The 55127-nt window shown below is 64.6% G+C and carries 58 protein-coding genes (1 of these 58 running past the window's edge); 29 read left to right on the forward strand and 29 right to left on the reverse strand.

The annotated features are described in order from the left end of the window. Positions 1-146: 146 nt before the first annotated feature. The 3 genes from NCS67_RS24235 to NCS67_RS24245 all read right to left on the reverse strand — a co-directional run bounded on the left by NCS67_RS24235 (position 147) and on the right by NCS67_RS24245 (position 3165). A complete protein-coding gene (locus NCS67_RS24235) occupies positions 147-422 on the reverse strand; it encodes a hypothetical protein (RefSeq protein WP_008347139.1) in 276 nt (91 codons plus the stop codon). A gap of 312 nt (positions 423-734) precedes the next feature. Beyond that, a complete protein-coding gene (locus NCS67_RS24240; RefSeq protein ID WP_250436961.1) occupies positions 735-2282 on the reverse strand; it encodes a methyl-accepting chemotaxis protein in 1548 nt (515 codons plus the stop codon). A gap of 178 nt (positions 2283-2460) precedes the next feature. Then, on the reverse strand, positions 2461-3165 hold the full coding sequence (locus NCS67_RS24245; RefSeq protein WP_008347144.1) for a glutathione S-transferase N-terminal domain-containing protein: 705 nt from the start codon (positions 3163-3165) through the stop codon (positions 2461-2463). A gap of 376 nt (positions 3166-3541) precedes the next feature. Between NCS67_RS24245 and NCS67_RS24250 the strand changes: the two genes are divergently transcribed. After that, positions 3542-4042 carry a hypothetical protein gene (locus NCS67_RS24250; protein ID WP_008347146.1) on the forward strand — a complete coding sequence of 167 codons (501 nt, stop codon included), beginning with the start codon at positions 3542-3544 and terminating at the stop codon, positions 4040-4042. 72 nt (positions 4043-4114) lie between these two features. Then, positions 4115-4882 carry an SDR family oxidoreductase gene (locus tag NCS67_RS24255; protein ID WP_008347148.1) on the forward strand — a complete coding sequence of 256 codons (768 nt, stop codon included), beginning with the start codon at positions 4115-4117 and terminating at the stop codon, positions 4880-4882. A gap of 8 nt (positions 4883-4890) precedes the next feature. On the opposite strand, the gene NCS67_RS24260 is transcribed toward NCS67_RS24255, so the two are convergent. Further along, positions 4891-5121 (reverse strand): hypothetical protein, encoded by a 231-nt coding sequence (locus NCS67_RS24260; RefSeq protein WP_008347150.1) that lies wholly within the window; start codon positions 5119-5121, stop codon positions 4891-4893. Positions 5122-5300: 179 nt separating this feature from the next. On the opposite strand from NCS67_RS24260, the gene NCS67_RS24265 reads away from it, so the two are divergent. The 7 genes from NCS67_RS24265 (at position 5301) to NCS67_RS24295 (ending at position 13423) form a co-directional block, all read left to right on the forward strand. Then, positions 5301-7277, forward strand: a complete 1977-nt coding sequence (locus tag NCS67_RS24265; RefSeq protein WP_008347152.1) for a sigma-54-dependent Fis family transcriptional regulator — start codon at positions 5301-5303, stop codon at positions 7275-7277. A gap of 191 nt (positions 7278-7468) precedes the next feature. Beyond that, positions 7469-8524 (forward strand): ATP-NAD kinase family protein, encoded by a 1056-nt coding sequence (locus tag NCS67_RS24270; RefSeq protein WP_250436963.1) that lies wholly within the window; start codon positions 7469-7471, stop codon positions 8522-8524. A 33-nt stretch (positions 8525-8557) separates the two neighbouring features. Further along, positions 8558-9553 carry a thiamine pyrophosphate-dependent dehydrogenase E1 component subunit alpha gene (locus NCS67_RS24275; RefSeq protein WP_008347155.1) on the forward strand — a complete coding sequence of 332 codons (996 nt, stop codon included), beginning with the start codon at positions 8558-8560 and terminating at the stop codon, positions 9551-9553. A gap of 18 nt (positions 9554-9571) precedes the next feature. Beyond that, entirely contained in the window at positions 9572-10588 is a 1017-nt protein-coding gene (locus NCS67_RS24280) for an alpha-ketoacid dehydrogenase subunit beta (protein ID WP_008347157.1), read from the forward strand. Next, positions 10588-11712, forward strand: a complete 1125-nt coding sequence (locus NCS67_RS24285) for an acetoin dehydrogenase dihydrolipoyllysine-residue acetyltransferase subunit (protein WP_008347159.1) — start codon at positions 10588-10590, stop codon at positions 11710-11712. Before NCS67_RS24280 ends, NCS67_RS24285 begins: the two co-directional genes overlap by 1 nt. Before the next feature lie 109 nt (positions 11713-11821). Beyond that, positions 11822-12574 carry a lipoyl protein ligase domain-containing protein gene (locus tag NCS67_RS24290; RefSeq protein WP_250436965.1) on the forward strand — a complete coding sequence of 251 codons (753 nt, stop codon included), beginning with the start codon at positions 11822-11824 and terminating at the stop codon, positions 12572-12574. Positions 12575-12592: 18 nt separating this feature from the next. After that, positions 12593-13423 (forward strand): hypothetical protein, encoded by an 831-nt coding sequence (locus NCS67_RS24295; RefSeq protein WP_250436967.1) that lies wholly within the window; start codon positions 12593-12595, stop codon positions 13421-13423. Positions 13424-13432: 9 nt separating this feature from the next. Here the strand turns inward: NCS67_RS24295 and NCS67_RS24300 are convergent, their stop codons facing one another. From NCS67_RS24300 to NCS67_RS24310, 3 genes are all read right to left on the reverse strand, one after another. Continuing rightward, the gene (locus tag NCS67_RS24300) at positions 13433-13963 is read right to left on the reverse strand and encodes a YMGG-like glycine zipper-containing protein (RefSeq protein WP_033535907.1); all 531 of its coding nucleotides are present in this window, start codon (positions 13961-13963) and stop codon (positions 13433-13435) included. Between the two features lie 50 nt (positions 13964-14013). Then, positions 14014-14364, reverse strand: a complete 351-nt coding sequence (locus tag NCS67_RS24305; protein ID WP_033535906.1) for a hypothetical protein — start codon at positions 14362-14364, stop codon at positions 14014-14016. 173 nt (positions 14365-14537) lie between these two features. Further along, positions 14538-15293 (reverse strand): DeoR/GlpR family DNA-binding transcription regulator, encoded by a 756-nt coding sequence (locus NCS67_RS24310; RefSeq protein ID WP_008347169.1) that lies wholly within the window; start codon positions 15291-15293, stop codon positions 14538-14540. 78 nt (positions 15294-15371) lie between these two features. Here NCS67_RS24310 and NCS67_RS24315 point away from each other — a divergent pair, with 78 nt between their 5' ends. After that, positions 15372-15959 (forward strand): NUDIX domain-containing protein, encoded by a 588-nt coding sequence (locus NCS67_RS24315; protein WP_175982083.1) that lies wholly within the window; start codon positions 15372-15374, stop codon positions 15957-15959. Here NCS67_RS24315 and modC read toward each other — a convergent pair. From modC to modA, 3 genes are read right to left on the reverse strand one after another with little or no spacing between them, the layout of a single operon-like run. Further along, positions 15948-17066, reverse strand: a complete 1119-nt coding sequence (modC, locus tag NCS67_RS24320) for a molybdenum ABC transporter ATP-binding protein (RefSeq protein ID WP_250437062.1) — start codon at positions 17064-17066, stop codon at positions 15948-15950. The genes NCS67_RS24315 and modC overlap by 12 nt on opposite strands. A 19-nt stretch (positions 17067-17085) precedes the next feature. Next, the gene (gene modB / locus NCS67_RS24325) at positions 17086-17766 is read right to left on the reverse strand and encodes a molybdate ABC transporter permease subunit (protein WP_175982081.1); all 681 of its coding nucleotides are present in this window, start codon (positions 17764-17766) and stop codon (positions 17086-17088) included. Positions 17767-17774: 8 nt separating this feature from the next. Then, a complete protein-coding gene (gene modA / locus NCS67_RS24330) occupies positions 17775-18539 on the reverse strand; it encodes a molybdate ABC transporter substrate-binding protein (protein ID WP_008347177.1) in 765 nt (254 codons plus the stop codon). 304 nt (positions 18540-18843) lie between these two features. On the opposite strand from modA, the gene NCS67_RS24335 reads away from it, so the two are divergent. The 4 genes from NCS67_RS24335 (at position 18844) to NCS67_RS24350 (ending at position 21957) form a co-directional block, all read left to right on the forward strand. Next, on the forward strand, positions 18844-19641 hold the full coding sequence (locus tag NCS67_RS24335; protein ID WP_250436968.1) for an enoyl-CoA hydratase/isomerase family protein: 798 nt from the start codon (positions 18844-18846) through the stop codon (positions 19639-19641). Between the two features lie 18 nt (positions 19642-19659). Next, entirely contained in the window at positions 19660-20337 is a 678-nt protein-coding gene (locus NCS67_RS24340; RefSeq protein ID WP_250436969.1) for a glutathione S-transferase family protein, read from the forward strand. Positions 20338-20460: 123 nt separating this feature from the next. Continuing rightward, on the forward strand, positions 20461-20643 hold the full coding sequence (locus NCS67_RS24345; protein WP_175982079.1) for a hypothetical protein: 183 nt from the start codon (positions 20461-20463) through the stop codon (positions 20641-20643). A 270-nt stretch (positions 20644-20913) separates the two neighbouring features. Continuing rightward, positions 20914-21957, forward strand: a complete 1044-nt coding sequence (locus NCS67_RS24350; RefSeq protein WP_250436970.1) for a PDDEXK nuclease domain-containing protein — start codon at positions 20914-20916, stop codon at positions 21955-21957. Between the two features lie 183 nt (positions 21958-22140). Here the strand turns inward: NCS67_RS24350 and NCS67_RS24355 are convergent, their stop codons facing one another. The 3 genes from NCS67_RS24355 to NCS67_RS24365 all read right to left on the reverse strand — a co-directional run bounded on the left by NCS67_RS24355 (position 22141) and on the right by NCS67_RS24365 (position 24713). Then, positions 22141-22458: a c-type cytochrome gene (locus NCS67_RS24355; RefSeq protein WP_008347185.1), complete on the reverse strand. Its 318-nt coding sequence runs from the start codon at positions 22456-22458 to the stop codon at positions 22141-22143. Beyond that, entirely contained in the window at positions 22455-23723 is a 1269-nt protein-coding gene (locus NCS67_RS24360) for a PQQ-dependent sugar dehydrogenase (protein ID WP_250436971.1), read from the reverse strand. Before NCS67_RS24360 ends, NCS67_RS24355 begins: the two co-directional genes overlap by 4 nt. Positions 23724-23954: 231 nt before the next feature. Beyond that, on the reverse strand, positions 23955-24713 hold the full coding sequence (locus NCS67_RS24365; protein ID WP_250436972.1) for a hypothetical protein: 759 nt from the start codon (positions 24711-24713) through the stop codon (positions 23955-23957). A 181-nt stretch (positions 24714-24894) separates the two neighbouring features. On the opposite strand from NCS67_RS24365, the gene NCS67_RS24370 reads away from it, so the two are divergent. The 4 genes from NCS67_RS24370 (at position 24895) to NCS67_RS24385 (ending at position 27928) form a co-directional block, all read left to right on the forward strand. Next, entirely contained in the window at positions 24895-25371 is a 477-nt protein-coding gene (locus tag NCS67_RS24370; RefSeq protein ID WP_175982076.1) for an outer membrane lipoprotein, read from the forward strand. A 54-nt stretch (positions 25372-25425) separates the two neighbouring features. After that, on the forward strand, positions 25426-26619 hold the full coding sequence (locus NCS67_RS24375) for a polysaccharide pyruvyl transferase family protein (RefSeq protein ID WP_250436973.1): 1194 nt from the start codon (positions 25426-25428) through the stop codon (positions 26617-26619). Positions 26620-26781: 162 nt separating this feature from the next. Then, on the forward strand, positions 26782-27168 hold the full coding sequence (locus NCS67_RS24380; RefSeq protein WP_175982074.1) for a potassium channel family protein: 387 nt from the start codon (positions 26782-26784) through the stop codon (positions 27166-27168). Positions 27169-27226: 58 nt separating this feature from the next. Next, positions 27227-27928 carry an SDR family NAD(P)-dependent oxidoreductase gene (locus NCS67_RS24385; RefSeq protein WP_250436975.1) on the forward strand — a complete coding sequence of 234 codons (702 nt, stop codon included), beginning with the start codon at positions 27227-27229 and terminating at the stop codon, positions 27926-27928. 4 nt (positions 27929-27932) lie between these two features. Here NCS67_RS24385 and NCS67_RS24390 read toward each other — a convergent pair whose 3' ends face one another. The 11 genes from NCS67_RS24390 to NCS67_RS24440 all read right to left on the reverse strand — a co-directional run bounded on the left by NCS67_RS24390 (position 27933) and on the right by NCS67_RS24440 (position 38519). After that, entirely contained in the window at positions 27933-28976 is a 1044-nt protein-coding gene (locus NCS67_RS24390; protein ID WP_008347198.1) for a sensor domain-containing diguanylate cyclase, read from the reverse strand. Positions 28977-29185: 209 nt separating this feature from the next. Beyond that, complete coding sequence (locus NCS67_RS24395) at positions 29186-30397, reverse strand: SAM-dependent methyltransferase (RefSeq protein ID WP_250436976.1); 1212 nt, start codon at positions 30395-30397, stop codon at positions 29186-29188. Next, entirely contained in the window at positions 30394-31164 is a 771-nt protein-coding gene (locus tag NCS67_RS24400) for a DUF1365 domain-containing protein (RefSeq protein WP_250436977.1), read from the reverse strand. Before NCS67_RS24400 ends, NCS67_RS24395 begins: the two co-directional genes overlap by 4 nt. Continuing rightward, a complete protein-coding gene (locus tag NCS67_RS24405) occupies positions 31149-32450 on the reverse strand; it encodes an NAD(P)/FAD-dependent oxidoreductase (RefSeq protein ID WP_250436978.1) in 1302 nt (433 codons plus the stop codon). Before NCS67_RS24405 ends, NCS67_RS24400 begins: the two co-directional genes overlap by 16 nt. Before the next feature lie 120 nt (positions 32451-32570). After that, on the reverse strand, positions 32571-33176 hold the full coding sequence (locus NCS67_RS24410; RefSeq protein WP_250436979.1) for a lipocalin family protein: 606 nt from the start codon (positions 33174-33176) through the stop codon (positions 32571-32573). Next, complete coding sequence (locus NCS67_RS24415) at positions 33173-34294, reverse strand: SAM-dependent methyltransferase (RefSeq protein WP_250436980.1); 1122 nt, start codon at positions 34292-34294, stop codon at positions 33173-33175. The genes NCS67_RS24410 and NCS67_RS24415 overlap by 4 nt, the downstream gene beginning before the upstream one ends. A 19-nt stretch (positions 34295-34313) precedes the next feature. After that, positions 34314-35093: a DUF1295 domain-containing protein gene (locus NCS67_RS24420; protein ID WP_034472218.1), complete on the reverse strand. Its 780-nt coding sequence runs from the start codon at positions 35091-35093 to the stop codon at positions 34314-34316. 110 nt (positions 35094-35203) lie between these two features. Continuing rightward, on the reverse strand, positions 35204-35929 hold the full coding sequence (locus tag NCS67_RS24425) for an anti-sigma factor (RefSeq protein WP_008347214.1): 726 nt from the start codon (positions 35927-35929) through the stop codon (positions 35204-35206). Then, entirely contained in the window at positions 35926-36498 is a 573-nt protein-coding gene (locus tag NCS67_RS24430) for a sigma-70 family RNA polymerase sigma factor (RefSeq protein ID WP_008347216.1), read from the reverse strand. The genes NCS67_RS24425 and NCS67_RS24430 overlap by 4 nt, the downstream gene beginning before the upstream one ends. Positions 36499-36528: 30 nt before the next feature. Next, entirely contained in the window at positions 36529-36969 is a 441-nt protein-coding gene (locus tag NCS67_RS24435) for an SET domain-containing protein (protein ID WP_008347218.1), read from the reverse strand. 296 nt (positions 36970-37265) lie between these two features. Next, positions 37266-38519: an MFS transporter gene (locus NCS67_RS24440; RefSeq protein ID WP_250436982.1), complete on the reverse strand. Its 1254-nt coding sequence runs from the start codon at positions 38517-38519 to the stop codon at positions 37266-37268. 131 nt (positions 38520-38650) lie between these two features. On the opposite strand from NCS67_RS24440, the gene NCS67_RS24445 reads away from it, so the two are divergent. Further along, positions 38651-39523, forward strand: a complete 873-nt coding sequence (locus NCS67_RS24445) for a LysR family transcriptional regulator (RefSeq protein ID WP_008347225.1) — start codon at positions 38651-38653, stop codon at positions 39521-39523. A gap of 1 nt (position 39524) precedes the next feature. Here NCS67_RS24445 and NCS67_RS24450 read toward each other — a convergent pair whose 3' ends face one another. Then, positions 39525-39803 (reverse strand): hypothetical protein, encoded by a 279-nt coding sequence (locus NCS67_RS24450; protein WP_008347227.1) that lies wholly within the window; start codon positions 39801-39803, stop codon positions 39525-39527. Positions 39804-39900: 97 nt separating this feature from the next. Here NCS67_RS24450 and NCS67_RS24455 point away from each other — a divergent pair, with 97 nt between their 5' ends. Beyond that, positions 39901-41289: an FAD-binding oxidoreductase gene (locus tag NCS67_RS24455; RefSeq protein ID WP_250436985.1), complete on the forward strand. Its 1389-nt coding sequence runs from the start codon at positions 39901-39903 to the stop codon at positions 41287-41289. Here the strand turns inward: NCS67_RS24455 and NCS67_RS24460 are convergent. Further along, positions 41286-42341 carry a DMT family transporter gene (locus tag NCS67_RS24460; protein WP_175982066.1) on the reverse strand — a complete coding sequence of 352 codons (1056 nt, stop codon included), beginning with the start codon at positions 42339-42341 and terminating at the stop codon, positions 41286-41288. The two genes, NCS67_RS24455 and NCS67_RS24460, sit on opposite strands and share 4 nt — an antisense overlap. 138 nt (positions 42342-42479) lie before the next feature. Here NCS67_RS24460 and NCS67_RS24465 point away from each other — a divergent pair, with 138 nt between their 5' ends. Then, positions 42480-42755, forward strand: a complete 276-nt coding sequence (locus NCS67_RS24465) for a hypothetical protein (RefSeq protein ID WP_250436986.1) — start codon at positions 42480-42482, stop codon at positions 42753-42755. A 67-nt stretch (positions 42756-42822) separates the two neighbouring features. Then, positions 42823-43161 carry a cupin domain-containing protein gene (locus NCS67_RS24470; RefSeq protein WP_008347234.1) on the forward strand — a complete coding sequence of 113 codons (339 nt, stop codon included), beginning with the start codon at positions 42823-42825 and terminating at the stop codon, positions 43159-43161. On the opposite strand, the gene NCS67_RS24475 is transcribed toward NCS67_RS24470, so the two are convergent. Beyond that, positions 43158-44060: a LysR family transcriptional regulator gene (locus tag NCS67_RS24475; protein WP_175982065.1), complete on the reverse strand. Its 903-nt coding sequence runs from the start codon at positions 44058-44060 to the stop codon at positions 43158-43160. The two genes, NCS67_RS24470 and NCS67_RS24475, sit on opposite strands and share 4 nt — an antisense overlap. 118 nt (positions 44061-44178) lie before the next feature. Here NCS67_RS24475 and NCS67_RS24480 point away from each other — a divergent pair, with 118 nt between their 5' ends. The 5 genes from NCS67_RS24480 (at position 44179) to NCS67_RS24500 (ending at position 48627) form a co-directional block, all read left to right on the forward strand. Beyond that, positions 44179-45120, forward strand: coding sequence for a hydroxymethylglutaryl-CoA lyase (locus NCS67_RS24480; RefSeq protein WP_250436987.1), 942 nt, complete (start codon positions 44179-44181; stop codon positions 45118-45120). Between the two features lie 7 nt (positions 45121-45127). Continuing rightward, complete coding sequence (locus NCS67_RS24485) at positions 45128-46276, forward strand: CaiB/BaiF CoA transferase family protein (RefSeq protein WP_008347241.1); 1149 nt, start codon at positions 45128-45130, stop codon at positions 46274-46276. 58 nt (positions 46277-46334) lie between these two features. Beyond that, on the forward strand, positions 46335-47774 hold the full coding sequence (locus NCS67_RS24490) for an MFS transporter (protein WP_250436988.1): 1440 nt from the start codon (positions 46335-46337) through the stop codon (positions 47772-47774). Positions 47775-47908: 134 nt separating this feature from the next. After that, positions 47909-48298 carry a hypothetical protein gene (locus NCS67_RS24495; RefSeq protein WP_250436989.1) on the forward strand — a complete coding sequence of 130 codons (390 nt, stop codon included), beginning with the start codon at positions 47909-47911 and terminating at the stop codon, positions 48296-48298. Positions 48299-48366: 68 nt separating this feature from the next. Next, a complete protein-coding gene (locus NCS67_RS24500) occupies positions 48367-48627 on the forward strand; it encodes a hypothetical protein (RefSeq protein WP_008347246.1) in 261 nt (86 codons plus the stop codon). 25 nt (positions 48628-48652) lie between these two features. Here NCS67_RS24500 and NCS67_RS24505 read toward each other — a convergent pair whose 3' ends face one another. Continuing rightward, on the reverse strand, positions 48653-48964 hold the full coding sequence (locus NCS67_RS24505; RefSeq protein WP_075583514.1) for a hypothetical protein: 312 nt from the start codon (positions 48962-48964) through the stop codon (positions 48653-48655). Between the two features lie 839 nt (positions 48965-49803). Here NCS67_RS24505 and NCS67_RS24510 point away from each other — a divergent pair. After that, positions 49804-50961 (forward strand): porin, encoded by a 1158-nt coding sequence (locus tag NCS67_RS24510; protein WP_008347250.1) that lies wholly within the window; start codon positions 49804-49806, stop codon positions 50959-50961. A gap of 64 nt (positions 50962-51025) precedes the next feature. On the opposite strand, the gene NCS67_RS24515 is transcribed toward NCS67_RS24510, so the two are convergent. Then, positions 51026-53416, reverse strand: coding sequence for an ATP-binding protein (locus NCS67_RS24515; protein ID WP_008347252.1), 2391 nt, complete (start codon positions 53414-53416; stop codon positions 51026-51028). Positions 53417-53697: 281 nt separating this feature from the next. On the opposite strand from NCS67_RS24515, the gene NCS67_RS24520 reads away from it, so the two are divergent. After that, positions 53698-55127 carry the 5' portion of a ShlB/FhaC/HecB family hemolysin secretion/activation protein gene (locus tag NCS67_RS24520; protein ID WP_250436990.1) on the forward strand. 346 nt of this gene lie beyond the right edge of the window, so 1430 of the gene's 1776 nt are visible here — the first part of the coding sequence; its start codon is at positions 53698-53700; the stop codon falls past the right edge of the window.

The raw sequence follows: 55127 nt of genomic DNA on the forward strand, positions 1-55127 counted from the left end.
AAGCAATACCAACCACCCCCCCCCTACAAGGGGGGGCCGTACCTGTAGCGATGACCGGGGGGGCCGGGTGGAGTGCGGTTCGGCCCAACACTGACGCGGGGCCCCCAATAATGGGCGCCACCCGCTTTTTTATTTGCGCGATGACATCAGCCGTGCGTCGTGCCTTTAGGCATCCTTGACGACGCGCACGCCTGCAACGCGACGATCGCCTTGTTTGCGAGCGTGAGCGTTTCCTCGCAGGCGAGGCGGTCGCGAAAGATCGAGCATCCGCCGCCGGCGTTCACTTTCGCCACCGCGTTACGCAGCTTGTCGAGCGCGGATTGCGGCGAGCCGGCGTCGCGAATCATCGATGCGATATCGAAAGCGCTGCCGGCGTCGGTTTCGACGTAGCCGGGGCATTGCGTTTGCGCGTGAGCCGCCATGCAAATCATGCCGGCAGCCGCAGCTAGCGAAAGGCGCCGGGCGCGGCGTCGAGAAGGGTAGAGGAGGGCATCCATTGGCGTCACCATCGTCAGATTCGCATTGACAAATCATGCGTTCGGCGAACTCGTGACGGCTGGAACGGACGAATGCTTGTCCACAGAATCGGTGGGCAAGATTGTGGATATCCTGAGCATCGCCGGGCCAACGTGTTGATGCGTAACGCATTTGACCCGGCGTACGAAATTCGCGCGTTGCTTCGTCTCCCATTCTGAACCGGTAAAAAAATTCGCGCCGGCCGCGTCAAAAAACGCCTAAACCCGGAATGCCTGGACGGTTTGCCCGAGTTCGCGCGCCTGCGCGTCGAGCGCGTGCGCGGCCGTCGCCGCTTCGTTCACGAGGGCGGCATTCTTCTGCATCAAACGATCCATCTGCGATACCGCGTCGTTCACTTCGTCGATGCCGCTGCTTTGCTCGCGCGAAGCCGTCGCGATCGCTTCGACGAGCATCGACACGGCGTCGACGGAAGCGAGCAGATCGGCGAGCGTCGTGCCCGCGCGCATGACCGTCGAGCCGCTCGATTCGACGTGCGCGTTCACTTCGCGGGTCAATTGCGAGATTTCCTTCGCCGCGGCCGACGAGCGTCGCGCGAGCGCGCGAACTTCCTCGGCGACGACAGCAAAGCCACGTCCGAGCGACCCGGCTCGCGCCGCTTCGACCGCCGCGTTCAGCGCGAGCAGATTCGTCTGAAACGCGATGGATTCGATCACGCTCGTAATCTGCCGGATCTGCGCCGAACGCGACGACAAATCCATCATGCGCGCGATTGCATCGGCGACGGCGCGTTCGCCATCCTTCGCGCGCCCAGACGCTTCCCTCGCCAACTCGCGCGCGCGATTCGCGTGATCGGCGTTCGCGCGAACGGTGGATGCGATCTGCTCCATGCTCGCCGACGTCTGCTGCAAGCTCGCCGCATGTTCCTCGGTGCGCGCGGACAGCGCGTGGTTGCCCTCGGTGATGTCCGCCGCCGCGACGCCGATGGTCTGCGTCGAGCGCTTGATGTCGCCGACCATCGACGCGAGCTGGCTGCGCATCAGGCTCATCGCGTACATCACGCTTTCCGTGTCGCCGCGCGCGACGGGCACATCGGTCAGCAGATCGCCTTGCGAGACGCGCCGCGCCACGCTTGCCGCGAGTTCCGGTTCGCCGCCGAGCTGGCGCATGAGCGAGCGCGCCAACGAAAAGCAGAGCCAGCCGACGAGCGCCACGCCCGCCCCGATGCACGCGCCCACGCTCCATTGCACGATGCGGCTCACGCGTTGCGCGTCGTCGTATTCCTGCTGTGCGGCGGTGAGCTGAAACGCGCGCAGATCGGTGCTTTCCTTCTTGACGCGCTTCGCTTGCGGCTCGATCTGCTGCGTGACGATCCACTGTGCTTCGGCCAAATTGTTGGCGGCGAGCAGATCCGTCGACGGACGAAAGCCTTTGTCGCGCAGTGTCGCCCAGTCGGCGGCGAGGCGCTTTGCGAGCGGCGCTTCGGTCGAATCGAGCGGATAGCGCAGATAGCGGCCGAGCAGGGCATCGATATTTGCGACGCGCTGCTGCGTCGATGCGACCACGGCTTGCGTCTTTTGCGCCGATGGATCGAGCACGGCGTCGCTGATCGCGAACTGGCTTTGCGTGATGAGTTCGTCGATCGTGGAGATGGTCTGCAGCGCTTGCACGCGCCCTTCGAAGACGTGGCGTAGCGCGGCATTGCCTTGCTGGACGCCGAATAATCCGACGCTGCCGACCGCGACGAGCACGGCGGCGACCGCGCCCGTGACGATCGCGAGGCGCGCCTTGACGGTGAACTTTGACATTTTCGGTAGAAGAGAAACGTGCGCGGAGAAGTCCGGAGGCGCGCAGCGGCCAATCATCGGACTTTTGTGGAGAGCGCAATCTACCGATTGTCGAAGACGTTTGTGTGACAAGCGCCGCGGTCACGCGCCGCAAACCTTTGCGTGCGCGTTCCCAACGAAAGCGACCGATGCCCCGCAATCAATCGCGCTTCGGAATCTCCAGTCCGCGCTTCACCGCAGGCCGCGCGAGAAACGCGTCGAGCACGCGCTCGACGTTCTTGAACTCGTGAAAATCCACCAGCTCGCGCGCTTCGTAAAAGCCGATCAGATTGCGCACCCACGGAAACGTGGAGATATCCGCGATGCTGTACTCGTCGCCCATGATCCAGTCGCGACCTTCGAGCCGCTTGTCGAGGACACCAAGAAGCCGCTTCGATTCGGCGACGTAGCGCGCACGCGGACGCTTATCCTCGTAATCCTTGCCCGCGAACTTGTGAAAGAAGCCGACCTGCCCGAACATCGGGCCGACGCCGCCCATCTGGAACATCAGCCATTGCAGCGTTTCGTAGCGCTTCGCCACATCGTCGGGCATCAACTGGCCGCTCTTCGCCGCGAGATAGACAAGAATCGCACCGGATTCGAAGAGCGGCATCGGCTCGCCGTTGGGTCCGTCCGGATCGATGATCGCGGGAATTTTGTTGTTCGGATTGAGCGACAGGAACTCGTCCGACATCTGATCGTTCTTGTCGAAGCGCACGAGATGCGGCTCGTAAGGCAGGCCGGTTTCCTCGAGCATGATCGAGACTTTCACGCCATTGGGCGTCGGCAGCGAATAGAGCTGAATGCGCTCGGGATGCTGAGCGGGCCATTTGCGGGTGATGGGGAAATCGGCAAGCGCGGTCATTTAGAGTCCTCGAAGGTCGAAGCGCCGAATATAACGATTTCGCGGCTTTCCTGCGTCGAAGACACCATCGCGCGCGCTGTCATCCGCTCGCCGCATCGACAGGAAAAGATTGAGGGATCTCGTACAGACGACGTATGTCGAAACGCGGAATCTGTTCTTGCCTCGACTACAAAAGCGATTGTAGGAATCGCAGCATCGATACGAGGATTGCGCGCAGCGCGAAGGTCAAGAAGTCAACGAACAACGAAGAAACCAAGCCCTTGCGGGAATGTGCAGCGCGAACGCGACGTGCGGGCCGGTCCACTGGCTCGGTTATTGCATCGGCACGGGTGCCCGGGAATCCGTGCCGGCCTTACGAACCGTTGGTTACGCTGCCATGAAAACCGCTCCTCTCGCAACGCTTACCGCAATCGCTGCCGTGGTCGGGGGACTGCTGCCCAGCCTGTGCACCGCCACGTCTCTCGAAAGCCAGCTCGACTGCAAGTCCAGCGCGCACAACTTCATCGCACCGCTCGTCGCCGATAAATCCATCGACGCGCGCCCCATGCGCGTCGAGGCGAATTCGGTCAACGCGTTCAAGCCGACCCAGGGAAGCGAGCTCACCGCTTACGGCTTTCGCGTGTATGCCGTGCTGGGCTACGAGCACGGCGACGACATGTTCAAGCGCGGCAGCGGCCAGCCGATCAACGATTCCGCGTATGGCGTCGTGGTGCTCGCCGCGTCGGAAACGGTCGAGGCGAAGGTGCGCGAATCGGGCAGCACGGCGGTCGTCAAACAGGTCGTGCCGATGATGATGACCGCCGTCTTCTGCGACGGCAGCGGCGCGAGCAAGACGACGGCCGGCGCCGTTACGACGGAAGCGTCGCGGAATCGCTGAATCATCGTCGATAATGTTCTCCCCAAAAGCGCGCGCAAAGTGTCGCGCGCCCGACAACAGGAGAACGCCGACATGTCTGACGCAGCCAAGCAGTCTCAACGAATCGCCATCGTCACCGGAGCGGGAAGCGGGATCGGCCGTGCGGCGGCGCTGGCCTTGCTCGGCGACGGCTGGTCGGTCGTGCTTGCCGGAAGACGTCCCGCGCCGCTCGACGCGGTGATCGGCGAATCGAATGCAGCGGAGCGCGCGCTCGCCGTGCCGACCGACGTCTCCGATCCGCAATCGGTCGAGAAGCTCTTCAAGGCGGCGGTCGAGCGCTTCGGCCGCGTCGATCTGCTGTTCAACAACGCTGGCGTGACGAATCCGCCGGGACCGTTCGAGGACTGGACGCCCGAGCAATGGAAGAACGTCGTCGATATCAATCTGAACGGCATGTTCTATTGCCTGCAGCAAGCATTCCGCACGATGAAGGCGCAAACGCCCACGGGCGGCCGCATCATCAATAACGGTTCGATTTCCGCGAGCGCGCCGCGCCCCAATTCGGCGGCCTACACGGCGACGAAGCACGCGGTGCAAGGTCTCACGAAGACCGCATCGCTCGATGGCCGCAAGTACGACATCGCGGTCGGTCAGATCGATGTCGGCAATGCTTTCACCGAGCTGTCGGAGCGCATGTCGAAGGGCGTGCCGCAAGCGAACGGCGAGATCGCCATCGAACCGATGATGGACGTGAAGATCGTCGGCCAGTCGGTGCTCTACATGGCGAACCTGCCGCTCGAAGCCAACGTGCTGTTCCACACCGTGATGGCCACCAAGATGCCGTTCGTCGGCCGCGGCTGATTCTTCTTCTACGCGATCCGATACCAGACGCGAATGCCCGAGTACCAATGGCTCACGCTGGTATCGTCGCCGGCGCCGAACGTCGAGAGGCTTTCGACGTTCAGCACGTCGACGTCGTTCTCGGCAATCCACCTGTTCGCGCGCTCGACGAGCGCCGCGCCGTTCTCGTACACGTTGCCCTTGATGAGGTGATGCTGCACGATCTGTCGCTCGAAGTCTTCGTAAGCGATCTTCGCCATCCGCTGTCTCCTGATTTTCGTTCTGATGCGCCGATGTATCAGCGGTCGTATATGTTGCGGCGCAGCGCTATCGCCGCATGACGCGTTCTGCCGATTCGAGCATCATATGGCCTGAGACACGCTCGTGCGAATCGGTGAATTCCGCGTGCGGGCGGCACGAGAACGCCAAGGAGAGCACGATGGACATGCGGCAACGCGAGCACATCGAGGCAGTCGTCGCGGCGACCACGCGGGCGGACGCGCTCGGTACGGCGCGAGCGCACGACGGCATCATTCAGTCTTCATGGCGGCGTTGCGTGCATCAGTACGGACTCGATCCGTCGCGCATGCAGGAAGCGCGCATCCTGCCGCAGACGCGCCTGCGCGAGCATCAGCAGCGCATCGACGACTTCGCGCGCATCGCGCGTCACGGTCTCGAAGCCTTGTACGAGCAGGTCGCGGGCATGGGTTATGTCGTGCTGCTCACCGATGCGCTCGGCGTGACCGTCGATTACATCGGCGATGCGAACACCGATTCCTCGCTGCGCCGCGCGGGTCTCTATCTCGGCGCGGAGTGGAGCGAAGCGGGCGCGGGCACCTGCGCGGTCGGCACCGCGCTCACGACGGGGCAGGCGCTCACCGTCCATCAGATCGATCATTTCGACGCCACGCACATTCCGCTCACGTGCACCGCCGCGCCGCTCTACGATTCGCGCGGCGCGCTTTCCGCGATCCTCGACATTTCCGCGCTCGTGTCGCCGCAAGCGCGCGACAGCCAGAATCTCGCGCTGCAACTCGTGCGGATTTACGCGGGGCACATCGAGAACGCGAATTTTCTGCGCACGCATCGGCAGGACTGGATTCTGAAGCTGAACACCGCGCCGGAATTCGTCGATGTGAACCCCGAATATCTGATCGCGCTCGATGCGAGCGGACGCATCGTCGGACACAATCGCCGCGCGCATACGATGCTCGCCGCCGAAATCGGCCGTCCGGTCGCGCCGGGAGAAAGGGCGACGTCGCTGATCGGCGTGCCGTTCGATACGCTTTTCGACGCGCGCATCGAAGAGCTGGGCCGCTTCGTCTATTCGCGCCCGAGCGAATTGCGCGCGGTGCCGCTCGCAAAATCCGGCGCGCTGCTTTATCTGAGCGTGATGCCGCCCGCGCCGTGCGTCACGCCGTCGACCAACGCGACTGCGGCGCGCAGCGTGGAAGTGCCCGCGCCGCTCGCCGCGCTGTGCGGTGGCGATGCCGCGCTCAGGCGTCAACTGGAACGCGCCGCGAAGCTCGTCGATTCGCCGATCAACCTGCTCGTCAATGGCGAAACCGGCAGCGGCAAGGAGTTTTTCGCGAAGGCGCTGCATCGCGCGAGCGCGCGGCGCGCGGGGCCGTTCGTCGCGGTGAATTGCGCGGCGATTCCGGAGACGCTCATCGAAAGCGAATTGTTCGGGCATCTGCCGAACAGCTTTTCGGGCGCGGGCGCGAAAGGCAAGCGCGGGCTCATTCAGGAAGCGGACGGCGGCACGCTCTTTCTCGATGAAATCGGCGACATGCCGCGCGAGTTGCAATCGCGGCTGCTGCGCGTACTGGCCGAAGGCGAAGTGCTCGCGATCGGCGCGTCGCGGCCCGTATCGGTCGATGTGCGCGTGATTTCCGCCACCCATCATTCGCTCGACGCGCTCATGCACGACGGACGCTTCCGCGAGGATCTCTACTATCGCCTGAACGGCGCGCGCTTCACGCTGCCGCCGCTGCGCGAACGAAGCGATCTCGACTGGCTCGTCGACAAGCTGCTCGAAGGCGCGGTCACGCTGACGCCGGCGGCGCGTGAACGGCTGCATCGGCATGAGTGGCCGGGCAATCTGCGCGAGCTTTGCAACGTGCTGCGCTATGCGCGCGCGGTGTGCGCGAACGGTTCGATCGATGTCGATGATCTGCCGGAAGGATTCGATGGCGCGCCGACGCCAGTCGAAGCCGAGCCGGCGCGCGCCGTCGTCGAGGATTTCGATCCGCATCGGCTGCCGCCCGAAGGCATGCTGCTGATGCAGTATCTGCGCGCGGCGAGCTGGAATCTGAGCGCGGTCGCGCGGCAGATCGGCGTGAGCCGCATGACGCTTTACCGGCGCATGGCGCGCTACGGCATCAAGTCGCCGAATCAGCGCGACGCGGGTCACTAACGCGCGATACGCCTGTACTCCCGCCGATACACCTGCCGCTGTGACACCTGTCACGGCGGCGCCCCGTACACCCTCCAAAGCGCCCGATTTCCGCGGGTAATCCCTCGCTTTTTCGCGCGCGAAAGCCGTCTTCAGATTGGCATGGCGCTTGCCTTTATCCGCCGCACAAAACACACAACGGAGACACTGGCATGCGTGACAGCGCGGCGCCGCTCGTCGGCATCATCGCCAATCCTGTTTCGGCGCGGGACATCCGGCGCGTCATCGCGAATGCGAACAGCCTGCAGCTCGCGGATCGCGTGAATATTGTGTTGCGGCTGCTGTCGTCGCTCGCGTCGTGCGGCGCTTCGCGCGTGCTGATGATGCCGGACCGCGAAGGTCTCAAGGTCATGCTCCAACGGCATCTTTCGCGCAAGCAAGGTCCGGACGCCGCGCTCGCTCACGTCGAATTCCTCGACATGCCCGTGACCGCGCGCGTCGACGACACGTTTCGCGCCGCGCGCATGATGCACGACGCCGGCGCCGATGCGCTCATCGTGCTCGGCGGCGACGGCACGCATCGCGCGGTCGTGCGCGAGTGCGGCCAGGTGCCGATCGCAGGCTTGTCGACGGGCACGAACAACGCCTATCCGGAAATGCGGGAGCCGACCATCTCCGGACTTGCGACGGGGCTCTACGCAACGGGCCGCGTCCCCGCGCGCCAAGCGCTCGCGTCGAACAAGCTGCTCGACATCGAAATTCGCGATGCGAAAGGCAGCGTGCGCCGCGACATCGCGCTCGTCGATGCCGTGATTTCGCACGAGCATTTCATCGGCGCGCGGGCGCTGTGGAAGATCGACACGCTCGCCGCCGTCTACGTCTCTTACGCCGATCCGCAGGCGATCGGCATGTCGGCGATCGCCGGTCTGCTCGAACCGCTCGGGCGGCACGACAAGGGCGGACTCGCGATCGAGCTCGGCAGACCAGGCGACTGCGAATTCGAACTGCGCGCGCCGATCGCGCCCGGCCTCGTCGAACCCGTGCCGATCGCGAACTGGACGCGCCTCGCCGACGGCGTGCCGCATCGCGTGAAGCAGAAGAGCGGCATCGTCGCGCTCGACGGCGAACGCGAGCTCGCCTTCGGACCCGGCGACGAAGTGAGCGTCACGCTCAGGGAAAGCGCTTTTCGCAGCATCGATGTCGCCGCGTGCATGCGTTACGCGGCGGCGTCCGGGCTGATGCGTCAGTCCAGCAGCCACACCCGCTAGGCCAACCCACGGAAGACATCAAAGGAGACAGAGATGACAGCGACGCAACATGCGGGCGGCTTGCCGCTCTCCAAGGACGAACTGCTGAGCGCGTATCGCAAGATGCGCACGATCCGCGATTTCGAAGAGCGCCTGCACGTCGATTTCGGACGCGGGGACATTCCCGGCTTCGTGCACCTGTACGCGGGCGAGGAGGCGGCGGGCGTCGGCATCATGACGCATTTGAACGATGGCGACCGCATCGCGAGCACGCATCGTGGACATGGACACTGCATCGCGAAAGGCGTCGATCCGGTCGCGATGATGAAGGAGATCTACGGCAAGAAAGGCGGCTCGTGCAACGGCAAGGGCGGCTCGATGCATATCGCCGATCTGTCGAAAGGGATGATGGGCGCGAACGGCATTCTCGGCGCGGGCGCGCCGCTGATCTGCGGCGCGGCGCTCGCGGCGAAGTTTCGCGGCAAGGGCGAAGTCGGCATCACGTTCGCGGGCGATGGCGCGTCGAACCAGGGCACGTTTCTCGAAAGCCTGAATCTCGCGGCCGTGTGGAACCTGCCGGTGATCTTCGTGATCGAGAACAACGGCTATGCCGAATCGACCGCGCGTGACTACGGCACGGCCGTCGATAGCTACGTCGATCGCGCGGCGGGCTTCGGCATTCCGGGCGTGACCGTCGACGGCACCGATTTCTTTGCGGTGTACGAAGCGGCGGGCGAGGTCATCAAACGCGCGCGCGAAGGCGGCGGGCCGGCGCTGCTCGAATGCAAGATGATCCGCTTCTACGGTCACTTCGAAGGCGACGCGCAGACCTACCGCGCGCCCGGCGAAATCGACGATATCCGCTCGAACAAGGATTGCCTGAAGAAGTTCGCGGCCGCCGTCACGCAAGCCGACGTGATCTCCCCGGGAGAACTCGACGCGATCGACAAGGAGGTCGCCGCGCTGATCGACCGCGCGGTGCAGGAAGCGAAGGACGCGCCTTTGCCGACCGCCGCCGATCTGCTCACCGATGTCTACGTCAAATATTGATTCGAGGAGACAAACACCATGGCCCGCAAACTGAGCATGAAGATGGCGATCAACGAAGCCATCGATCAGGAAATGACGCGCGATCCGAGTGTGATCGTGCTGGGTGAGGACATCGTCGGCGGCGCAGGCGCGGACGGCGAGAAAGACGCGTGGGGCGGCGTGCTCGGCGTCACCAAAGGTCTGTACGCGAAGCACGGCGATCGCCTTCTGGATACGCCGCTCTCGGAATCGGCATACGTGGGCGCGGCGATCGGCGCGGCGGCGTGCGGCATGCGTCCGGTCGCGGAGCTGATGTTCATCGACTTCATGGGCGTGTGTTTCGACCAGATCTTCAATCAGGCGGCGAAGTTCCGCTACATGTTCGGCGGCAAGGCGGAAACGCCCGTCGTGATCCGCGCGATGGTCGGCGCGGGCTTTCGCGCGGCCGCGCAGCATAGCCAGATGCTGACCTCGCTGTTCACGCACATTCCGGGGCTGAAGGTCGTGTGCCCGTCGACGCCCTACGACACAAAGGGATTGCTGATTCAGGCGATCCGCGACAACGATCCGGTCATTTTCTGCGAGCACAAGAATCTCTACGGCTTCGAAGGCGAAGTGCCCGAGAACTCGTATGCGATTCCGTTCGGCGAAGCGAACGTCGTGCGCGACGGCAAGGACGTGTCGATCGTCACGTACGGCTTGATGGTGCATCGCGCGCTGGAGGCCGCCGCGACGCTCGCGAAGGAAGGCATCGAAGCGGAAGTCGTCGATCTGCGCACGCTGTCGCCGCTCGATCTCGATACGGTGCTGGAGACGGTCGAGAACACGGGCAGGCTCGTCGTCGTCGATGAGGCGAACCCGCGCTGCAATATCGCCACGGATATTTCCGCGCAGGTCGCGCAGCAGGCGTTCGGCGCGCTGAAAGCGGGCATCCAGATGGTCTGCGCACCGCATACGCCGGTGCCGTTCTCGCCGACGCTCGAAGATCTTTACATACCGAGCGCCGCGCAGATCGCCGACGCCGCACGAAAAACCATGAAGGGAGGAAAGCACTGATGGCCGCAATCACACCGATCGTGATGCCCAAATGGGGCTTGTCGATGAAGGAAGGCACGGTCAACGAATGGCTCGTGGAGGAGGGCACGGAGATTACCGTCGGCATGCCGATTCTCGATGTCGAAACCGACAAGATCGCCAACGCCGTCGAAGCGCCCGACGCGGGTTTGCTGCGTCGGCGGGTCGCGTCGGCGGGCGATACGCTGCCGGTCAAGGCGCTGCTCGGCGTGCTCGCGCCGTCCGACGTGAGCGACGCCGATATCGACGCGTACGTTTCGTCCTACGTCACGCCCGCCGAAGATGAGGAAGCGGGCGAGGAAGCGGCGGCGTATCACTTCGTCGATGTCGATGGCATCCGCGTGCGCTACGCCTCGCGCGGCGGCGACGATGCGAGCCGGCCCGCGGTGTTGTTCATCCACGGCTTCGGCGGCGATCTCGACAACTGGCTGTTCAACCTCGATGCGCTCGCCGAAAGGAACCGCGTATTCGCGCTGGATCTGCCGGGCCACGGACAATCGACGCCTAAAGTGCCTGGAACGTCTCTGGCAGCGCTGGCCGCGTTCGTCGGCAAGTTCATGGACGCCGTGGGTCTGGAAGCGGCGCATCTCGTCGGCCATTCGATGGGCGGCGGCATCGCGGCGCAGATGGCCGTCGACCAGCCGTCGCGCGTGCAGTCCGTGTCGCTCATTTCGCCTGCCGGCTTCGGCGATGAAGTGAACAATGCGTACACCGAAGGCTTCGTCACGGCCGAATCGCGTCGCGAGCTGAAACCGGTGGTCGAACTGCTGTTCGCGAATCCCGAACTCGTCAGCCGCCAGATGCTCGACGATCTCCTGAAGTACAAGCGGCTCGACGGCGTCAGCGACGCGCTGACATCGCTCAACGGCGGCTTGTTCGCGGGCGGAAAGCAGAGCGCGCTGCCGGGCGGCAAGCTGGCTGCGTCGGGCAAGCCGGTGCTCGTGATCTGGGGCGAAAAGGACCAGATCATTCCCGCCGCGCACGCGAAGCATGCACCGGAAGGCGCGACCGTTCGCGTGTTCGACGACGCCGGGCACATGAGTCAGATGGAGAAGGCCAACGAAGTCAACGCGTTGTTGAAGGAGCACGTAGGCAAGGGCGGCTGATCGCCCGGCGCGCGCCGCGGCGGAGCAGGACACCGTCGCGGCGCGTCCGCGCGTTCTTGACTACCATGTCGGGATCGCGTCTGCGTCGGCGCGTCATTCCTTCGATGCCATGCCCTTCCAACTGATCGATCCCGCCGCGCTTTCCGGCGATCCGCACGATCCGCTGCAAGCCGAAGAAGCGCTCCTCGCGCGCGCGGCCGCGGGCGATGCCGTCGCGCATGTCTGGGACGCGCCTGCATCGCTCGTCGTGCCGCGCAGCTATCAGCGTTACGCGGCGCTCGCCGACGCGCGCGAGGCTTTTGCTGCGCGCGGCTGTCCCGTGTGGCTGCGTCTGTCCGGCGGCGGTCTCGTTCCGCAGGGTCCGGGCGTGCTCAATCTGAGCCTCGCGTATCCGGTGCGCGCGCCGATGGGCGCGCTGTCCGAAACCGTCTACGTGCATCTGTGCCGGATTCTCGCCGATGCGCTCAACTCGCTCGGCGTGCTGACGCACTGGCAGGCGGTCGAAGGCTCTTTCTGCGACGGCCGCTTCAATCTCGCCTGGGGCCCCGGCGACGACGCCCGCAAGGTCGCGGGCACCGCGCAGTACTGGCGGCGCGTGCCGCACGGCGACAAGGACCAGCCGCTCTATGCGGTGCTTGCGCACGCCGTCCTGCTCGTCGATGCCGATCCGATCGAAATCAACGAGCGCGCCAACGCCTTCGAAGCGATGATCGAAAGCGGACGCCGCTACGAAGAACTGCGGATCGTGACCGTTGCGCAGGCGCTCGCCTACGAATGCTTTTCGATGCCCGCCGACCTGCGCGAGCGCGTGCGCGCGACATTGATCGACCGCGTGAAGGATGCGTCGCCGCCGGAACAATAAAAACGCATCGAGGTGGCCATGCCGCTCAGAAGTGCTTCGAACGGGTTCTTCTTCGCGCTTTGGGTGGCCGTGTGCGCGGCCGCGCCCGAATTTCTGTGGCAAGGGCTGCTTTCGCTCTTCGGCCATTTTTCGCTGACCGATGCCGCCGCCGCGCTCCTGATCGGCGCGATTCTCGCGTTCTTCGTCGAGCCGGTGCTGGAGCGCTTGCGCGGTCTGTCCGACGCGCACGAGCCCGCCGAGAAATCTCCCGCTTTCGCCGCGTGCGAGGCGTTGAGCTTTGCGATCGTCGCCGTCTGCGTGCACGAGGCGATCACCGTGTATGTCGCAGCGAGTCACTCCAACGAGCAGGCAAGCGAGAACCTCGTGAAAGCCGTGGCGCAGGCGCTGCAATGGGCGATCACGCCGTTTTTCATCACGATTGCGTGGATGGCCGCGCGCGCGCCGTCGTGGATCGCGTGGCCGATTGCGGCGCTGTCGATCATCGTCGGTTTGCTGGTCGGCGTGATATTCGGCTGGAGCGCGCATGTGCTCGTGACCAGCGCGATTCCCACGATAGCCGTGCTGATCGCGGGATGTCTCATCGTGCGGGAACAGTGGGATGCGTTCACGTTCAGGCGCTGCGCCCGCGCGACCGGCGTGATCGCGCTCGCCTGGCTCGTGCTGACGGGCGCGCTGCAACTCGCGCTATGGCTCGCGCACGTACAGGCGTTTCGCGTGTATGAGCGATCGGAGTTCTGGAGCGACTTGCGGTTTTATATCGGCTGGGTGACGGGCTTGCTCGTGGCGCCGTCGTTCGTGCCCGATGCGCCGCTCGCCGCCGGCGGCGATGACCGGCGCGTGCGGCATTGACTCAGTCTGTCAGTAAGTTCCGGGCGGCGGCTGCCAGCCCGGCGGCGGAGGAGGCGGCGGAGGCGTGGTGGAATACGCGCCGCCGGACGGCTGAACCATGCGCGTCGAGCCGCGTACCGGCACTTTGTCGCCGGCGGCGTACATGCATTGCAGATACGCGTAGTCGTAGCGCTGCTGCACGTTGTAGCCCGATGCCTGCGATGCCCCGACGCCGAACGCGCTGCCGGTCAGAAGGCCCGCGCCCGCGCCGATGGCCGCTCCCGATCCGCCGCCGAAGGCCGCGCCCGCCGCCGCGCCGAGCGCGGTGCCGACGACCGCGCTGCCGACCGCGCTGTTGGTCGCCGCCTGATTGGCGTCCACGCCGCCGACCTGCTGAAGGGCAAACTGGCGGCAGGAGTTGTCATCGGCGCGGAACTGGTCGAACGTTTTGGTGCTGCCGGGTAGCGCCATCACACTGGGGCCGGTAGGCATCACGGTGCAGGCCGAAAGGCCCGTCACGCCGATTGCCGCCAGTAAAAGGCCAAGCCTCGAGTAGTTCATGGATTCTTGCGAATTCGCTTGGTTATCGGTTTTCAAAGTGCCGAACAGCATCAGTTCGATGGCGGCGGCGTCGCCGGAACCGGACGCCATGCGTTGGCGCATTGCTTCACGTACGGGTAGTAGGCCTTCGCGGAGTCGCAGTAGTACCACATGCCTGGCTGCTGCGCGGGCGCGCCCGGATCGGCGGCGGGCTGACCCTGCTCGACGTATTGAACCGGCGCGGCAGGCTGAACGACGACGGGCGGCGGCGGATAGTAGTAATACGGCGCCGGCGCGACGGGATACGGGTAATACACGGGTCCGCCGACCCACACGCCGACGCGCGCCCAGGCGTACGCGTTGGCGGTCACGCCCGCGCTCGCGATCAGCGATAGCGCGATAAAAGCCTTCAGGCGATTCACGTCCTTCTCCAGAAAAAATGTTTGCGATGTCGATGGCACTAACGGAAATCCGACCTCCGCAGTTGACCTGACATAGCGCATCCTCGAACGCTATTCCCTTTGCCGGAGAATTTCAATTACGCGGAACGGCGCGTATTTTTCGGCGCGTTACCCGGTAACAAAGTGTCGTGAATTCATGCGCGCAGCACGGTGATTCCGGCGCGTTCGATCGGTTCGACGAGCTTCGCGTCGGCGGTTTCCTCGACGATGACCGTCTGAGCCAGATCGATCCCGCCGATCCTGTAGGCCGAAGCCGCGTTGAGCTTCGCCGCCGACGCCAGCACGACGGTTTCCGCCGCGCGCGCCGCGAGCGCGCGCTTGACGTGCGCTTCCTCGAAATCGCCGGTGGTGAGGCCGGCCGTCGGATGTACGCCGGTGACGCCCATGAAATAGAGATCGGCGTGAATGTGCGACATGGCTTCGACGGCAGCGGCCCCGACCGTGACGATCGAATGCTTGTAGAGCTTGCCGCCGATCAGCACGACGTCGACCGAAGCGTGCTCCGCCAGCGCCACGGCGACGCTCGGACTATGCGTGACGATCGTCGCGGACAGATTCGCCGGCAACTGACGCACGAGCAGCGCGGACGTCGTGCCGCCGTCGATGATCGCGATCTGCCCCGGCGCGATCATGTCCGCCGCTTTCTTCGCGATGCGCCGCTTCGCCTCCGATTCCATGTCCTCGCGCCGCGCGAACGGCGCGATCGCGGGCGAAGCAGGCAGCGCGCCGCCGTGCACGCGTTGCAGCAGCCCTTCGGCCGCGAGTTCGCGCAGATCGCGCCGCACCGTGTCCTCGGAAATGCCGAAGCGTGCGCTTAGTTCGGCGGCGAGCACCTGGCCGTCGCGTTTGAGGGCATCGAGAATCGCTTTCTTGCGCTGACTGGTCAACATTGTTTGCACGAAATTTCTTGATATTGCACGAAACTGCACGCTACCATGAGTTCAACAACTTGTCGAACGGGTGAACCGATGGAAACGAGCGAGCGCGTCCGCATCCTCAAAACCGAAGTGCTGTCGGACGACTGGTACGTCCTCAGAAAAGTGACTTTCGATTTTCAGCGCCGCGATGGCGTCTGGCAGCGTCAGAGCCGCGAAACCTACGATCGCGGCAACGGCGCGACGATTCTGCTGCGCGATCGCAAGACCGGCAACGTGCTGCTGACGCGCCAGTTCCGCATGCCCGCGTTCGTCAACGGACACGACGGCATGCTGATCGAGTCGCCCGGCGGCCTGCTCGACGACGCCACGCCCGAAGAGCGCATTCGCGCGGAAGTCGAGGAGGAAACGGGTTATCGCGTGCATCGCGTCGAGAAGATCTTCGAGGCGTTCATGAGCCCGGGATCGGTGACGGAGAAGCTCTATTTCTACGTCGGCGATTACGACAGCTCGATGCGCGTTTCGGACGGCGGCGGCGTAGAGGAAGAGGGCGAGGAAATCGAGACGATCGAAGTCCCGCTGCAAACCGCCATGCAGATGATCGAGCGCGGCGAAATCATGGACGGCAAGACGATCATGCTGCTGCAATACGCCGCGCTCGCGGCGCGTTCAGGCGAGTAGCGACACCGTCTTCACCTGCGCCCACAGGCGCATGCCTTCGACGATGCCTAGCCGGTCCAGCGAATAACGCGTGACGCGCGCGAGCAGCGGCGAGCCGTCGACGTCGAGCCGCACCACGGCTTGCGACGGATGGGCGTCCTTCGCGATGCCGATCACCGTCGCGGGCAGCACGTTCAGCACGCTGCTGCGCTCGTGCTCGTGCGTGCCGGTGACGAGACTCACGTCGCGCGCCTTGATGGCGACGCGCATCGTCTTGCCGCAGGACAAAGGCGTATGCACGACGGCGAGCTTCGCGCGCGAGCCCGGCAGCGCGAGCGTGAGCAGGCCGTACTTGCTGTCGTATCCGTCGACGATTCCCTCGAACACGACCGATGCGTCGTCGGCCATTGCGAGCGGCAGATCGAGCCGCGCGAGCGTATCGGCGATCGGCCCGCTCGCAAGCGCACGGCCGCCTTCGAGCAGCACGAGATGATCCGCGAGACGCGCGACTTCTTCGGGCGCGTGGCTCACGTAGATCACGGGAATGTCGAGTTCATCGTGCAGGCGTTCGAGATACGGCAGGATTTCCTGCTTGCGTTTTTGATCGAGCGACGCGAGCGGTTCATCGAGCAAAAGCAGACGCGGACTCGTCAAGAGCGCCCGCGCGATGCCCACGCGTTGCCGTTCGCCGCCTGACAATCCGGCCGGCATGCGCTCCAGCAGATGCGCGATGCCGAGCAAGTCCGCCGCCTGCGACAGATCCACGCGCCGCTCTGCCGGTTTCACGCGCTCCAGCCCGAAGCGCAGATTCTTCTTCACGCTCAAGTGCGGAAAGAGGCTCGCTTCCTGAAAGACGTAGCCGAGCGGGCGCTTGTGCGTCGGCAGAAAAATGCGGCGCTCGGTGTCGAGCCAGACTTCGCCGTTGACGACGAGCCGCCCGGCGCGCGGCCGCGCGAGTCCCGCGAGACAGCGCAGCAGCGTGGTTTTTCCGGAGCCGGAATGGCCAAAGATCGCGGTGACGCCACGACCGGGCAGCGCGAGATCGATATCGAAGGCGAAACCCTCGTGCTCGACGAGAAAGCGCGCTTCGATGGCTTCGTCGGAACGGGTATGCGCGCGGTCGAGCATCACGCGTTGATAAGTGAGTTCAGACATGAGCCGTGACGGAACGTCGGCCGGAGTAGAGCAGCAGAAGAACGACGAACGAGAATATCACCATGCCGCCCGCGAGCCAGTGCGCCTGCGCGTATTCGAGCGCCTCGACGTGATCGAAGATCTGCACGGACACGACGCGCGTGCGCCCCGGAATATTGCCGCCGATCATCAGCACGACGCCGAATTCGCCGACGGTATGTGCGAAGCCGAGAATCGTCGCCGTGACGATGCCCGGCCGCGCGAGCGGCAGCGCCACCGTGAGAAACGTGTCCCACGGACCGGCGCGCAATGTCGCGGCGGCTTCGAGCGGACGGCGCCCGATCGCTTCGAACGCATTCTGCAGCGGCTGCACGACGAACGGCATCGAATAGATCACCGAGCCGACGACGAGCCCCGTGAACGTGAACGGCAGCAAGCCGATACCGAGCGCCTGCGTGATCTTGCCGACATAACCGTTCGGCCCCATCAGCACGAGCAGATAGAAGCCGATGACCGTCGGCGGCAGCACGAGCGGCAGCGCCACCACCGCGCCGACGACGCCCTTCAGTTTCGAACGCGTATGCGTGAGCCACCACGCGATCGGCGTGCCGACGACGAGCAGGAGCACCGTTGTCAGCGACGCGAGTTCGAGCGTCAGCGTAATAGCCTGGAGATCGGCGCTATCGAGCGGCATCGGCGAAATTAGAGTTGATAACCGTAGGACTTGATGACTTCGGCGGCCTTCGGACCCTTCAGGTACTCGATGAACTGCTTCGCGACCGGATTGTCCTTGCCCTTGTTCAGGATAACCGCGTCCTGCTTGATTGGCTCGTGCAGGTTCGCCGGCACGATCCACGCCGAGCCGCTCGTGACCTTGCCGTTCTTGTAGATCTGCGACAGCGCGACGAAGCCGAGCTCCGCGTTGCCGGTCGCGACGAACTGCTGCGTCTGTGAAATGTTCTGGCCTTCGACGACCTTGGGCTTGATTTCTGCTGCGAGGCCGAGCTTGTCGAGCGTCTGATAGCCGGCGAGACCGTACGGCGCGGCCTTCGGGTTCGCGATCGCGATGTGCTTGAACGCGTTCTTCTTCAGCACGTCGCCTTTATCGTCGACGTAGCCGTCTTTCGCGGACCACAGCGCGAGCGCGCCCGTCGCGTAGGTGAAGCGGCTGCCGGGCACGGTCGCGCCTTCGCTGTCGAGCTTGGCGGGCGTGGCGTCGTCGGCGGCGAGGAACACTTCGAACGGCGCGCCGTTCTTGATCTGCGCGTAGAACTGACCCGTCGCGCCGAACGATGCGACGACCTTGTTGCCGGTGTCTTTCTCGAAGTCGGCGGCGATCGCCTGCACGGGCGCCGTGAAGTTGGCCGCGACCGCGACCTGCACTTCGCCGGCCAGCGCGGATGCCGAAGCAATGCCCGCAGCGAGCGGAACGAACGCGCAAAGCAAAGCGCGCAGAATACGAGTCATCACGTAAAGCTCCTTGAACCGAGTTGAAATTCTGCTTATGGAACGACTTCAGGCGGCGCGTTGGAGGCCGCGAGCGTGTGGCCGTAGGGTCCGGCGAGCACCGTAATATATACGAGTATATTGCGTCGGTGCATGGGTTTCGGCGCGACTCGTCGGATGATTGTTTGATGGACTCATTGTGAGTGACACTCAAATATATGAGTTGACCGTTTTCGCGTTTTTCGATGACACTGATCGCCGAAAGGTAAATTGCCAGCCACGATAAACTGAGCCGCGCTCAATTCGAGCGCGCAGGAGACGAAGCATGACCGACGCAGCAAATCTGCAACGCCTGAAGCTCGGCATCGAAGGCCACGTCGCGCGCGTGACGCTCGATCGCCCCGACGTGCGCAACGCCTTCGACGACGCGACCATCGTCGAGCTGACCGCCGCCTTCCGCGCGCTCGACGACGACGCCAACGTGCGCGTTATCGTGCTTGCCGCGAACGGTCCGGCATTCTGCGCGGGCGCCGATCTCAACTGGATGAAGCGCATGGCGGGCTATTCGGAAGCGGAAAATCGCGCCGATGCGCTCGGTCTCGCCACCATGCTCAACACGATTTACGCCTGCTCGAAGCCGGTCATCGCGCGCGTGCAGGGCGACGCCTACGCGGGCGGCATGGGACTCGTCGCCGTGTGCGATATCGCGGTCGCGGCGGACACGGCGCACTTCTGTCTCTCCGAAGCGAAGCTCGGCCTGATGCCCGCGACGATCGCGCCGTACGTGGTCCGCGCGATGGGCGCGCGCGCGGCGCATCGCTATTTCGTGACGGCCGAGCGCTTCGATGCCGCCGAAGCGCTGCGTCTCGGTTTCGTACACGAAGCCGTCGCCGCCGATCAGCTCGATGCGTGCGTCGAAGCGATCGCCGCGAGCATCGCCGCGAACAGTCCGAACGCCGTGCGCGAATGCAAGAAGCTCGTCGCGGATTTCGCGGGCAAGGAGATCGACGAATCGTCGATCGGCGAGACGGCGGAGCGCATCGCGCGCATCCGCGCATCGGACGAAGGGCGCGAAGGCGTGCGCAGCTTCCTCGAGAAGCGCAAGCCGTCCTGGCTCGTTTGAAGCACCGGAGGAATCGACGTGATTACGCTGCATCACTGCGTGAGCGCGCGCTCGTTCCGGCCGCTGTGGGCGCTGGAAGAAATCGGCTTGCCGTATGAACTGAAGATGCTGCCGTTTCCGCCGCGCGTGTTCGCGCGCGGTTTCAAGGACGTGAATCCGCTCGGCACGATTCCGGCGCTCACCGACGATGCGGACGACGCGCTTTTCATGACCGAATCGTCGGCGATCTGCCAGTATCTGGCGGCGCGCTATTCGCCGGGCGCGCTCGATGTCGCGCCGCACGAGGCCGATTTCGGCCGTTATCTCAACTTCGTGCATTTCGGCGAAGCGACGCTCACGTTTCCGCAGACGCTCGTGCTTCGCTACGCGCATCTGGAGCCGCCGGAGCGTCTGCAGCCGCAGATCGTCGAGGATTACGCGCGGTGGTTCCACGCGCGTCTGCGCACGCTCGCGCCGCTGCTCGACGCGCAGCCGTATCTGTGCGCGGGGCGTTTCACGGCGGCGGACATTTCCGTCGGCTACGCGCTGATGCTCGCGGAATTGCTGGGGCAGAGCGCGCACTTCGCGCCATCGATCGCGGAATACTGGCGGCGTCTGCGCGAACGCGAAGGCTTCGTCCGCGCGCTCGAGGCGCAGGAAGCCGCGGCGCTCGCGCAAGGCGTATCGACGACGGCGTCGCCACTGCTGCGTCCGTAGTTACCCTCCTTCACGTCCCCCCGTCCGTAGGGCTGTGCGAAGCGCCACGCAGCCGTACTCTTCACATCACGCGCTGACGTTCACGCGCGCCGATTCAGAGAGTCTTACTTGACGAGGTTGGCGATGATCGTTCTTTCCTGGTTCCTGTCGGTTGTCCTTGCGCTGCTCGCGACGGCCACCATTGCGATGGCGCTGCCGACATCCCCCGCGGACGAACTGAACGCCACCGCGCCGCAATCGATTTTCAGCATCGAGATGAATCGCTTCGACGCGGTGCTCGCGTCGTGCATGCCGAATGCCGACTGAAGACGACGACGACGACGGCGGCGCGCGCGGGGCGCGTCGTTGGGCGGCGGAAGTAAGTGTTGTCGAATCAATGCGTTGCAGCAAAATCTGAAACGATATCCACAGGCTTGTGCCCAGTTTCTGTGGACAACATAAAGCATCGAGGCCGAAGAGCCTGGGAAGATAACCCCAAGCCAGGCGCCACGGGCGCGTCAGGAGACCAACCGACGCAGCAGCAGAATCCGCCGATAATGACGGTTCCACGACAACCGGCGTCGAACCAGGAACCGCATGACCGCCAATCTTCCCAACATCTGGGACGACGATTACCGGCGCTGGCTCGCCGAACTGAAACTGCGTGTCGAGCGCGCGCGCCAGCGGGCGGCGGCCAGCGCGAACCGGGAGCTCGTCACGCTGTACTGGCAGATCGGCCGCGATATTCTCGATCGTCAGCGGCGACAGGGCTGGGGCGCGGGCGTCATCGATCAGCTCGCGCGCGATCTGAAATCGGCGTTTCCCGACATGCGCGGCTTTTCACCGCGCAATCTGAAATACATGCGCGCGCTCGCGCAGGCGTGGCCGGACGAGGCATTCGTGCAGCAGCCTGCTGCACAATTGCCGTGGTTCCATCTCTGCACGCTGCTCGACAAGCTCAAGAATCAGGACGATCGAAGCTGGTACGCGGCGAAGGCGCTGGAGCACGGCTGGTCGCGCCAGATTCTCGTGATGCAGATCGAAACCGCCGCGCACACGCGCAGCGGCAGCGCGATCACCAATTTCGACGAGCGCCTGCCGCCGCCGCAATCCGATCTGGCGCGCGACGCGCTCAAGGATCCATACATCTTCGATTTCCTCGGACTCGCCGAAAACGCGCAGGAACGCGATATCGAACAGGCGCTCACCCAGCACATCACACGCTTTCTGCTGGAGCTGGGCGCAGGCTTCGCGTTCGTCGGACGGCAGTATCGGCTGGATGTGGGCGGCGACGAGTTCTTCATCGATCTGCTGTTCTATCACCTGAAGCTGCGCTGCTACGTGGTGGTCGAACTGAAGACGACGCCGTTCAAGCCCGAATACGCCGGCCAGCTCAATTTCTACCTCTCCGCTGTCGATGCGCAACTGAAGGCGCCCGACGATCAGCCGACGATCGGGCTTTTGCTGTGCAAGGAGAAGAACCGGCTGGTCGCCGAATATGCACTGCGCGGCGTCGCGAAGCCGATGGGCGTCGCCGAATATCAGCTGCTGCGTGAAGTTCCGGCATCGCTGGAGACGACCCTGCCTTCGATCGACCAGATCGAGGCCGAATTGCGCGGCGACATGCCAGACGAGCGGTGAAGCGGCCAGAAAATTAGGCCAAAAAAAAGCCCGCTTCAGTTGAGCGGGCTTGAATCCACATCGGTTGAGACATGGAGGAGACAGGTGTTAGTATAAACCCTTAAGCCGCCACGTCAACACCTAAAACAAAAAAAATCGCAATCGGTAATCGACCGCAGCAAATTTGCAACACATCGGCGGCGGTCACTGCTTGCCGAGGCTGTGATAGTAGGCGGCCAGATTGGCGACGTCCGCGTCGGACAAGGTTTTCGCCATCATCGACATCATTTCGTTCTTGCGCTCGCCCGTGCGGAAATCGTTGAGCGCCTTCACGAGATATTCCTCCGTCTGCCCGGCGAGATTGGGCGCTTCCGGCAGTTTCGACATTCCGTCGATGCCATGACACGCCGCGCACGCCGTCGCCTTCGCGCGCCCGGCTTTGATGTCGCCGGCGGCGAACGACGCGGAAGCGCCCGCCGCCAGAACGCCCGCGAGCACCGCCGCCGTCAGCGCGACCCTCATTTGGCCCCCGAATACGAAATGCGATAGATCGCGCCCGCGTAGTCATCGGAGACGAGCATCGAGCCGTCTTGCAGCATCTGCACGTCGGCGGGACGGCCCATGTACTCACCGCTGCTCGTCAGCCAGCCTTCCGCGAAGACTTCCGCCTCGCCTGCGGTGCCGTCGTCCTTGATCGGCGTGAACATGATGCGCGCGCCGATCGGCTTCGTGCGGTTCCACGAGCCGTGCTCCGCAACGAAGATGCCGCCCTGATACTTCTGCGGGAACATCTTCCCGTTGTAGAACGACATGCCGAGATCGGCGGCATGCGCGGCGAACTCGACCTGCGGAAACACGAGACCCGCCGGCGGATTCTGGTCCTTGTATTCCACCGTTCGCACCTTGCCGCCGCCGTACCACGGAAAGCCGAAGTTCTCGCCGCCCTTGGTCGCGCGATTCAGCTCGCCCGGCGGGGTGTCGTCGCCCATGCCGTCGACCTGGTTATCGGTGAACCAGAGCGTCTTGTCCTTCGGATTGAAATCGAGACCGACCGAATTGCGCACGCCGTGCGCGTAGACTTCGCGGTTCTTGCCGTCCTGATCCAGACGGATGATGCCCGCGAGCCCATTCCTGTCGAGTTCGGCGAGCTTGTCTTTCGGCGGCACGTTCCACGGCTGGCCGAGCGCGATGTACAGCTTCTTGTCCGGCCCGACGCGGCAGTAGCGCGCGCCGTGATTGAAGCTTTCGAACTGCGTCGGGATCAGCTTGCCCTGCGGGACGACGACCGCCGCGGCGACATCCGGTCCGCCTTCGCCGAAGAACTGCGCCGCCGGGAAGCCGAGCACGCGGTTCTGCTCGACCACGTAGAGCACGCCGTCCGGCGAGAAGCAGACGCCATTGGGCACCTTGAACGTCACCGACGACGCGAACTGCACGACATCGCTCGCTACGCGTTGCTTGGTCCGGTCAGTCACCTGCCACACGCGATTTTTGCGGCTGCCGACGAACACGACGCCCGTCGAAGGCTCGATCGTCATCGCGCGGGCCTCGGGCACGACGGCGTATAGCTCGATTTTGAAGCCGGGCGGCAATTTGATCTGCTCGAGATTCTTGCGCAGCGCATCGGCCGTCTGGCCAGCTTGCGGAATGGCTTCCGGCGGTGCGGCATTGCCCGTCTGCCGGAAATTCGAAAGCGCGTTGATGTTGTCCTGCGCGGCGTTCGCGTGCGGCACGCAGGCGATCATCGCGCCGACGGCCAACGGCAAAAGCTTGAACGTTGCGTTCATCCGGTTTGTCTCCTGTTGTTGTTAATAACCGGAGCGGACGTTTCGGTGGCGCCGTCCGGTTCCATGCAAAGCAAAAGGTGCTCTCGGAATTGCACTGAACAAAACACGGCCACTTCCGCCGACGCGCGCATCGCACGACGCTTCGGCAATGAAAACAATCTTAGGATAGAAATCGCTTAAGTAAGCAGCGGATGACTAAGTTTCGCTGCGGCGCGCGGTTGCATGCGGCATCTATTTCCGGCCGTCGAAGAGAAAGACGTCGGTGCGGTCCGGGCTCGGCAACGCGACGAGTAGACGCGCGCCGTCGAGCACCGCGTGACCGGTCACGGTCGTATCGGGAAGCGGGCAGGGCGCGGGGCCGAAGGTCACGGAGACGTCATAGGCGTTCGCGCCTTGGTGCGGCGCCGTCGTGCCTTTGAAGATGCAGCCGGATGTCGTCGTGCCGGCGAGATAGCCGTCGCCCGCGACCGTGATGCGCGTCTGCGTCGTTCCGCCGAGCGACATGCCGCGTCCGCTGTACAGGCCGCCCGCGTTGGCGCGGCTCGGCGCGATGTCGAGCATCGGCGCGGCGTTGGCGGAAAACGCGAGCCCAGCGCCGCCGTCCTTGTTCGCGACAGTTCCGTCGACGGCGGGCGCGCGCGCGAAGTTCACGCTGAAAACGGCCGCCGACGCAGGCGCCTTGCCCACGCGATAGTCGAATGCGGCGTCGCTGATGAAGCGGCCATCGCCCGATTGCTTGCCGTTCTTCGCGACCGCGACGCCCGCGAGTCCCGCGCCGCCCGCGCTTGCGTAGAAGAGATAGGCGGTGCCGTCGAAAAGCATGAGAAGCGTGGCTTGCGCCGTGCTGCCCGTGAGCGAGCCTTTGTAGACGCCGCCCGAAGGTAGCGTCGTCGTAACGGCGCCGGGCGGCGGCGCGGAGTTGGAACCGCCGGTGGAACATGCAGCGAGAGCGATGGCGCAAACCACGAAGGGAATTGCGTTTCTTGTCATTCTGCACTCCGGTCGCGAGCGATGAGAGTCCTGTATAAGCGCTTCAATCATGCAGGTCAAGCGCGTCGCGCCGGCTCATTCAACGCTCATTCGGCCTCTTTACGATGCTTTGCATGGCAACGCGATACGCGAAACGCGAGCCGAAACCAACAAGACATCGTCCGATCTGAGGAGCAAGAACATGAACAAGTCGACTATCGCGGTCTGCGCTTTGGCCGTCGCCTGCACGGTGGGCATGAGCGGTTGCGCATCGATGGGAAGTTCCGCCGACATCTACGACAGCATGCAGACGCAACACGAGGAAACGGTGCGTATGGCGACCGTCGAAAGCGTGCGCGGCGTGACGATCGAGAACAACGACGGCCATCCGGCTCCGTTCGGCGCGATCGGTGGCGGCCTGCTCGGCGCGGTGGCGGGCAGCGCGGTCGGAGAAGGACACGGCTCGCTGCTTGCCGGCGTGATCGGCGGCATTGCGGGCGCGGTCGCGGGCGATCAAATTCAAGATCATCTCGAACGGCAGAAGGGACTCGAAATCACCGTGCGTCTCGACAACGGCGATTTGCGCGCGATCACCCAGGCCGCCGATGGCCAGATGTTCTACGCCGGCCAGCGCGTGCGTTTGCTGTCGAGCGGCGGCATCACGCGCGTGACGGCCTGATCGTGTGAACGAAGTGTGAACATGCAGAATGAGCGGATCGTGAGGTGCGTTCGGATGGGAAGCAATCGGCGGATCATCGTGTTCGGCGCGTTCGACCGGCATAACTTCGGCGACATGTTGTTCGCGCATGTCGTCGCGGCCTTGCTCGCTGAACGCCGTCCGAACGTCGAACCGATATTCGCCGGATGCGCGCGGCGCGAACTGCGCGCGCACGGCGGCCACGGCGTCGCCGCGCTTTCGCAACTGGCCGCGCGCTGGCGCGACGAGCCCGTCGTGGTGATCCACGCGGGCGGCGAGTTGCTGACGTGCGACGCGTGGGAAGCCGCCGTGATGCTGAAGCATCCCGACGAAGCGCAAGCCTGCATCGCCCGATACGAGTCGCGCGCGGCGGATCGAAACGCGTGGGCGCGCGCCGAACTCGGCATGGACGCGCTCGCGCCGTACGTCATCGGCCGCGAGATGTTTCCGCGAGCGGCGTCGATTTCCTTCGATGCGATCGGCGGCGCGACGCTCGACGCCCGCGATGCCGCGTTTCAGGCCGAAGTGCTGGCCAAGCTCCGTTCAGCCGATGACATCAGCGTCCGAGACACGCACACGCAAGCCTTCCTGAAGCGCGCGGGAATCGACGCGCGCCTCGTCCCCGATCCGGCATCGACGGTCGCCGAGCTTTTCGACGCGCGCATCCGGACGCGCGCCGGCGCATGCCGCGCGTTCCCGCGCGGTTATCTGGCCGTCCAGTTCAGCGCGGATTTCGGCGACGACGCGACGCTCGCGCAAATCGCGCATCAACTGGATCTGATCGGCGCATCGACGGGACTGGGCATCGCGCTGTTTCGCGCGGGCGCGGCGCCGTGGCACGACGACATCGCGGTCTACGAGCGCATGGCGGCGCGTATGCGCCATCCGTCGGTGACGATCTTCGATTCGCTCGACGTCTGGGACATCTGCGCGCTGATCGCGAAAAGCGACGGTTACGCGGGCAGCAGCCTGCATGGCCGGATCGTCGCGATGGCGTACGGCTTGCCGCGCGTGAATATCGCGCACGCGGACGCGGCCAAGCAGCGCGCGTACGCCTCGACGTGGGAGATCGCGGGCGCGCCGGGTGTGGTGAGCATCGCCGAATTGCACGCCGCCATGCACGAAGCGCGGGCGATGGATCGCGCGGCGCTTCGCGAGACGGCATCGGCGCTCGCGAAGGCGCATCGGGCGGGATTCGAGCGTGTCGCGCGATCGGCGCTCGGGCCATGAAGACGCGAAATCCGGATACGACCTGACGGCCGCCGAAAGCGGCGCGAAGGCTTCCGGAAAGGCGAGATCGGCGCTGGCTGAATAACGCGCCCGGGTGCTTCGGGCCGATGCGGGCGAAGGTAGGATGACGGCTTTCGTTCACGCGCCGCAGGTCCATTCCGAATGAATAGCATCACGAAACTCTTCAAGGTCGAAACGATCAATTCACGCGAGGTGACGGTCGAGTTCATCCGCGCGCTCTGGCATTTGCGCTCGCTGCTCGGCACGCTGCTGATGGCGTTCTTCGCGCTCTGCGCGGCGATGTTCTGGCTCGGCGCGCCCGTCGAAACCGCGACGCACGCGCGCGTTTCGTTCGGCGCAACCGTCTATTACTGCGGCGTGACGGCGCTGACCATCGGATACGGCGATGTCGTCGCGACGACGGGCATCGGGCGAGCCTTGTCGATGTTGCTGGGCTTGTATGGCGTGCTCGTCACCGGCACGACGACGGCGGTGGCCGTGTTCGCGGTCCAGCGCGCGGTGAAACGCGATGCGCGACACGCGCCCTGAAGATCGCCGCGTTCCGTCCTATGCTTCATCAGGCGCTATCGAAGGGAGCGACAACGTCATGAACAGCCTCGAAGGAAAGATCGTCGCCATCACGGGCGGCTTCGGCAGTCTCGGACTCGCGACGGCGCGCGTGCTCGCGCAACGCGGCGCGCGGGTCGCGCTGATCGGCCACGGCGCGGCGTCGGAAGCGTTGCCCGCGCCGCTCGGCGACGCGTGCATCGTGACCGGCATCGATCTGACGGATGCGAAATCGGCGCAACAAGCCATCGATACGGTCGTTCAGCGGACGGGCGGCCTCGATGCGCTCGTGAACGTCGCCGGCGCATTCGCCTGGGAAACGGTCGCGGACGGCAGCGCCGACACCTGGCAAGCGATGTTCGATGTCAACGTGAAGACCGCGCTCAACGCATCGAAGGCCGCGCTCGCGCAACTGGGCGCGAAGGAAGGCGGGCGCATCGTCAATGTGGGCGCGCTCGCGGCGATGAAAGCGGGCATGGGGATGGGCGCTTACGCGGCATCGAAGGCCGCGCTGTTGCGCCTGACCGAAGCGCTCGCCGAAGAGTTGAAGGACACGGGCGTGACGGTGAACGCGGTGTTGCCGTCGATCATCGATACCGCGCCGAATCGCCGCGACATGCCCGACGCCGATTTCTCCCGCTGGGTGCGGCCCGAAGCGCTCGGCGCGGTGATCGCGTTCCTGCTTTCGCCGGATGCGCAATGCATCACGGGCGCGGCGGTTCCGGTGACGGGACGCGTCTGACGTTTCAGCGCGACTGCGCCTTGAAGCCTTCGCCCTGCATGCCCGCGCGATCCACCGCCGCAATGCGGTTGCGGCCGTTGTCCTTCGCCTGATACAACTGCGCGTCGGTCAGATTGATGAACGCCGTCACGTCCATGCGCTCGCCCGGAACGACGGTGCCCACGCCGAAGCTCGCCGTCACTCGCTGATCGTGCGGCGAGCGCACGTGCGCAATCGCTTCCTCGGCGATCAGCGCGCGGCAACGCTCCGCGACGCGTATCGCGGATTCGGCGTCGGTATCGGCGAGAATCAGCGCGAATTCCTCGCCGCCGAACCGGCCGAGAAAGTGCTGCGGACCCGCCGCCTCGCCGAGCACGCGCGCAATGCGCTTCAGACACTCGTCGCCCTGAACGTGGCCGTAGTAATCGTTGTACGACTTGAAGAAGTCGATATCGATCATCACGAGCGACAGCGGCTTGCCCGAATCCTTCGCGGCATGCCATTCGCGCGCCATCACGTCGTCGAAGCGGCGGCGATTGCCGACGCCCGTCAGGCTGTCGCTGAACGACAGGCGTTCCAGTTCGCGCTGCATCTGCGCGAGCTTTTCTTCGGTGCGCTTGCGTTCGCTGATATCGAACATGAAGCCGATCAGCGCCTCGACCTCGCCTTTCTCGTTGCGCTCGACGTGCACGACATCGCGCAGCCACACGTAGCCGCCGTCGCGGGTGAGCGCGCGGTAATCCGCTTCGTGATCCGTGCCCGCCTTCGATTGAGAGACGCAGAAGTTGACGACTGCTTCGCGGTCGTCGGGATGCATGCGCTCGGCCCAGTCGTTGACCGTTTTCCACGACGACGGCGCCCAGCCGAGCAAGGCCTCGATCTGCGGGCCGATGTAGGCGAATTCCATCGTCGCCCAGTCGATCTTCCACGGAATCGCCTTGGTCGATTCGAGCAGCGTGCGATAGACGGCGTGATCGTCCTCGCCGAGCGCGCGCTCGGGCGGCGCGAGTGTGTCTTCGTGCCGCAGGAAAGCGGCCTGGAGCGAACTGTCGGATGGGGCGCGATTCATCGTGTGCGGTGGCGGCGATGCCTGGTGGACGTGTGCGTGTGTTATCGGCAACGTCCGCCGATTCTGAAGTCGCGCGTGAGGTTTCGGACTTTACTGGTGGGAAGTGCGCGCGCAGTCGCCTATGCTCGCCGGGTAGCTGCAACGCTACAAGGTGGTCTCGTACCTTTGCCCCGACAGGGTCGGGGCTTTTTTTCGCCCGATCGACGTCCTCACCCCTCCCCCCACACCACAAAGTGCATGACATCGGTGCGCGCCTCGTCGAAGCCCGCTTCGCAATAAGCCAGATACAGCCGCCACGTCCGCACGAAGGCTTCATCGAATCCTTGCGCGCGGACTGCATCGGCGTGCATCTCGAACGCGTCTCGCCAACACCTCAGCGTCCTTGCGTAATCCGCGCCGAACGAAAGCGTCGCGCGTGCATCGAGTCCCGCGCGCCGCGCCGCGCGTGCGAAGCGCTCCGGGCTCGGCAGCATGCCGCCCGGAAAGATCGTCTCGCGGATGAAGTCACTGGACGCGCGATACGCGGCAAAGCGCGCATCGTCGATGGTGATCGACTGCACGAGCGCCTTCGCGCCCGGCGCGAGACAGCGGCGCAGCACGCGGAAATACGCCGGCCAGAACCGTTCGCCCACGGCTTCGAACATTTCGATCGACACCACCGCGTCGTACTGTCCATACACATCGCGATAGTCGCGCAGTTCGATATCGACAAGCCCGCTCAAACCTTCGCGCGCCACGCGTTCCACGGCGAACGCATGTTGCGCGGTCGAAACGGTCACGCCGTGCACGCGTATGCCAAGACGCGCCGCGTGCCGCGCGAAGGCGCCCCAGCCGCAGCCGATCTCCAGCACGCGCATCCCCGCCGTGAGTCCGAGCGTATCGACGATGCGCCGATACTTCCGTGCCTGCGCCGCTTCGAGCGGAAGACCGGCGTCGCCATCGAACCATGCGCTCGAATACGTCCACGTCGGATCGAGCCAGAGCCCGTAGAACGCGTTGCCGATGTCGTAATGCGCGTGAATGTTGCGGCGGCTCCCCGCGCGCGTGTTCAGGCGCAGACGATGCCGCACGTTGTGCCAGCACCGCGCGACAAAGCCGCCCGCGACCGTGCGCGCGAGCGCCGTCTCGTTGCGGATCGCGAGCCGCAGCAGGGCGCACGGATCGGGCGTATCGAGCCATTTCGCCCGATACGCCCGCGCGAAGCCGATGTCGCCCGCGCGCAGAATCGCCCGGCACGCGCGCCAGTCGCGGATGAAAAGAAGCGCGGCTGGTTGCATCAGCGGATCGCCGAACACAGAGCGCCCGCCATCCGGCATGACGAGCACGAGATGTCCGACGCTGATGCGACGCAGAAGGCCGAGAAAGATCCGCGCGGACATCGGCATCGCCGATGTCGCGGAGAAAGATCGCAGCAGGTTCATGGTCGCGTCTCGTCCCTCGTCGGTGGATGCTTGCCGTAAAAAGGCACGCGCTTCATCCACAGCCGCAGCGCCTGCCAGTGAATGCGCGCAATGACGCCCGCGGCGAAGAGCGGCGCGCACAAGAGCGTGCGACACGCGAGCGCGCCGGTGAGCGGCCGCGCGACGAGACCGATCGCGGTGCGCAGCAGCAGCCCGTCGCGGTCGCGATAATCGATCGAGATGCTCAAGCGGTCGCCACGCTGCCGCACGCGAAACGCGTAGTCGCCGGCGACATCGCAAAAGGGCGAAACGTGCAGCGTCTTGCGGCAGACGAGCACGGTGTCTTCGACGATCGGCGCATGATCCTGCGCGCTCAGCAAATAGCCGCGATGCTCGCCGAAGGTGTTGCGCACATCGGCGTAAAGCGCGCGCAACGCGCCTGCGCGGTCATGACAGAACCAGAAGCTCACCGGATTGAACGCGTAGCCGAAGACGCGCGGAATCGTCAGAAGATGGATTTCGCCGTCGGCGGGAATGCGCGACTGCGCGAGGCACGCGCGCATCCATAGATCGAGATCGCAGTGTTCGCGCGGGCCGTAATCGCATCGAAACAGCGCGAGCGGCCGAATGCGGTCGATGCCGAACCACGCACAGCGCAACGCGTCGAGACGCGCGACGTCGCAACGCACGTAGCGCACCGGATACTCGAAGCGATGCCGCGCCGGGCGCAGCCGCTCGTGCATCACGCGGCCCGTCAGCCATTGCGCCGTCTTCATGGTCGCGCCCATGCCGGCTGGACGCCGAAATCGCGCGCGACGCGCAACGCCGATTTCAGGCCGTCTTCGTGAAAGCCGTAGCCGGTCCACGCGCCCGCGTGCCACGTCCGGCGCACGCCCTGAATGCGCGGCAGACGCGCCTGAGCATCGATGGCGGCGAGATCGAAGAGCGGATGTTCGTATTCGTAGCGGCCGAGTTGCGTGCGAGGCGCGGGTTCATCGACGGGATTGAGCGTGACGATGACCGGCGTCCTGTAAGGAAGCGGCTGAAGCTGATCGAGCAGATAGCTCACGCAGACGGGCGCGGCCGCGTCGCGCGCAAGCGCCGCACGCGCGCCGATGTAGTTCCAGGCCGACCACACGCGGCGGCGGCGCGGCAAGAGCGCGCAATCCGTATGCAGCACCGCGACGTTGCGCTGATACCGCACGGCGCCGAGCACTGCGCGCTCATCGGCGGATGCGTCGTCGATGAGGCGCAGGCTCGTCGGTGCGTGCGTCGCGAGCACGACGGCATCGAAGCGCTCGGGACCGGCATCGTCGGTCATCACGGTGACGCCGTTGTCGTCGCGGCGCACGCCTCGCACGGGCGCGCGCGTGCGTACGTCGTCGAGCGTGGCCGCGATGCGCCGCACATACTCGCGCGCGCCGCCCGCGACGGTCTTCCACGGCGGCCGGCCGTTCACCTGCAATAGCGCGTGATTGAGACAGAAGCGCAGGAACGTGGCGGCGGGAAAGCGCAGGATGTCGTGCGCGGCGCTCGACCAGATCGCCGCGGCCATCGGCAGAAGATAGTGGCGCTGAAACGGCGCGCCGTATCCGCCCTCGACGAGCAGTTCGCCGACCGAGCAGCGCGTCGCACTCACGCGTTCGAGCTGCCTATGAGCCGATGCATTGAAGCGCAGAATGTCGCCCAGCATGCCGATGAACGACGGCGAGAAGAGATTGCGCCGCTGCGCGAACACGGTGTTGAGGTTTGTGCCCGCCCATTCGAAGCGTCCGCCGTCGAGCGAAACGGAAAACGTCATGTCGCTGCGATGCGCCGCGACGCCGAGTTCATCGAACAGCGCGATGAGATTGGGATACGTTCGGTCGTTGAACACGAGAAAGCCCGTATCGACGGGATGCTGCACGCCGTCGAGCGCGACATCGACGGTATGCGTATGGCCGCCGAGATAATCGGCGGCTTCGAAAAGCGTCACGCGATGCGCGCGCGAGAGCAGATACGCGCTCGCGAGACCGGCGATCCCCGCGCCGATCACCGCGATGCGCTGCTGTCTTTCTTTTGTCGATGATTCCATGACGGGCGGTCTCCTCGCGCCAAAAGGTCTCCTCGCGCCGCGTGGACGTGGCTGTTCCAGACGAGTGCGAGATCAAATACGAGAAAGACGCGCGCGCGGATGCACGCGCGCCGCGCTGCTTCAGTCGCGCTGACCGGGACTTTGAAATCCCGGCTGACCGATCTGCTCCGGCGATTGCGGCACGCGGCTAAAACGCGCGGTGTCGTAGCCCATCGCGTCGAGGCGCGCGAGCATCGAGCGATAGATGTCGTCGCTCATCGCCGGCTCGCGCGAGAAGATCCAGCCGAGCTTTCTGTTCGGATAGCCGAGGATCGTGTAGCGATAATCCGGATCGACGTAGAGCGTGAGTTGCGTCACGCGTATCGGCCAGAAGAGTTGCACGCTCCATTCGCCGCCGTTGCTGCCGGGCTTCACGGTATCGACGAAACGATGCGTCGTTTCCTCTTGCTCGAAGCCGTTCTTGCGGCCGAAAAAGACGTCGTCGATTTTTCCGTCCGCGCGCAGCGACCATTCGACATGCGTGCCGACGAAATCGCGTTCCGCGAAGTACGGAATATTCGCGATGACATACCAGCGCCCCATGTAGCGCGGCACGTCCACGGCAACGGTTTCGAGCGGTCGGTTCGCTCGCGGATTCGGATTCGGCGGACTCGAACAGCTCGCCACCGCCACGACGACGCCGGCCGCCACCAGCGCCACGACGAGCGCCCGCTTCGTGTTTGTCATGGCATCACCTTTATCGGACGCTTCTCGAACAGATAGTGCGCGACGCCCCATTCGCGGCCGCGCGCGTAGCCGAACAACTCGGCCACCGCCATGTAGAACATGCGCCAGCGCTGAAACCAGATGGCGGCCGCATCGCCATAGACGTCGCGCAGCATCGGCATGACGCGATCGCGAGCGGCATCGAGATTCGCGAGCCATTGATTCGCCGTGCGCGCGTAGTGCGTGCCGTTCATCCACCACTGACGCGTGACGCGCAAATCGTCCTGAAAGTGCAGCAGCAAGGACGCGGATGGCATCGTGCCGCCGGTGAAGAAATAGCGCGACATCCAGTCGCCGCCGTCGCGCGATGTGAAGTGATACGCAAGCGTCGCGTGCGCGAAGTGGTGGACAAAAAGTCGTCCATCATCGGCGAGCCAGCGCGCGATCTTCGCGAGCAACAGGCCGTAATGCTTCATGTGCTCGAACATTTCGATCGACAGAATGCGATCGAACGGCGTCTCGTCGTGCGCGAAATCGAAATCGACGACATCGCCCGTCACGACGCGCAAGTTGCGAAGGCCGCGCTGCCGCGCCCGCGCTTCGATGAACGCGCGTTGCCCGCCCGAATTAGACAGCGCGACGATTTGTGCGCGCGGATAACGCTCCGCCATCCACAGGGCGAGCGAGCCCCAGCCGCAGCCGAGATCGAGGATGCGTTGACCATCGGCGAGTTGCGCGCGCTCGGCATAGCGTTCGAGCATCGCGAGTTCGGCTTGCGCGAGCGTTTCGTCGCCGCGCGGGTACAGACCGCACGAGTACTTCAGGCGCGGGCCGAGGTGCGCTTCGAAGAACGCATCGGGCAGCTCGTAATGCTGCGCGTTGGCGGCGTGCGTATCGATCGCGATCGGGCTCGCGCGCAGTTCGTTCAGAAAGCGCTCGAACGCCTGCGTGCGTTGCGCGTTGTCGTTCGCATATTCGTCGATGAGACGCTGACGGATCAGCAGGCGCATGCCGGCGCGCACGAGCGCATCAGGCACGAGGCCGCGCTCGCACGCGCGAATGATGCGGCTTTCGTCGAGCGCGGGCATGTCGGCGGGTGCGGCGGGCGCGGATGAGGTATCGCGGGCGGTGATGTTCATCGGCGTGTCCTTGCTTTGTTCATGCGCGTTTACGCGGCCACGGAATCAGCGCGCTCGTCGTTCGCATGTAGTCGCGATAGCCGTCGCGCGTATCGGCGAGATGCGCTTCGAGAATCGGAATGCCCGATACCTTCAGCAGCAGCCACGCCATCAGCACGGGCGGCGCGAGCGTCGCCCAGCCCCACGGCATGCCGATCGAGAGCACCGCGTACGCGAGCCAATGCACGCATTCGAAGAAGTAATTCGGATGGCGCGAATAGCGCCACCAGCCATCGCGGCACACTTTTCCGCGATGCGCGGGATCGGCGGCGAAGCGCTTGAGTTGACGATCGGCCGCCGCTTCGCCCGCGACCGCGACGATCCACACGGCGGCGAATCCCGCGATGCACAGCGGACTCGCCGCCTCGCGCGCATAGGCGGGCACGAAGAACGCGATGGCAAGCAGCATCGAAATGAACGCCTGCAACTGGAAGAAGCCGAGCATGTTGCGCGCGGCGTGTTCGCCCCAGCGTTCGCGAAACGCGCGATAGCGCGTGTCTTCCGGCTTGCCGCGATTGCGCCGCCACAGATGCCGCGCGAGCCGCGCGCTCCAGAGCCCGCCGCCCGCCGCGACGCATACGCGATTGACCGTCGCGCCGGTCCCGCACGCGGCGATGACGAGCGCGGCCGCGCCGAGCGAAGCGGCCCAGAGCGGATCGACCATGCCCGCGTTTTCCGTGCGCAACTGCCAGAGCCACGCGGCGAAAAAGACCAGCACGAATCCGCTGACGACGACGAGCACGGTGACGATGAAAGGCATGGCGGCTCCGCGAACAGGCGTTCACCGAGTCATACGGATGCCGAGTGCGATTGGATGCAGCGAACGAAAGATGGACGTTCGCTGTGCGAGAGTCGCGATGCGATCGATCGTCAGGTCGAACGCATCTGGCCGGTTGCGAGCACGGGTCCGGTCGGGGCGCCCGTCGGCGAGCCGCCGGGGGGTTCGTCGGATACGGCGAGCACGGCCTGCGCGCTGAGTTGCGCGACGATCTCGGGCGGCAGCGTCATCGTCGCGGGACGATCGGGCGGGAAGACGCCGAGGGCAATCGGCTTCGCGTTCGGCGGAATCAGCCACAGTTCCGTCGCGCGATTCGCGGGGATCGTGACGTGCGACGCGGGCACGACGACCATGCGCGCGCGCCGCACATCGACGGTCGCGGTCCAGTGCACGACGCCGTCCTTGCGCGCGATCGACGCGACCATGTACTCGCCGGAGACGGCTGCCGTCGTCGGCGTTTGCGGGGCTTGCCGCAGCAAGGTGAAGGTCACGCCGAGCAGGACGAGCGCGGCGACGCTCGCGCCGATCGTCAGCCAGCGCCACACGTTCAGGCTGTCGCGCCAGCGTTCGCGTTTCGGCTGCGGCGCGATGAATCCCAGATCGCGGCGGATGCGCGTCCACACGCGCGGCGGCGGCGCGATCGCGCGGACATCGTCGGCGAGCGGGGCAAGACGTCGCTGCCAGTCATCGAGCGTGTGCCGCAACGCGGGATCGCGCGACACGTCCGCTTCGAGCGCTGCGCGTTCGTGCGCGTCGAGCACGCCGAGCGCATATTCGGCGCAGCGCAGATCGTCGTCGTCGCGAGCGGGCGTGTTCATTGTTCGAGGCAGGTCTTGAGCTGCATCAGGCTGCGGCGAATCCAGCTTTTCATCGTGCCGAGCGGCACGGCGAGCCTTTGCGCCAGTTCGTTGTACGTCGCGCCGGTGAAGAACGCCTCGCGGATCGCGCTCTTCTGCTGCGGCTCCAGCCGGTCGAGACACGATTCGAGCCGCCGCCGTTCCTCGCTCGATTCCGCCGCGGCCGCGGGCGTGGGCGCTTCGTCGGCGATGTCGGGCGCATCGCCTTCGCCAAGCAGTTCTTCGCGATGCTGACGCATGCGGTCGATCGTGCGATTGCGCCCGAGCGCGACGAGCCATGTCATCGCGCTGCCGCGTGCCGGATCGAAGGTATCCGCGCGACGCCAGGCCGTGGCGAACACTTCCTGCAGCAGGTCTTCGGCTTCGCCGCGATCGCGGATCATGCGCACGATCACGCCGAACACCCGCGCCGATGTCGCGCGATACAACTCGGCGAACGCCTGTTCGTCGCCCTTCGCGACGTTCGTGAGCATCTCGTCGATGCGCTCGCGGGGCAGGCGTTCGATATCGCCGGAGTAGGTGTCCGTCATGTGCAGGTCAGGTGTCTCGCGGTGCAATCCCTACTTGTGCGAAAGCATCGTTCCACGGCAACCCGACGCGAGACACCGGCACGCATAGAGCCGCTTGAGCGCCGCGGTGCGCCGGCCATCGACGGTCAGGCAATAGTCGATGAACAACTCCTGGCCTTTGCCGATCGGCCGGATCGCGCGGATGAACACGCGCTCGCCGTCCTGCTCCGCTTCGCAGTTCGGCGCGCAACTATGATTGAGCCAGCGCGCGGAATTGCCGCCGCGCGCGCCGTCGATGACCGTGCCGTCATCGAGACCGAAGAGGAAGGTATGACCCTCTTCCGCGTTCGATTTCGCGTGCATGCGCTGCGCCTCCTTCCACGACAGGCGCAGACCCTTGTATTCGAGCAGCAGCGCGCCCGTGGGAAGGTCGGCGAGAGCGAAAACGCCCCGGCCATGAACGGGCGATGTCCGGACAGTGATTCGACGCATGGTGTGGCGGGCCGCAGTGAGGAGGTTGAATATTTGAGTGCAGGCGTGAGCATCGTTATGATGTGGCCGTCATAAATCGTTGTCACGTCCATGCCCGCAGTTTCTCCCCGCAAGAGCAGGAAGCGCAAGCCATTACGCGGCTCGCTTGCGCGATATCGCAACCGGATCGTCGAAGTTCTCGGGGAGGCGCGCGGCCAGCGCGTGATGATACGGTCGATTCATGAAGACGGCGTGGAGCGGCGCACCGCCGTGAAATGGATCAACCTGCTCCCGCTCGAAACGGAGTTGTTCTAGCGCTACCGGATGTCGCGCTTCTGAACGATGCGGCTCACCACCACGAGACAAACCGCGAGCAACACGCCGACATAGCCCACGACGGCCAGCCATCCGCCGTGCTGCCAGAAAGATCCGCCAATCGATCCGAGCACGCTCGACCCGACGTAGTAAGCGAGCAGATAGAGCGATGCCGCGTGACCCTTGGCACTGCCGGCGAGTTGCCCGACCCATCCGCTCGCGACCGAATGCGTGACGAAGAAGCCGATCGTCACGAGCACGATGCCGACGATGATCGTCACGAGCGCGCCCGAAAGCGTCAGCGCGAGACCCAGAGCGAACAGCACGACACCGCTGACGAGAACCGGCGCTCGTCCGAACCTGTCGGCAAGCGCGCCCGCCGTCGACGACGACACCATCCCGAACAGATACGCGCCGAAGATCAGGCCGCATGCGGTCGCGCTCAGGTTGAACGGCGGCGCGACAAGACGGAATCCCGCGTAGTTGTACACGGTCACGAACGCACCCATCGCGAGAAAGCCGATGGCGAACACGAGCGGCAGAAGTCCGTGAAGCAATTGCGCTTTCCACAGCTGAAAATGATGCCGAAGCGTGAGATCGGTGCGTTTGACGAAACGCCGTGACGGCGGCAGCAGCATCACGAATGCGATGGCCGCGATCAGATCGATGACGCTGATCGTCCACATCGCCGTGCGCCACGAGAAATATTCCTCGAGCGCGCTCATGCCGATCCGCCCGATCATGCCGCCGAAAGCCGTGCCGCCGACGTAAAGGCCCATCGCGAAGCCGAGCCCTTCGGCTGCGATTTCTTCGGCGAGATACGCCATGGCGACGGCGGGCACGCCGCCAAGCGCGAAGCCTTCGAGCGCGCGCCATACGAGCATCGCGTCCCAGTTCGATGCGCTCGCCGCCAGCAGATTGAACACGGCCGCCGATGTCATCGATGCGAACATCAGCCCGCGCCGCCCGACGCGCTCGGACAACGCGCCTGCGCACAGAATGGACACCGCGAGAAATCCGGTCGAAACCGACAGCGACAGCGAACTCGCCGCCGCGCCGATATGAAACTCGCGCGCGAACGCCGGAAGCAGCGGCTGGACGCAATAGAGCAGCGAAAACGTCGAGAAGCCCGCGAGAAAGAGCGCGAGCGCGATGCGCCGATACGCGGCCGAAGCAGGAGAAATGCCGCTGGGAAGCGGGCGCGTCGCGGCGGTGCGTTCGTGGGTCGCCGACGGTGAAATCGAAGGGGAGGACATGGGCGTCGCCGGTTGAGAAGTAACCGGATTCATTCTTGCCAATGCGCGCTCATATGTCCAATATATGAAAGTATGCCCGGCGATATGTTTTAACACTGGCTCGATCGTGTTCATGCAAAAGGAAAAAGAAAATGGAGCTTCGGCATCTGCGTTATTTCCTGGCCGTGGCCGAAACCGCGAATTTCACGAAGGCCGCCGAGATGCTCGGCATCGGCCAGCCGCCTCTTTCCCAGCAAGTGAAAGCGCTGGAGCAGGAACTCGATGTCGTGTTGTTCAAGCGCACCGCGCGCGGCGCGGAACTGACGCTGGCCGGACGCGTGTTCGCCGACGAAGCGCGCCGCGTGCTCGACGACGCGCAACGCGCAGCGCGAGCGGCCCAACGCGCGGCGCGGGGTGAAACCGGACATTTGCGCGTCGGGTTCACGGGCACGGCGGCGTTCAACGAGCGCGTGTCGGCGCTGATCCGCAAATTTCGCGAAGCGTATCCCGATGCGGAACTGACGCTGCACGAAGCCGCTTCCGGCGTGCTGCTGGACGAGATCGAAGCGGGGCAGCTCGATGTCGCCATCGTTCGTCCGGAGCGTCGCGTCGCGGACGTCGTGCAGCAGCATGACTGGGACGACGAGCCGATGTTCGTCGCCTTGCCTGTCGGTCATCGGCTGGCTTCGCGCCGGCGCATCGAGTTGGCGGAACTGATCGACGAACCCTTCGTGCAAGTGCCGCGCGCGGCGGGCGGCACGCTGTTCGACGACATCGTCGCCGCATGCGCCGCGGCGGGTTTCGAGCCGCGTCTCGCGCAACCCGCGCCGCAGATGGCGTCGGCGGTGACGCTCGTGGCGGCGGGGCTCGGCATATCGATCGTGCCGAAGGCGATCACGCAGGTGCGCGTCGCGGGCGTCGTCTACCGTCCGATCGTCGCGCGAGGCTTGCGCGCGCGGCTCGCGCTGGCGTCGCGGCGCGACGATCCATCGGCGGTGGTGCGCAATTTCCTCGCGCTTGCGTAGTTCAGTTCGTCAACAGTCCGCGCGCCTGTTCGAGCAACGCGGCGGCGGCGAGAAATTCCTTGCGGCCCGCCATCGTGAGCGCGGCGATCGCCGTGTCCTTGAAAAGCTCGTCGTTCGACGTGACGAGCGCGCCCGCTTCCCCGATTCGTCCCTGACGCAGCCGATAAAACGCCAGCATCTCGAACGCCTGCGCGCGCCGATCTTTATCCGCGCCCGACGCAACCAGTTGCGCCGCGCCGACCAGTTGTGCCAGCGCGCTTTCGTAGTCTGCCCGTTCCATCGTCGCGTTTCTCCCGAATCGTTGCCAATAATTCTCGCGCGTTTTGGTTCAAACTATCGCATCCGATACCGAACCGAAACAACGAAGGAGACGACGCATGGCAGTAAGCGAAGCAGTGATGGCATTGCGTGAAGCGCTCGGCGCACAGGTCGTGGCGCTGCCCGACGAATTCGGCGACCGGCGCGTCGCCGACTGGAGCGGCATGCCCGGCGCGACGCCGCTCGCGATCATCCGTCCGCGCGATACGAATGAAGTCGCGCAGGCGCTCGCCATCTGCTCGGCGCACAAGCAGCCGGTCGTCACGCAAGGCGGATTGACCGGACTCGTCGGCGGCGCGAATCTGCTCGGCGGCGAAGTGAGCCTGAGTCTCGACCGCATGAACCGCATCGTCGAGATCGACGCAATCTCGGGGACGATGACCGTCGAAGCCGGCACGCCGCTGCAAGTCGTGCAGGAAGCGGCGAGCGCGGCGGGCTTCTACTTTCCGCTCGATCTCGGCGCGCGCGGCAGTTGTTCCATCGGCGGCAATCTCGCGACGAACGCGGGCGGCAACCGCGTCATCAAGTACGGGATGATGCGCGATCAGGTGCTCGGCGTCGAAGCGGTGCTCGCGAGCGGCGAGATCGTCGGCGGGCTCAACAAGATGATCAAGAACAACAGCGGTTACGACTTGCGTCATCTTCTGATCGGCAGCGAAGGCACGCTCGCCGTCATCACGCGGGTCGTGCTGCGCTTGCGTCCAAAGCCCACGGCGACCGCGACCGCATGGTGCGGCCTGCCCGATTTCGCCGCGGTGACGACGCTGCTCACGCGCGCGCAGGCGAGCCTCGCGCCGGGCGTGTCCGCGTTCGAAGTGATGTGGGCCGGCTATCACGATACGGTCATCGCGAATCTGAAAAACCTGCGCGCGCCGCTCGCCGATGCGCATCCGTTCTACGTGCTGCTGGAAAGCGTCGGCACCGATCCCGCGCGGCACGGCGAAGCGTTCGAGGAATTTCTCGGCGGCATGCTCGAAGCGGGCATCGTGACGGACGCGGCCATTGCATCGAACGAAGCGCACGCGCGCGATTTCTGGGCGATCCGCGATGCGCCCGGCGAATACGATCGCTTCATCCCGAACTACGCGGCGTACGACGTGAGCTTTTCGATCGCGCAAGTCGGCGATGCGGCCGCGCAATGCGAAGCGCGTCTGCGCGCGCGCTGGCCGGGCGCCATCGTGATGACCTACGGCCATCTCGGCGACGGCAACATTCACATCGTCGTGGATATTCCCGGCCGGGGAAAGCAGGATCACGACGATGTCGATGCCGTCATTTACGACGTCACGCGCGAGTTCGAAGGATCGATTTCGGCGGAGCACGGCATCGGCGTGAAGAAGCGCGAATATCTTCATCTCGCGCGCCGCGCAGCCGATATCGCGGCGATGCGCGCGATCAAGGCATCGCTCGATCCGCACGGCCTGCTCAATCCCGGCAAGGTGTTCTAGCCGCGCTTGTGCGAATGCCGGTGGTGAATGTCGGGGAAGTGCGCGTGCGAGTGCGTGATCGGCAGATGCGCGTGCGGATGCGTGTGCGGTTCGTCGCCGGAATACGGAAAGTCGTGCGTATGCCGATGATGCTCGTCATGCACATGCCGATGCGTATGTTCCAGGCGCTCGTGCGTGTGCTCGTGCTCGTGCCGTTCGCGTACGTGCAGCCACACGCCGAGCGTCATCAGCGCGGCGGCGATCCAGAACGGCATGCCCGGCGTTTGCGGCCAGATCGCGAGGGAGAGCGCGACGCCGAACACCGGCGCGACCGAGAAGTACGCGCCGGTGCGCGCCGTTCCGAGATGCCGTAACGCGATCACGAACAGCACGAGGCTCACGCCGTAGCCGCCGAAGCCCGTCGCCATCGCGGCGATGACGATAGGCGGCGCGGGCAAGTGCGCGCCCATCGCGAATGCGATGCCGAGATTCGTCGCGCCCGCGACGAGCCCTTTCGCGCAGGCGATGACCATTGCGTCGGCGGTCGAGATCTTGCGCGTCAGATTGTTGTCGATGGCCCAGCACAGGCACGCCAGGGCGATCAGGATCGCGCCGGTCGTCGCATGGGCGGCGCCCGGTTCCCACGCGAGCACGACGCCGCCCGCGACGATCGCGGCCATGCCGAGAAACACGGATACATCGACGTTTTCCCGAAAGACGATCCACGCGATCGCCGCCGTCAGCACGCCTTCGAGATTGAGCAAGAGCGAGCTCGTCGCGGCGGGCGTGCTGGTCAGGCCGAGCATCAGCAAGGCCGGCCCCGCGACGCCGCCGAACGCGATCGCGCCGCACAGCCATGCGATTTCCCGAGCGCGCATGCCTTCGGTTTTTTCGCGCCAGATTCCGCGCGCGAGCAGAATCGCGCCGAGGCCGACGCCGCTGCCGAGATAGAACAGGCCCGCGACCATGAACGGCGGCATCGGGCCGAGCAGCGCTTTCGCGATGGGCGTGGTCGCGCCGAAGAGCGCGGCCGCGGTGAGGGCGACGAGAATCGCGGTGAATCGGCTTTGCATGAAGGGACCGTGGAACGCATCGTGACGTCTCGAAAGTGTAGTTCACATGGTCTGACGCCCGCCGCGCTCTCATTCTTTGCTCATTTTCGCCGCGCAGAATGCCTCCATCGACGAACAACGCAGCGCGGGAGACGAGAAATGAAGACGATCCGACATGTGATGGTGGGCGTGAAACTCCTTGGCCTCGTGACGGTGGCGCAGGCGCATCCGTTCATCGGCGTGGGCATTGTGGGCGGGCCGCTGTTCCCGGTCGCATCGAGCGCGCAGAGTGCGCCGCCGCTGCCGGTCGATGCGCACGCGACGGATTCCGGCCCCGCGCCGCTGCCGCCCGATGCGCCGCCGGTGCGGTACGCGCAACCGGCCATCGGCAATATCTCGGCGATCATGGGGCACGCGAACGCGGCAGGCGTGTGAATCGCGCTCACATGAAAGTCAAAACGATTCGTTTGTGCCGATTCGCGCGCGGCGTTAGCCTGAAACGATGAACAGCACAATCGACTACGCAGCCATCGCCGATGCCGCGCGCGATGGCTACATGAATCGCGTCATCGCAAACGTCAACGATCACGACGTCCATATCAGCGTGATGGACGCGCCGTATCGATGGCACTTTCATCCGAACTCCGACGAGACTTTCGTGGCGGTCGAAGGCACGCTCGTCATCGAGTTCGAGGAAGGCGCCGTCGAATTGCGCGCCGGGCAATTGCTGACCGTGCCCGCGGGCAAGCCGCATTGCACGCGCCCGGGCGGCGCGCGTTCGGTGAATCTGACGATCGAGAAAAAGGACACGCAAACCGTGTTCTGCGACGCGCCCGCCTAACGCGCCGCACGCGTTTCGAGATGCTCGACGAGCCGCCTCGCGGCCGGCTGCAAGGCCTCGAAGTCGCGAAAACATACGACGAAGCGGCGCTTCGCGAACGCATCGGAGAGCGGCACGGCTTCGATGCCGAGCGCCTGCCGATACGTTCCGGCGACTTCCATCGGCACGACGCTGATGCCGAGCCCCGCCGCGACGACGCGAAACGCCGCATCGAAACTCGACACGATCACGCGATACGACATCGACTTGCCCGCTTGCGCCGCCGCGCGCTGGAGCATCGTATGCACGGCGGTCGCGGGCGGCAGACCGACGTGCTCGAATTCCAGCGATTCCTCGAAGCTCACCGAACGCCGCTTCGCGAACGGATGATCCGCCGGCACCGCGAGCGCGAGCCGGTCGTGCCGATAAGCGCGATGTTGCAGCCCGTGCAGATCGACGCTGTCCCAGCACACGCCCACCGACGCCACGCCTTCGCGCAACTGCCGCACGAGATCGTTCGATAGCCGTTCTTCGACATCGACCTTGATGTTCTTGTTGGACGGCTCGCGCATGAACGACGCGATATCGTCGAGCAACGCTTCCGCAATCGCCGATGCCGACGCGCAAATGCTCACGCGCCCCATGAGACCGCCGCCGAACGCGGCGACGTCGTTGGCGATGCGTTCCATCGTGAACAGCACGCTGCGCGCGTGTTCGAGCAGCGCGATGCCCGCGGGCGTCGGTTCGACGCCGCGCCGCGAGCGCGACAACAACGGCACGCCGAGCGATGTTTCCAGTTGCGCGATGCGCTTGCTGATCGCGGATGGTTCGATATGCGCCTCGTGCGCCGCGCGCGCGATGTTCTGGTGCTCGCAGACCGTCACGAAGAGACGCAGCGTTTTCAGATCGATATCGCGCATGTGACTGGATTCCTCTGACGTTCCGAACGGGAAGCATGAGCTTTCCAAATTACCGCTTTTAGGCCATTTGCGGAATCTCTAAAGTCGAGACCATACACATAAGACCGGAGACAAAGCCATGCCCGCGTTCCCGCAGAACGCCGTAATCCGCGAAGTCGGCCTGCGCGACGGCCTGCAGAGCATTCGCACAATCGTGCCGACCGAACGCAAGATCGAATGGATCGGCGATGCCTACGCCGCCGGTCAGCGCGAAATCGAAGTCGGTTCGTTCGTGCCCGCGCGCCTTCTGCCGCAACTCGCCGATACCGCCGAACTCGTCGCCTACGCAACGACGCTGCCGGGCCTGCTGGTCTCGGTGCTCGTGCCGAATCTGAAAGGCGCGGAGCGCGCCATCGAAGCGCACGCCGATCTGATGCTCGTGCCGCTTTCCGCGAGCCGCGCGCACAGTCTCGCCAATCTGCGCAAGACGCCCGAGGAAGTCGTCGATGAAGTCGCGCGCATGCGTGCGGCGCGCGATGCGTCGGGCGCGAAGACGCTGATCGAGGGCGGCATCGGCACGGCGTTCGGCTGCACGATTCAGGGCCGCGTCGATCACGCCGATGTGCTGCGCTACATGCAGGCGCTGCTCGATGCGGGCGCGGACCGCGTGAGCATCGCCGATACGGTTGGATACGCCGGTCCGCGTGCGGTGCGCGAGCTCTTCGAGAAGGCGCGCGACATCGCCGGCGAGCGCTTCTGGTGCGGCCACTTTCACGACACGCGCGGCCTCGCGCTCGCCAATGTCTACGCCGCGCTCGAAACCGGCGTCGCGCGTTTCGATGCGACGCTCGCGGGCATCGGCGGCTGTCCGCATGCGCCGGGCGCGAGCGGCAACGCGTCGAGCGAAGACCTCGCGTTCATGCTCGCCGATATGGGCATCGAGACCGGCATCGATATTTCAGCGTTGCTGGACGTGGGCGCGAAACTCGCGCGCTGGCTCGACGGCGAAACGCTGCACGGCGCGCTCGCGCTCGCGGGCTTGCCGGTCAATCACGAATCGAAAACTGCAATCGAAGCCTGAGGACGTCATGAGTCATTCAACCCTGCCGCTCGAAGGCGTGCGCGTGATCGAGTTCACGCATATGGTGATGGGCCCGACCTGCGGCATGATCCTCGCGGATCTCGGCGCGGAAGTCATCAAGATCGAGCCGCCCGGCGGCGACAAGACGCGCAATCTGCCGGGTCTCGGCATCGGCTTCTTTCGCTCGTTCAATCGGAACAAGAAGAGCGTCGTCATCGACATCAACACGGAAGAAGGGCGTGACAGCGCGCTCGAACTGATCGGCGCATGCGATGTGCTGCTCGAAAATTTCCGCCCCGGCCTCATGACGAAGCTCGGTCTCGACTACGAAACCTTGTCGAAGGCGCATCCGAAACTGATCTACGTGTCGCACAAGGGCTTTTTGCCGGGGCCGTACGAGAAGCGTCTCGCGCTCGATGAAGTCGTGCAGATGATGGGCGGCCTCGCCTACATGACCGGTCCGGCGGGCAGGCCGCTGCGCGCGGGAACGTCGGTGAACGACATCATGGGCGGCATGTTCGGCGCGATCGGCGTGCTCGCCGCGCTGCGCGAACGCGATCTCACCGGACGCGGCCAGGAAGTGCAGAGCGCGCTCTTCGAGAACTGCGTGTTTCTCTCCGCGCAACACATGCAGCAATACGCGATGACGCGCGAAGCGCCGCCGCCGATGCCGTCGCGCGTATCGGCATGGAGCGTGTACGACGTATTCACGCTGGCCGAAGGCGAGCAGTTGTTCATCGGCGCGGTGAGCGACAAGCAATTCGTTACGCTTTGCGATGTGCTCGAACGTCCCGATCTCGCGCAGGCGCCCGAGTTCGCGACCAATGCGATGCGCGTCGCGGTGCGGCCGCAATTGCTCGCGCGGCTCGGCGAGATTCTCGCGGATCACCGCGCCCACGAGCTCGCGCCGAAGCTCGAAGCGGCCGGCATTCCCTACGCGCCGATCATGCGCCCCGAACAGTTGCTCGACGATCCGCATCTGAAAGCGAGCGGCGGACTCGTGCCGATGCAGACCGACGACGGCGGCACGACCGACGTGGTTTTGCTCCCGCTCACGATGGGCGGACGCCGCCCCGGCGTGCGGCAGCCGCTCGCGCGCGTCGGCGAGCACACGGACGAAGTGCTCGGGCAACTGACGAAACGCGTCACGGCATGAGGCATTGCGACAGGCGCATATAAAAACACGCGCCGTCGCCAACACAGGAGACAGGACAATGCAGCCCACTTTCAGCGCGGTCGCCGAGCCGCTCGCAACGCCCGACGTTCGCGTCGCCACGACGCCCGGCGCGCAAATCTCCGCGCGCATGGATCGACTGCCGATCACGCGGCATCTCTGGATGCTCGTGTTGCTCATCTCGCTCGGCGGCTTTTTCGAAATCTACGATCTGATCTTCACCGGCTATATCGCGCCGGGCATGGCGAAGAGCGGACTTTTGCAGACGACGACGCATGCGTTCTTCGGCTTCACCGGCATTGCGGGATTCATCGCGGCGACGTTCGCGGGCTTGTTCATCGGCACGTTCTTCTTCGGCTGGCTGCCGGACCGCTACGGGCGGCGCAGCGTGTTCACGTTCTCGCTGCTGTGGTACTCGATCGGCTCCGCGATCATGGCGTTCCAGACGAGCCCCGAAGGCGTGATCTTCTGGCGCTTCGTGACGGGCATCGGGGTGGGCATCGAAATCATTACGATCGACAGTTACGTGACGGAACTCGTGCCGCAGCACATGCGCGGCCGCGCGATGGCCTTCAATCAGATGGTGATGTTCGCGGCGGCGCCCGTCGCCGCGCTGCTTTCATACTGGCTCGTGCCGGAAACCGTGTTCGGTCTCGATGGATGGCGCGTCGTCGTGCTCGCCGGTTCGGTCGGCGCGGTGATCGTGTGGTTCATCCGGCGCGCGGTACCGGAAAGCCCGCGCTGGCTCGCGATGCATGGCCGGCTCGAGGAGAGCGAACGCGTCGTCGGCGACATCGAGCGCGTGGTCGAGCGCGAATCGGGCGCCGCATTGCCGCCGCCCGCGCCTGTCGCCGAGCAGCCGGCGCATCGGCGGGCGTCGCTCGGCGAGCTGTTCGTCGCGCCGTATCGCTCGCGTCTCGTGATGCTCATCGTCTTCAACTTCTGTCAGGCGATCGGGTACTACGGCTTCGCGAACTGGGTGCCGACGCTCTTGATCGGGCAGGGCATCACCGTGATGAAGAGCCTGCTGTATTCGTTCATCATCGCCTTCGCGCTGCCGCTCGGACCGCTCTTCGCGATGTTCTACGCCGACCGCGTGCAGCGGAAGTATCTGATCGTCGGCGGTGCGCTCGTCGTGATCGCGAGCGGTCTCGCGTTCGGGCAGATGAAATCGCCCGTTGCGCTCATCGCGCTCGGCGTGCTGATCTCGCTCGCCGGCCAGACGATCTCGGTCTGCTATCACGCGTATCAGACCGAGCTTTTTCCCACGGCCGTGCGCTGCCGGGCGAGCGGAATCGTCTACTCGGCGAGCCGCGCGGGCGCGATGATGTCGGGCTTCATCATCGCGTCGCTGCTGAAGGATTTCGGCGTGCCGGGCGTGTTCATCGGCATTACGGTTTGCATGCTGCTCGTGGCGCTGGCAATCGGCTTGTTCGGTCCGAAGACCAACGGGCTGCGGCTCGAGGAGCTGAACCGGTGAATCAGGTGACGCGCGCGCGTGCGTTCGAAACGCAGTGCAATCGGACATACGTTCGGGGTCGCGGCATCCTATGCTGAAGCGGGATCAATTCCTGCTGCGCGTCGCTCCAGGCGAGCGACGCGGGCTTGAGTCAAATGAACACGCAACTCAGTGAACAATGCAGGGCGCGGCTGTATCGGCTGAAGTTCGAGACGCCTCTGGAAAGCGTCGCTTTCGTGCTCGCCGATAGCCGCGAGGCCGCTTGGCGCATCGGCAAGACGGTGATGGCGGTGGTGCACGGCGTCGGCATACAGAACGTCTCGCTGCACGATATTCGATCGTTTCGCGAACTCGTGAGCGCAGGCGTCAGCGATGACCAGGACATGCGTATCTTCGAGTTGGCCGTCGCGGGCGGAAAGGTCGCCCATTGGACGCACGCGCCTTACTTCTTCACCGACGACGCCACGCTGCTCGGCAAATGGGCCGAACTGCGCGCCGATCTCGCCGCTGACATCGCGCTCACGGCGCTTCGACGCGCGAAGTAGCAGCGCTTCGAACGGGTATATGTCATGCTGGAAGCACGCCATATCCACGGCGCGTACGGGGTGTCCGGATGATACGGTCGTACAACCACAAGGGCTTCGTGCTCGAAGTCGCGATCGAAACGAGCAGCCGGCTTGTGCCGCCGCCGGGCGAATTGCGCTATCTGGCGATCGTGACGATCAGCCGTTCCGGAAGGCCGGTCACTGCGTTCTCGCCACTCCTGATCGAGAACACACGCTATTCGAATTTCGCATCCGCCGAGGACGCGCTGATGAGCGCGCACACGCAGGCGCGCACGCTGGTCGACGAATGGGTGCGGGCGGCACTATAAATTAGCGCCGCGCGACGAACCCGGATCAGGCAGCGACGCGCCGGTTCTGTTGCCCTTCCTGCGCGTCGGCAGCGGTGGCGAGCGCGTTGTCGAGTAACGCGAGTTTGCGTTGAAGCGATGCTACACGCTGACTTTGCGACGGGACGAGGTCGTACTCCGCGTCCAGTTGCGAAATCCGCATATCCCAATAGCTGGCGGGAAGGCGATCGGAAGCCGAGTTCCCTTCGACGACACTCGAGAGAATCATTTCCAGATGCAGAAGCTCGCGTTCAGCGAGCTGAGCGGGCCGCCGCTGTCGAAATGCTGGGACGGTCGTGGCATTGGCGCTTCTTTTCATGTGGCTATATCCGGCTAGATTTTACAGAGGCCTCTATTAAAGCAAGCAGCGTTCCGCAGAGGCGATTCAAGCTCCTTCAGATTGTTTCGAAATGAAACGAGCAGAACGCCCGGTCCCGTTCTGTGCGGTAGCAAACGTTTGCGCGACGGTTACATTTAGTGAAGAACTTGTTCGCGAATTTCCGAAATTTGCCGTCACAGGACGTAATTTCGTCGCCTGATTTGCCCGTCTATCTCGCGCAAAATTTTCAAAACGTCGAGATATTTAGAGAAACATATCGCGTTACTCGTTGATTCGATTCATCTAAATGCGATTCGTTCCGTTCGCGGTGGGCGCGTAACCTTTACGGTCGGCATCAAGAATCGGGAAAATCGTTCGGGTACTTCGGGTAACTGAGTGATTTCGACGGCCGCTGTTCTGAGACCGTCTAAAGCGCTCGGATTAATCGCCGCGTCGGGAATAAAAACGGAGCGGCTCCCTCTCGCGAAACCGCTCCGTGTCCTCGAGATATCTGCGTGGAGATCTTCAGACCCGGGAAGCTTAGCAAAACGCCTCGGCCGCTATAAACCGCATGCGACGCAATGGACTTCTCCAGAATGCGCAGTAATAACGTCGTCGATGTGCAACAGCCATTTGGATTATCTGAGCTCCGAATCGCCGCTAAGCACTTGACCTTAAAAGATTATGAAGGGATCTGCACGCCGGTTCGCAGAATCAGCAAATGATTATTGCGCCGGATACGCGGTCACATTCAAGCGCCCGTCGCATACAGTGTGTCCCAGTTTCCCGGGCTCTTTCAGTCCCTGGAAGCTTTCGCATTAAACAGGACACAGAGAACCATGAAAAAAACCCTTCTCATCGCGGGCATTCTCGGCACCTTCGCAGCAGCAGCCCACGCTCAGAGCAGCGTCACGTTGTACGGCACGCTGGATGCCGGTCTCGTCTATACGAACAACGCCGGTGGCCATAACAATTGGCAGCAAGGCAGCGGCGCGGTTTCGGATACTTACTTCGGCCTGAAAGGCAGTGAAGATCTCGGCGGCGGGTTGCACGCGCTCTTCAAGCTGGAGAGCGGCTTCAACCTCAATAACGGCCGCTATACCGAAAACAGCACGATGTTCAACCGTCAGGCATATGTCGGCCTTCAGCACGATCAATTCGGTACGATCACGCTCGGCCGTCAATATGATTCGATGGTCGATTATCTGTCGCCGCTCGCCGAAGCAGGCGCGGGCTATGGCAATAACCTGACGGCGCATCCGTTCGACAACGACAATCTCGATCACTCGTTCTCGATCCGCAATTCGGTGAAGTATCAGAGCGCGAATTACGCGGGCTTCAAGTTCGGCGGCCTGTATGGCTTCTCGAACGACGCAGGCCAGTTCGCGAACAACCGCGCATGGAGCGCCGGCGCGTCGTACGGCAACGGCCCGCTGAACTTCGCCGCGGCCTACTTGCAGACGAACAACTCGCGCAACAACGCGAACACGGGCGGCGCGGTGTCGGCGGGTCAGGGCAACAACGCGAATCTGACGGCTGAACTGCAGCGCACGTTCGGCGCGGGCGTGAACTACACGTACGGCCCGGCGACGGTCGGCTTCGTGTGGACCAACACGCACTACGACAACCTGCTCGCCGCATCGCAAGGCGGCACGACGTTCGCGCTGCCGGGCAACTCGAACCTGCACATGAACAACTTCGAGCTGAACGGCCGCTATCTCGTGACGCCGGCATTGAGCCTCGACGCCGCGTACACGTACACGGACGGCAAGGTGACGGGCGCGAACGGCTCGGGCGATCCGAAGTGGCACACCGTTTCGCTGCAGGCTGACTACTCGCTCTCGAAGCGCACCGATGTGTACGTCGAAGGCGTGTACCAGCATGCGTCGGGCGAGCTGGGCAATGCGGGCGCCAACGTCGCGATGATCAACACGCTGTCGCCGTCGTCGACGCAGAATCAGGTCGCGGCGACCGTGGGCCTGCGTCACCGCTTCTAAGCGCAGCGTCGTAGGAAAAAGAACGGCCGCGATCCACAAGATCGCGGCCGTTTTGCATTGCGCGTTACTTCTTGTCCTGCTCCGAACGTTTGATGAGCTGGCCGATGTCGTGCCCCGCGCCGCCCGTGCCCGCGGCGAGCCGCGCCAGCGCGGTCGCGGCCGTATCGCGCCGCACGCCGCTTTCGGGGCGGAACTGCTTCGGCAGCGCCATATAGAAGGTCGCCCCGCCATCGGGCGCGCCTTCCGCCCATGCCTTGCCGCCATGCCGCTCGATGATGCGCCGCACGTTCGCGAGCCCGATGCCGGTGCCGTCGAACTTCTCGTTGACGTGCAGACGCTGGAACACGCCGAAGAGCTTGTCGACATAACGCATATCGAAACCGATGCCGTTGTCGCGCACGAAATAGACGACATGCCCGATCAGCTCGCCCACGCCATCGTGCGCGCCGACCTCGATCGTCGGCTCTTCGCGTTGCGCGCTGAACTTCACCGCGTTCGACATCACGTTCGCGAACGCGACATGCAGAAACACGTGATCCGCTTCGACGCGCGGCAACGCGTCCACCTTCCAATGCACGCGTGCGGACGATTGTTCGTCGATATCGTTCTGAATCACCGTATGCACCAGCGCGTGGACGTCGACCGTGTGCGGACGCAGCGCCGCGCGGCCGAGTTGCGCGAACGACAGCAGATCGTCGACGAGACGCCCGCCGAAACGCGCCGACGTCACGATGCGCTCCAGATAGCCGCGCCCGCGCTCCGACAGCTTTTCGCCGTCCATCTGCTTTAGCAGGTCCGCGAAACTCACGATATGCCGCAGCGGCGCGCGCAGATCGTGCGACACCGTGTATGAAAATCCTTCGAGTTCGTGATTCGCGCGCCCGAGTTCCGTCGCGAGCTGCGCAATTTCCTCCGCGCGCCGCAACACGATGCCGAGCACGGCGGCGCGAAATTCCAGCGCGATCTCGCGCTCGGCGGGTCGCCACGGCAGCGAGCGGCCGCGCACGACATCGGTCCAGGTATCGAAGCTCACGCGCGGCGAAAGCGACGCGGCGAGGCCCGTCAGCTTCGCGCGCGGATCGCCCGCCCATTCGATCGTCTGCACGACTTCGCGGCGAAACCAGATCACGTAATTGCGGTAGATCTTCGAGATCGACACCGCGAGAAAGCCCGCGACTTCGGGCGAATCCGCGAGCGCGGGGCAATCCTGCGAAGCGCGGTCGGACATCACGACGTCCTCGCTCTGATTGTCGAGCCAGTCGACGAGCGCCGTGACGCTGTGCGCGCTCGGCGTCACGCCGATGAGCGACGTGCGTCCTTCGAAGATCACCGCCGCGCCCGACGAGCGCGTGAAGCCGAGCAGATCGGAGGCGTCGCTGACGAGCGCTTCGACGAAGCTGTCCGTGTTCGCCATCGACGACAGCAGCTTCGAAAGCATGCGGCGCAATTCGAGCCGGTAATGCGCTTCGGCCTGCGTCTCGCGCGCTTCGATCTGCAGCGAGACGATCTGCGCGACGTGCTCGCACGCAGTGCGGACTTCGAACGGCGGCAGACGCGGCGTCGCGTGATGACAGGAAATGAGGCCCCAGAGCTTGTCGTCGACGAGAATCGACATGGACATCGACGCGAGTGTGCCCATGTTGCGCATGTATTGCAGATGCACGGGCGACACGCTGCGCAAGGACGCGTACGTGAGGTCGGTCGGGCGGCCCGTCGCCGGATGCAGCGCGGGCACGAGCGGCGCGGCTTCGTAGTTCGCGTTCGATATGAGCCGAATGCGATTCTTGCGATACAGCTCGCGCGCCTGCGCGGGAATGTCCGATGCCGGAAAGTGCTGCTTCAGATACGACGGATAGCCCGGCTCGACGCTTTCCGCGAGCACGTTGCCGTTGCCTTCCTCGTCGAACTGATAGACGAGCGTGCGGCCGAAACCCGTGATGCGCGCGATCTCGTTCGCGGCGAACTGGCAAATCTGCTCGACGGTGTGCATCGATTGGACATCGCTCACGAAGGAGCGCACGAGCGGATACATCGTCGAGAAGACGTCGGCGGTGTCGCGCGCCGGCTCCACTTCGACGAACAACAGCCCGTCATGCCGATGCACGACGATCGCGACGGGACCGTCCGGCGTCCATCCGTCGAGCACGACGTTGCCGACGTGGATCGCCGCGCCGTCGCGCGTGAGTTGCTTCAGTCCCGCGCTCGCACGTTCGGCCGCGTGCTGGCCGAGCACCGTCGAGAGCGCGCGGCCGAGACACGCTTCGGGCGCGATGTGCGCGAGCTGCGCGACGTTGGCGCTCGCCTGCAGGATGTGGCAATGCGCGTCGACGCTGAAGAGCACGCCGTGAGGCTGAATGCCGCCGGGAATGTGGATCGGCTCGCGCGCGCATTGCGCGTAGACCGATGCATCGAGCGAAGCGGAATCGGTGATTTCTGCGTTGGAGGTTTTGTCCATCCTCGTCCTGACAATGCGGTTCGGCTGCTCATCGCGCCGATCATCTCCGAATCATAGATGCGTTGCGCGGTCGGAAGAAAGGCCAATGTCGCTGCGGTGTTTTCTACTGGCTCGGCCGTTCGCGTCGAGTCATTTCTACGCGCGTTCGCGACGCTAACAGGTACGGTGCGAGCATCTTTCTCTTGCGACCGGTCATGCGCGCCCGACGCATGAAACGTTCCGCTCCGTGCGCTGATAACATGCGGGGCCAACCTACGCGGCCGGCGCCGAGGAGACATGATTTGAACCGCACACGCGTCGCCGCGACGGTGCTATCGACCGCGATCGCCTGCATCGTTGCCGAACGCGACGCCGCCGCGCAGTCGTATCGCGATGTCGCGCCGATTGCGCCGCCCGCCGAGCAGCGTCCGCGCGCGTCGCCGTCGCCGCCCGAGCCGAGCGACGACTCGCACAGAATCGCGCTTCAGGATCTGCGCGGCATCGCGTTCGTGCGTGCGGATGCTACATCAGATGCGACGCAATCGGGCGCGAACGGCGCGATCACGTCGACGGGCGCGCCTTTTCTCACGCCCGATTTTCTCGACAGCTTCTCCGCCGATCTCCATAAGCCGCTGACCTTCGCGCGTCTCGCGGAAATCCGGCGCGCCGTCGTGCAACGTTATCGCGCGGCGGGCCAGCCGCTCGTCGATGTGTACGTGCCCGAGCAGGACGTGAGCAATGGCGTCGTGAAGATCGCCATCGCGGAGTTTCGCGCGGGGCGCGTGATGCCGAAGGGCAACCGCCATTTCTCCGATGCGCTGCTCGCCCGCGAGATGCCGCTCGCGCGCGGCGAGCCGATCCGCGAAGCCGATGTCGCCGCGGGACTCGCGTTGCTCAACGCGAATCCGTATCGGCGCGTGGACGTGATCTATGCGCCCGGCACCGCGCCCGATACGACCGACGTCGTGCTGCAAACCGAAGACCGCTTTCCGTTCCGCATTTACGGCGGCTATAACAACGACGGCGTGCGCGACCTCGGCCGCGATCGCATTCTCGCGGGATTCGATTACGGCAATCTGTTCGGCATCGATGCGCGCATCGGCTATCAGATGACCGCGAGTAACGATCTGTTGAGCGGCAATCCGGATATCGAAGGGCGGCCTGATCGTCCGCGCTACATCGCGCACGCGTTCAATGCCGTTGCGCCGTTGCCGTGGCTCGATCGCATCGAGTTGTTCGGCGTGTTCGCGCAGAGCACGCCGCGTTTGCCCGACAGTTACGGACAAACGGGTCTCAGCGCGCAGCTCAGTTTTCGTTACGACTGGCGTCTGCCGCCGCTCGACAATGCGGGCGCGTGGCAACAGCAAGTGCAACTCGGCTACGACTTCAAGCGCTCGAACAACGATCTCGAGTTCGGCGGCTTTCAGGTGTTCAATGCGAACACGCATATCCATCAGTTCGTGATCGCCTACGATCTTTCGAATAGCGATGCATCGGGCGATACGCATCTGAACGCAGCGCTCTTCGCGAGTCCCGGTTACTTCGACAGCAACAGCAACGACGAAGCCTACGATGCCGCTCGTCTCGGCGCGAAGCCGCGCTATCAGTACATGCAGTTGTCGGCGCAGCGTGACATGCCGCTCGGCAAGTCGGGATTCTCGATATCGGCGCGCGGATTGTTGCAGTGGACGGGCAGCACGCTATTGCCGAGCGAGGAACTCGGACTCGGCGG

The organism is Caballeronia sp. ATUFL_F2_KS9A, assembly GCF_023630765.1.
GTDB classification, from domain to species: Bacteria; Pseudomonadota; Gammaproteobacteria; order Burkholderiales; family Burkholderiaceae; genus Caballeronia; species Caballeronia zhejiangensis.

What these genes read in the sequence shown, in the direction of transcription:
- NCS67_RS24455 (WP_250436985.1), top strand. Translation starts at nt 39,901, where the DNA reads ATGGCAGTAAGCGAAGCAGTGATGGCATTGCGTGAAGCGCTCGGCGCA.
- NCS67_RS24490 (WP_250436988.1), top strand. Translation starts at nt 46,335, where the DNA reads ATGCAGCCCACTTTCAGCGCGGTCGCCGAGCCGCTCGCAACGCCCGAC.
- NCS67_RS24430 (WP_008347216.1), bottom strand. Translation starts at nt 36,498, where the DNA reads ATGACGGACACCTACTCCGGCGATATCGAACGCCTGCCCCGCGAGCGC.
- NCS67_RS24275 (WP_008347155.1), top strand. Translation starts at nt 8,558, where the DNA reads ATGACAGCGACGCAACATGCGGGCGGCTTGCCGCTCTCCAAGGACGAA.
- NCS67_RS24295 (WP_250436967.1), top strand. Translation starts at nt 12,593, where the DNA reads ATGCCGCTCAGAAGTGCTTCGAACGGGTTCTTCTTCGCGCTTTGGGTG.
- NCS67_RS24315 (WP_175982083.1), top strand. Translation starts at nt 15,372, where the DNA reads ATGGAAACGAGCGAGCGCGTCCGCATCCTCAAAACCGAAGTGCTGTCG.
- NCS67_RS24265 (WP_008347152.1), top strand. Translation starts at nt 5,301, where the DNA reads ATGGACATGCGGCAACGCGAGCACATCGAGGCAGTCGTCGCGGCGACC.
- NCS67_RS24390 (WP_008347198.1), bottom strand. Translation starts at nt 28,976, where the DNA reads ATGAATCGCGCCCCATCCGACAGTTCGCTCCAGGCCGCTTTCCTGCGG.
- NCS67_RS24475 (WP_175982065.1), bottom strand. Translation starts at nt 44,060, where the DNA reads ATGCGCGATATCGATCTGAAAACGCTGCGTCTCTTCGTGACGGTCTGC.
- NCS67_RS24465 (WP_250436986.1), top strand. Translation starts at nt 42,480, where the DNA reads ATGAAGACGATCCGACATGTGATGGTGGGCGTGAAACTCCTTGGCCTC.
- NCS67_RS24440 (WP_250436982.1), bottom strand. Translation starts at nt 38,519, where the DNA reads ATGTCCTCCCCTTCGATTTCACCGTCGGCGACCCACGAACGCACCGCC.
- NCS67_RS24365 (WP_250436972.1), bottom strand. Translation starts at nt 24,713, where the DNA reads ATGACAAGAAACGCAATTCCCTTCGTGGTTTGCGCCATCGCTCTCGCT.
- NCS67_RS24470 (WP_008347234.1), top strand. Translation starts at nt 42,823, where the DNA reads ATGAACAGCACAATCGACTACGCAGCCATCGCCGATGCCGCGCGCGAT.
- NCS67_RS24300 (WP_033535907.1), bottom strand. Translation starts at nt 13,963, where the DNA reads ATGAACTACTCGAGGCTTGGCCTTTTACTGGCGGCAATCGGCGTGACG.
- NCS67_RS24500 (WP_008347246.1), top strand. Translation starts at nt 48,367, where the DNA reads ATGATACGGTCGTACAACCACAAGGGCTTCGTGCTCGAAGTCGCGATC.
- NCS67_RS24410 (WP_250436979.1), bottom strand. Translation starts at nt 33,176, where the DNA reads ATGACAAACACGAAGCGGGCGCTCGTCGTGGCGCTGGTGGCGGCCGGC.
- NCS67_RS24515 (WP_008347252.1), bottom strand. Translation starts at nt 53,416, where the DNA reads ATGGACAAAACCTCCAACGCAGAAATCACCGATTCCGCTTCGCTCGAT.
- NCS67_RS24255 (WP_008347148.1), top strand. Translation starts at nt 4,115, where the DNA reads ATGTCTGACGCAGCCAAGCAGTCTCAACGAATCGCCATCGTCACCGGA.
- NCS67_RS24260 (WP_008347150.1), bottom strand. Translation starts at nt 5,121, where the DNA reads ATGGCGAAGATCGCTTACGAAGACTTCGAGCGACAGATCGTGCAGCAT.
- NCS67_RS24270 (WP_250436963.1), top strand. Translation starts at nt 7,469, where the DNA reads ATGCGTGACAGCGCGGCGCCGCTCGTCGGCATCATCGCCAATCCTGTT.
- NCS67_RS24385 (WP_250436975.1), top strand. Translation starts at nt 27,227, where the DNA reads ATGAACAGCCTCGAAGGAAAGATCGTCGCCATCACGGGCGGCTTCGGC.
- NCS67_RS24240 (WP_250436961.1), bottom strand. Translation starts at nt 2,282, where the DNA reads ATGTCAAAGTTCACCGTCAAGGCGCGCCTCGCGATCGTCACGGGCGCG.
- NCS67_RS24250 (WP_008347146.1), top strand. Translation starts at nt 3,542, where the DNA reads ATGAAAACCGCTCCTCTCGCAACGCTTACCGCAATCGCTGCCGTGGTC.
- NCS67_RS24235 (WP_008347139.1), bottom strand. Translation starts at nt 422, where the DNA reads ATGGCGGCTCACGCGCAAACGCAATGCCCCGGCTACGTCGAAACCGAC.
- NCS67_RS24290 (WP_250436965.1), top strand. Translation starts at nt 11,822, where the DNA reads ATGCCCTTCCAACTGATCGATCCCGCCGCGCTTTCCGGCGATCCGCAC.
- NCS67_RS24335 (WP_250436968.1), top strand. Translation starts at nt 18,844, where the DNA reads ATGACCGACGCAGCAAATCTGCAACGCCTGAAGCTCGGCATCGAAGGC.
- NCS67_RS24510 (WP_008347250.1), top strand. Translation starts at nt 49,804, where the DNA reads ATGAAAAAAACCCTTCTCATCGCGGGCATTCTCGGCACCTTCGCAGCA.
- NCS67_RS24405 (WP_250436978.1), bottom strand. Translation starts at nt 32,450, where the DNA reads ATGGAATCATCGACAAAAGAAAGACAGCAGCGCATCGCGGTGATCGGC.
- NCS67_RS24495 (WP_250436989.1), top strand. Translation starts at nt 47,909, where the DNA reads ATGAACACGCAACTCAGTGAACAATGCAGGGCGCGGCTGTATCGGCTG.
- NCS67_RS24395 (WP_250436976.1), bottom strand. Translation starts at nt 30,397, where the DNA reads ATGAACCTGCTGCGATCTTTCTCCGCGACATCGGCGATGCCGATGTCC.
- NCS67_RS24245 (WP_008347144.1), bottom strand. Translation starts at nt 3,165, where the DNA reads ATGACCGCGCTTGCCGATTTCCCCATCACCCGCAAATGGCCCGCTCAG.
- NCS67_RS24480 (WP_250436987.1), top strand. Translation starts at nt 44,179, where the DNA reads ATGCCCGCGTTCCCGCAGAACGCCGTAATCCGCGAAGTCGGCCTGCGC.
- modA (WP_008347177.1), bottom strand. Translation starts at nt 18,539, where the DNA reads ATGACTCGTATTCTGCGCGCTTTGCTTTGCGCGTTCGTTCCGCTCGCT.
- NCS67_RS24505 (WP_075583514.1), bottom strand. Translation starts at nt 48,964, where the DNA reads ATGAAAAGAAGCGCCAATGCCACGACCGTCCCAGCATTTCGACAGCGG.
- NCS67_RS24370 (WP_175982076.1), top strand. Translation starts at nt 24,895, where the DNA reads ATGAACAAGTCGACTATCGCGGTCTGCGCTTTGGCCGTCGCCTGCACG.
- NCS67_RS24445 (WP_008347225.1), top strand. Translation starts at nt 38,651, where the DNA reads ATGGAGCTTCGGCATCTGCGTTATTTCCTGGCCGTGGCCGAAACCGCG.
- NCS67_RS24460 (WP_175982066.1), bottom strand. Translation starts at nt 42,341, where the DNA reads ATGCAAAGCCGATTCACCGCGATTCTCGTCGCCCTCACCGCGGCCGCG.
- NCS67_RS24280 (WP_008347157.1), top strand. Translation starts at nt 9,572, where the DNA reads ATGGCCCGCAAACTGAGCATGAAGATGGCGATCAACGAAGCCATCGAT.
- NCS67_RS24360 (WP_250436971.1), bottom strand. Translation starts at nt 23,723, where the DNA reads ATGAACGCAACGTTCAAGCTTTTGCCGTTGGCCGTCGGCGCGATGATC.
- NCS67_RS24355 (WP_008347185.1), bottom strand. Translation starts at nt 22,458, where the DNA reads ATGAGGGTCGCGCTGACGGCGGCGGTGCTCGCGGGCGTTCTGGCGGCG.
- NCS67_RS24485 (WP_008347241.1), top strand. Translation starts at nt 45,128, where the DNA reads ATGAGTCATTCAACCCTGCCGCTCGAAGGCGTGCGCGTGATCGAGTTC.
- NCS67_RS24400 (WP_250436977.1), bottom strand. Translation starts at nt 31,164, where the DNA reads ATGGGCGCGACCATGAAGACGGCGCAATGGCTGACGGGCCGCGTGATG.
- NCS67_RS24375 (WP_250436973.1), top strand. Translation starts at nt 25,426, where the DNA reads ATGGGAAGCAATCGGCGGATCATCGTGTTCGGCGCGTTCGACCGGCAT.
- modB (WP_175982081.1), bottom strand. Translation starts at nt 17,766, where the DNA reads ATGCCGCTCGATAGCGCCGATCTCCAGGCTATTACGCTGACGCTCGAA.
- NCS67_RS24345 (WP_175982079.1), top strand. Translation starts at nt 20,461, where the DNA reads ATGATCGTTCTTTCCTGGTTCCTGTCGGTTGTCCTTGCGCTGCTCGCG.
- NCS67_RS24420 (WP_034472218.1), bottom strand. Translation starts at nt 35,093, where the DNA reads ATGCCTTTCATCGTCACCGTGCTCGTCGTCGTCAGCGGATTCGTGCTG.
- NCS67_RS24380 (WP_175982074.1), top strand. Translation starts at nt 26,782, where the DNA reads ATGAATAGCATCACGAAACTCTTCAAGGTCGAAACGATCAATTCACGC.
- NCS67_RS24310 (WP_008347169.1), bottom strand. Translation starts at nt 15,293, where the DNA reads ATGTTGACCAGTCAGCGCAAGAAAGCGATTCTCGATGCCCTCAAACGC.
- modC (WP_250437062.1), bottom strand. Translation starts at nt 17,066, where the DNA reads ATGCTCGACCGCGCGCATACCCGTTCCGACGAAGCCATCGAAGCGCGC.
- NCS67_RS24435 (WP_008347218.1), bottom strand. Translation starts at nt 36,969, where the DNA reads ATGCGTCGAATCACTGTCCGGACATCGCCCGTTCATGGCCGGGGCGTT.
- NCS67_RS24450 (WP_008347227.1), bottom strand. Translation starts at nt 39,803, where the DNA reads ATGGAACGGGCAGACTACGAAAGCGCGCTGGCACAACTGGTCGGCGCG.
- NCS67_RS24285 (WP_008347159.1), top strand. Translation starts at nt 10,588, where the DNA reads ATGGCCGCAATCACACCGATCGTGATGCCCAAATGGGGCTTGTCGATG.
- NCS67_RS24415 (WP_250436980.1), bottom strand. Translation starts at nt 34,294, where the DNA reads ATGAACATCACCGCCCGCGATACCTCATCCGCGCCCGCCGCACCCGCC.
- NCS67_RS24425 (WP_008347214.1), bottom strand. Translation starts at nt 35,929, where the DNA reads ATGAACACGCCCGCTCGCGACGACGACGATCTGCGCTGCGCCGAATAT.
- NCS67_RS24350 (WP_250436970.1), top strand. Translation starts at nt 20,914, where the DNA reads ATGACCGCCAATCTTCCCAACATCTGGGACGACGATTACCGGCGCTGG.